The organism is Phormidium sp. CCY1219 (genome assembly GCF_035615515.1).
Taxonomy (GTDB): domain Bacteria; phylum Cyanobacteriota; class Cyanobacteriia; order Cyanobacteriales; family Laspinemataceae; genus CCY1219.
Window position 1 is genome coordinate 1 of record NZ_JAJENT010000761.1, and the last position, 54318, is coordinate 54318.

26 protein-coding genes are annotated in these 54318 nt (G+C 49.9%); 17 read left to right on the top strand and 9 right to left on the bottom strand.

What is annotated here, in order from left to right:
* Positions 1-150: 150 nt before the first annotated feature.
* Entirely contained in the window at positions 151-1305 is a 1155-nt protein-coding gene (locus LKK83_RS23060; RefSeq protein WP_324633731.1) for a sensor histidine kinase, read from the bottom strand.
* A gap of 371 nt (positions 1306-1676) precedes the next feature.
* Between LKK83_RS23060 and LKK83_RS23065 the strand changes: the two genes are divergently transcribed.
* The 10 genes from LKK83_RS23065 to LKK83_RS23110 all read left to right on the top strand — a co-directional run bounded on the left by LKK83_RS23065 (position 1677) and on the right by LKK83_RS23110 (position 12344).
* Entirely contained in the window at positions 1677-1811 is a 135-nt protein-coding gene (locus LKK83_RS23065; protein WP_324633732.1) for a hypothetical protein, read from the top strand.
* 430 nt (positions 1812-2241) lie between these two features.
* Entirely contained in the window at positions 2242-2772 is a 531-nt protein-coding gene (locus LKK83_RS23070) for an orange carotenoid protein N-terminal domain-containing protein (protein ID WP_324633733.1), read from the top strand.
* A 1264-nt stretch (positions 2773-4036) separates the two neighbouring features.
* On the top strand, positions 4037-4762 hold the full coding sequence (locus tag LKK83_RS23075; protein ID WP_324633734.1) for a response regulator transcription factor: 726 nt from the start codon (positions 4037-4039) through the stop codon (positions 4760-4762).
* 812 nt (positions 4763-5574) lie between these two features.
* Entirely contained in the window at positions 5575-6510 is a 936-nt protein-coding gene (locus LKK83_RS23080) for a YihY/virulence factor BrkB family protein (RefSeq protein WP_324633735.1), read from the top strand.
* Positions 6511-6751: 241 nt separating this feature from the next.
* Positions 6752-7159 carry a hypothetical protein gene (locus LKK83_RS23085; protein WP_324633736.1) on the top strand — a complete coding sequence of 136 codons (408 nt, stop codon included), beginning with the start codon at positions 6752-6754 and terminating at the stop codon, positions 7157-7159.
* A 216-nt stretch (positions 7160-7375) separates the two neighbouring features.
* Positions 7376-8182: a ChaB family protein gene (locus LKK83_RS23090; RefSeq protein ID WP_324633737.1), complete on the top strand. Its 807-nt coding sequence runs from the start codon at positions 7376-7378 to the stop codon at positions 8180-8182.
* Between the two features lie 68 nt (positions 8183-8250).
* Positions 8251-8757, top strand: coding sequence for a Dps family protein (locus tag LKK83_RS23095; protein ID WP_324633738.1), 507 nt, complete (start codon positions 8251-8253; stop codon positions 8755-8757).
* 282 nt (positions 8758-9039) lie between these two features.
* Positions 9040-9558, top strand: coding sequence for a hypothetical protein (locus tag LKK83_RS23100; protein WP_324633739.1), 519 nt, complete (start codon positions 9040-9042; stop codon positions 9556-9558).
* A 278-nt stretch (positions 9559-9836) separates the two neighbouring features.
* A complete protein-coding gene (locus LKK83_RS23105; RefSeq protein ID WP_324633740.1) occupies positions 9837-10931 on the top strand; it encodes a DJ-1/PfpI/YhbO family deglycase/protease in 1095 nt (364 codons plus the stop codon).
* Between the two features lie 99 nt (positions 10932-11030).
* Positions 11031-12344, top strand: a complete 1314-nt coding sequence (locus LKK83_RS23110) for a hypothetical protein (protein ID WP_324633742.1) — start codon at positions 11031-11033, stop codon at positions 12342-12344.
* 96 nt (positions 12345-12440) lie between these two features.
* Here the strand turns inward: LKK83_RS23110 and LKK83_RS23115 are convergent, their stop codons facing one another.
* From LKK83_RS23115 to LKK83_RS23125, 3 genes are all read right to left on the bottom strand, one after another.
* On the bottom strand, positions 12441-18014 hold the full coding sequence (locus tag LKK83_RS23115) for a trifunctional serine/threonine-protein kinase/ATP-binding protein/sensor histidine kinase (RefSeq protein ID WP_324633743.1): 5574 nt from the start codon (positions 18012-18014) through the stop codon (positions 12441-12443).
* Positions 18015-18373: 359 nt separating this feature from the next.
* Positions 18374-22393, bottom strand: coding sequence for a PAS domain S-box protein (locus tag LKK83_RS23120; protein WP_324633745.1), 4020 nt, complete (start codon positions 22391-22393; stop codon positions 18374-18376).
* Positions 22394-22561: 168 nt separating this feature from the next.
* Positions 22562-26722 (bottom strand): PAS domain S-box protein, encoded by a 4161-nt coding sequence (locus LKK83_RS23125; RefSeq protein WP_324633746.1) that lies wholly within the window; start codon positions 26720-26722, stop codon positions 22562-22564.
* 1139 nt (positions 26723-27861) lie between these two features.
* Here LKK83_RS23125 and LKK83_RS23130 point away from each other — a divergent pair.
* Complete coding sequence (locus tag LKK83_RS23130; RefSeq protein ID WP_324633747.1) at positions 27862-29859, top strand: adenylate/guanylate cyclase domain-containing protein; 1998 nt, start codon at positions 27862-27864, stop codon at positions 29857-29859.
* Between the two features lie 535 nt (positions 29860-30394).
* Positions 30395-33265, top strand: a complete 2871-nt coding sequence (gene urtA, locus LKK83_RS23135) for an urea ABC transporter substrate-binding protein (protein WP_324633748.1) — start codon at positions 30395-30397, stop codon at positions 33263-33265.
* 50 nt (positions 33266-33315) lie between these two features.
* Here urtA and LKK83_RS23140 read toward each other — a convergent pair whose 3' ends face one another.
* Positions 33316-33453: a hypothetical protein gene (locus LKK83_RS23140; protein WP_324633749.1), complete on the bottom strand. Its 138-nt coding sequence runs from the start codon at positions 33451-33453 to the stop codon at positions 33316-33318.
* Positions 33454-34177: 724 nt separating this feature from the next.
* Here LKK83_RS23140 and LKK83_RS23145 point away from each other — a divergent pair.
* The gene (locus LKK83_RS23145) at positions 34178-37570 is read left to right on the top strand and encodes an EAL domain-containing protein (RefSeq protein WP_324633750.1); all 3393 of its coding nucleotides are present in this window, start codon (positions 34178-34180) and stop codon (positions 37568-37570) included.
* 127 nt (positions 37571-37697) lie between these two features.
* Here the strand turns inward: LKK83_RS23145 and cobN are convergent, their stop codons facing one another.
* Complete coding sequence (cobN, locus tag LKK83_RS23150) at positions 37698-41564, bottom strand: cobaltochelatase subunit CobN (RefSeq protein ID WP_324633751.1); 3867 nt, start codon at positions 41562-41564, stop codon at positions 37698-37700.
* 528 nt (positions 41565-42092) lie between these two features.
* On the opposite strand from cobN, the gene LKK83_RS23155 reads away from it, so the two are divergent.
* Positions 42093-44411, top strand: a complete 2319-nt coding sequence (locus LKK83_RS23155; protein ID WP_324633752.1) for a hybrid sensor histidine kinase/response regulator — start codon at positions 42093-42095, stop codon at positions 44409-44411.
* A 145-nt stretch (positions 44412-44556) separates the two neighbouring features.
* Entirely contained in the window at positions 44557-45279 is a 723-nt protein-coding gene (locus tag LKK83_RS23160; RefSeq protein WP_324633753.1) for an N-acetylmannosamine-6-phosphate 2-epimerase, read from the top strand.
* Between the two features lie 157 nt (positions 45280-45436).
* Here LKK83_RS23160 and LKK83_RS23165 read toward each other — a convergent pair whose 3' ends face one another.
* Positions 45437-46336, bottom strand: coding sequence for a hypothetical protein (locus LKK83_RS23165; RefSeq protein ID WP_324633754.1), 900 nt, complete (start codon positions 46334-46336; stop codon positions 45437-45439).
* 223 nt (positions 46337-46559) lie between these two features.
* Here LKK83_RS23165 and LKK83_RS23170 point away from each other — a divergent pair, with 223 nt between their 5' ends.
* On the top strand, positions 46560-47471 hold the full coding sequence (locus LKK83_RS23170; RefSeq protein ID WP_324633755.1) for a metallophosphoesterase family protein: 912 nt from the start codon (positions 46560-46562) through the stop codon (positions 47469-47471).
* 179 nt (positions 47472-47650) lie between these two features.
* Here the strand turns inward: LKK83_RS23170 and LKK83_RS23175 are convergent, their stop codons facing one another.
* Positions 47651-48490 (bottom strand): DNA adenine methylase, encoded by an 840-nt coding sequence (locus LKK83_RS23175; RefSeq protein ID WP_324633756.1) that lies wholly within the window; start codon positions 48488-48490, stop codon positions 47651-47653.
* Positions 48491-48545: 55 nt separating this feature from the next.
* Here LKK83_RS23175 and LKK83_RS23180 point away from each other — a divergent pair, with 55 nt between their 5' ends.
* The gene (locus tag LKK83_RS23180; RefSeq protein ID WP_324633757.1) at positions 48546-49247 is read left to right on the top strand and encodes a superoxide dismutase; all 702 of its coding nucleotides are present in this window, start codon (positions 48546-48548) and stop codon (positions 49245-49247) included.
* Between the two features lie 241 nt (positions 49248-49488).
* Here the strand turns inward: LKK83_RS23180 and LKK83_RS23185 are convergent, their stop codons facing one another.
* Entirely contained in the window at positions 49489-53565 is a 4077-nt protein-coding gene (locus tag LKK83_RS23185; protein ID WP_324633758.1) for a response regulator, read from the bottom strand.
* Between the last annotated feature and the right edge of the window lie 753 nt (positions 53566-54318).

A 54318-nucleotide genomic window follows, 5' to 3' on the forward strand; every position in this document is an offset into this window, starting at 1 on the left:
TTTCATTTGGGTCAAAGAGTTGGTGATAGGAGTCTATCATATCATTGCGGCTAAAGCCGCGCCCGTCGCTTGGTAGCGCCGCTCTAAAGAGACGGGGCTACCAAGCTCCCGAGTTTTTTTCGTGTCGCCGCCACAGAGGCGAGAGATGTTTTAATCGCGCCACGCATTCAAGCGTAGGGTGAATAAGCTGCCTTTGCCTAACTCCGAGTTGACGCTAATGGTGCCTTGATGAGCTTGTGCGATGCGCTTACACAGGTGCAACCCGAGACCACTCCCGGATCGTTTGTGTTTTCCCGGGCGGAATCTTTCAAATAATAAGGCTTGTTCTTCTTCGCTGATGCCGGTGCCGGTATCTTCGACTTCAATTTTGACCGTGCCTGGATCGGCGGGATCTGCAACGTCGGCGGGGGGTGGTTCTTGACTCAGGCGGATCTCGACGGAACCGCGATCGGTAAATTTAATCGAGTTACCGACTAAGTTGGTCAGCAGACGACGTAGTTCGAGGCGATCGCCATATACTAGCCCGGAGGTTTTTCGCTTCCCGTCGGGGGCATCTCCATAGGAGACTTTGAGCTGACAATCTTTTTCTTCCGCCATTGGGGCGAGTTCTTCGATTAATTCTTGGATGAGCTGACGCAGGTCTACTTCGGAGAAATTTAAGTTTTTGCGATCGGCTTCGTAGCGGTAAACTTCAAGCAAGGTATTGACCATGCTCAGCAAGTTTTGATTGCTGCGAACCATCGTGGCGAAGGCTTCGTCCATTTCTGGGGTAATTTCTCCCAAGGCTCCTTGCTGGAGTAAAGTTAACATGCGATCGGCAGCAACCAAGGGGGTTCGCAAGTCGTGGGTCAGCCGCGAGACAAAATCTTCCCGCTGACGGGCGATTTCATCCCGTTCGTCTACGCTATGTTTGAGCCGCAGGAGACTGCGGACTCTTGCGAGAAGTTCGTCGAGTTCTACGGGTTTGCGGATAAAATCATCCGCGCCGAGATCTAATCCTTCCACCACACTGGGTTGATCGTGGGCGGTAATCAGCAAAATGGGGATAAATGGCAACCGATCGTTGTTGCGGATCCGTCGGGTGACTTCGTAACCGTCCATCCCGGGCATCATAATGTCGAGCAGCACCAGATCCGGTGGTAACTCTTCAATCTGAGCTAAGGCAGCATATCCACTGTCTGCCTGAGCGATGTCATATCCCTCTTCTTCCAGAATTGTCTTGACTAACAATACGTTATCTGGAGAATCATCTACCACGAGGATGCGGTTTGCTGGATGGTTTTGAGAACGGGAGGGATCAATCATCTAAGTACAGGGATGGGCTGCAAGCAACAGATTTCGACTCTAAGCCAAATTCTCTCACTCGATCGCGTAATTTGGCTCAGTCTGGAGAAAGATTTTATTTCCGAATTGGGGAGAACCACGTTTTGAATTTCTCTGTCCCTAGCACTCTCAGTTTGTGGGAGAGCGATGGTTCCAGTTACAGGGGCTACAGTGTCGATCGCCTTGTCTTGCTTAGACTCTGGAGGGACTCGCCCCATCTGCACAGCTAGAGGTTTGGTGTTTCCGCTTCTGCATTGAGTTACAGGTGCGATCGCGCTTCACGTTCGAGCGGTGCAGGAAGTTGGCGAGGAACGAGGCTCGCGTGGTTCGGGCATTTCGGGGGGTGGCAATTGGTGGCTCGCAAAATAGCGATCGCCAATCGTCACGCCGATAGCATTAACCCGGAAGTTGGGAATTGCTCTTTAGATTTTATCATCTTTATCCCCCCCATCGCTCTTGCAATGGATTTTTCCACCAACTCAGGATAGGGTTGGCATCTAAAGTGGGGTCGCCTCCACACAAAAGCCTAAACAGACCGCTCGTCTTTTTTTTGGGAATGCAGGTAATTTCTCCACCCGCCCCCACGCGCGATCGCCACTTCGCGTGCTTCTGCACCTCTTTTACGGAGTCGTGGTAGTTTCAGGTGCCTCCATCTCCCCCACATCACTATCTTTAGAGGTATTTTTTTTAGGTTAGCCCGATTGAAATATCTATCTTTAGCTAGAAGACAAAAAAGAATTAATTGAATAATGAGTTTGAGGTAAATTTACAATTTTTGTTGCTCATACATCTATCTCGAGACAGATTTCTGCATCCTTCTTTCCAATCTCGTTCCCGAGAGCGGCTTGACAGCAATCGGTAAAGTTTGTTAAGTATTATAAAGTGAAAGCAATTTAAAGTTAACCAAGAACCTAATTTATGTCTTCGATAAACACAAGCGGAAAAACCCAAATTCGTTCGGAAAACACTCAAAAAATCGTTCAAGCATTTGAAGGCTTAGGTACCGATGATAAACTGGCGGTACTCTATTGGGTCTATGAAAAAATGGGAGACTCGATTACTCCAGCAGCACCCACAGCAGCCAATCCTCAAGTTGCGCCCATCCTGCTCGATAACTTTTATAACTTATCCAAAGACGAGCAGCTCAATGTTATGCGAGATATCGTCAACCGAAAAGACACGGAATATTCTCGCGACTACGGGGCCTTAAGCGCCAACAATCAGTTACTCGTGTGGTATGCGTGGGCAGTAGCGATGGGCGATCGCGTGGTGGATATGCCCAACGATTACGAAGCGACCGAAGGAGCTAAAAATTTCCTCTCGCAAATCGAAAATGCAGAATTTGAAGAGCAAATTTCCATTTTGCGCGAAGCTGCAATGAATATGGGCTACAGCGAAGTTGGAGAAGTTCCCAGTCAAAGTGAAACTGGGAAAACGCCGAGCTTGTAATCCCAAGCGGCTAAACACAAAATCCGGAATGTACGAGTAAAAGGCTAGGGTTAAACTAAAACCCTAGCCTGCTTGTGTCGCCAGATAAACGTAATCAATGTTGGGTAAAAGTTGCCATTATTTATAACGATAAAAGGGTTTAAGCGTTACCCGATAGCTTAGGGGTCTAAATCGGCTGGGACAACGCGCCAGTCTAAATTGCAATACATCCAGGCTAGATGTATAGACGAGAGAAGTTTTCCCTAGACCGCCTTTTTTATATTAAAAAAAGCAAGAATGGGAGCCGTCATAGATGTTTCCTAATAATTACTAATACAAGATGGCTTTCAATCGCCAATTCTGGTGGTGGATTCTCGAATGGTAAATCTCTTCGTATCCAAACTGGTCCGTTCAAGGGCAGAGGATTTGAGGATTCAATGATGACAACATTTTTACTTGTCGGATTCTCTGATTATTTTACCCGATCGCTTCAAGCTGGGGAGAGTCAGGCGGAAAAATTGAGTCGGGTTTTCGGGTGATTTGCGGCGCTGTTGATGGCAATAATCGATGAGGGGAAAAGCGCGGGAATCGAACCTTGCGTTAGTGCAACTCGCAACCCAGGGTCGCTCGGCTATATTGTGCTGCGTTAAAATAGATGTTATTCGCGCCTCGCCGACAATTCCGCAGTGGGGGAAAAGCCTGCAATTGCAGGCTCAATCTCGCCGTAAGGCAAGGAATTTTTGCGACGCGGTTAGATTCGAGCGTCAATCCCTGGATCCGGATGATTTTTTTCCTGAAAGCGGGGAGGCGACTTGTGTTGGGTACGCGACAAGGAGGTAGAGGGGTGGTTTGTGGTTTGTCTGAGGGAGGGGGTGCGATCGCCCCTAGAGAAACACAGATAAAATCCTCCGCCATAAAAACCCCTGGGGGATGTTGTCTCCACACAGAGGATGAGGGGGATGGGAGAAGGAGAGGAAGGCAGTGGTGTTATTTAAACAGAAATCAAAGCCTGAAGGCGGGATAGAACGGACTCATCCTTCTATCGGGCAATTCCATCGTGGCTGGCTGGTTGCCAAACCGGAGCGGCAGAAAAATTGAGGATTCACTGGCTAGGTTTTAAGATTTACTGGTAAGCTAGGTTAGAAGTGTCAATGTAGGTTAATTAACCACAAAAAAGTCAAAATTTTGGATAATCTAAGTGTATCGGGAAAGGCAATCGACGACATCTACCCATAGGTGTAGTTTGGTGAAATTCCCTTGATAGTTCTTTGAAGTCATATCAAAAATGAGTGAAATTCGTGTTGCTTTAGTTGAAGACCATGACCTGACTCGCATCGGGATTCGGACGGCGTTACAACAGTCGGATGGAATTGTGGTCGTCGGAGATGCGGCGAATGGCAATTCAGGGTTAAAGTTGCTTTCCGAGTCGCATCCGGATATCGCGATCGTGGATATTGGTTTGCCAGATATGGATGGCATTGAGGTGACGCAGCGACTGCGCCAGGTGCAAGAAGCGGAAAAACTTGAACCGAAAACCAAGGTCTTGATTTTGACGTTCCAAGATAACGAAGATGCAGTGTTGGCGGCGTTTGCGGCGGGTGCGGACTCTTACTGTATGAAAGATATCAGTTTTGAGGAATTGCTCGGGGTGGTGCGCTTGACCTATGAGGGAAACTCGTGGATCGATCCGGCGATCGCGGGGATCGTACTCAGACAGGCACGCACGACTCCTAGCGAAGCCACCCCCAGCAGCTCTAAGAAGGAAACGGTGTCGATCAAGGCTCCGGAACCGGAATTCAGCCAAATTATTGAAGCCTATCCTCTAACGGAACGGGAGTTAGAAGTGCTTGAACTGATCGTGCAAGGGTACAATAATGCGGAAATTTCCGAAAAGCTGTACATTACGGTGGGCACGGTGAAAACCCACGTCCGCAATATCTTAAATAAGCTGTGTGCCAACGATCGCACCCAAGCTGCTGTTTTAGCCCTGCGTTCGGGGTTAGTGGGATAAATTTGCGGTTCTGGGGTGTGGGGAGGGACGGGAAAATTCTTCCAGCAGGAGCGGATCGAGGCGACGCCCTGGATTTCTACTAGGGTGCGTCTTCATCGCTTGGATAGCCAAACCGGGGGGCGGAAATGACAGACCATCGACGCTCCAATTTATCCGGCTTGTACTGTAGGGGCTTTGGCGGTGCCATGCCCCTCTTTTGGTTCAAGGGAAGGGGATGACGCCGAAAACCCCGATTCTGTCAATATATCCCGAGATAGAAGACAAACTGTAGGCGGTTCGCTTATTCTGATACGGAAGGCGAAGCTAAAGATAAATTTTAAATAAACACACAAGCGGTTAAACTCGTTCCTAAAAATCCAAGTCCATTTTAACGGGTGGGGCGAGAACGAAGGTCTGATGTTGGCTACTATTTTGGACAGGCAACCATTCTGACCCGTTCCATTCTTTAGCCGATCGCCGAGGTCACTTTTCTATCGGGATAAAAGGCGATCGGCTGGTTTTCGAGCGGCAACTGACAAAGGGAAGTGGGCAAGGTAGAATAAAAATTTTTCCCTGAAATAACATCAGAATGTGAAATGCCGAAATAATGGGCAATTCGTAACTTTACAAAAAAATCGAAAAAAGTTAAATAGAGTCCAGATAAAAGACGATATCTAGGCTCGCAACATTAATAATTATTCCGGTCAACCCCCCGGGGTGCTAGCGTTTGAACTAAAGCGAATCACCAGTTGCTGGGGTATAGTGACAGTTTGATGAAGCTTTTATGATAGGCTTCAATTGCCGGAATAATGTTGGAAAAGGAGTATTAAATCGTGAGATTAAAAGTAATTTGGAGGTTGCTCAAGCGAACCTTTGCGGAATGGCAAAAAGATAAAGCATCGCGACTGGCGGCGGCTTTAGCGTACTACACGGCGTTTTCCCTAGCGCCGATGTTAATTATCGCGATCGCCGTGGCGGGTTTGGTTTTCGGTCAAGAAGCGGCGCAAGGAGAAATTGTGGCGCAATTGCAAGATTTAGTAGGGAGAGAAGGGGCACAAGTCATCGAAACGGCGATCGAAAATGCGCGCCAGCCGAGGTCGGGAATTTGGGCGACAATTATCAGTATTGCCTTGTTGCTGTTTGGGGCAACGGGGTTGTTTACTCAGTTGCAAGACGCTTTAAATACGATTTGGGATGTGAAGCCAAAACCGGATGAGGGGGTAAAAAAACTGCTGAAAACCCGGGTTTTATCCTTTGCGATGGTGGTGGCGATCGGTTTTTTGCTGCTAGCATCCCTGGTAGTGAGCGCGGCATTGGCAGCGATCGGAAAGTATTTTGACAATCTGGTACCGGAGTTAATGTTCTTGTGGCAAACGTTGAATTTTGTCATCTCGTTGGGGGTGATTACCCTGCTGTTTGCGATGATTTATAAAGTGCTGCCGGATGTAAAAATTGCCTGGAGCGATGTTTGGATTGGTGGGGCAATTACTTCGGTACTGTTTGCGCTCGGAAAATATTTAATTGGTCTTTATCTCGGCAATAGTAGTGTGGGATCGACTTACGGTGCGGCGGGATCTTTTGTGGTGCTGCTGCTGTGGATTAATTATTCGGCGCAAATCTTGTTTTTTGGTGCGGAGTTTACTCAGGTTTATGCAAACCGATATGGTTCGCGCATTGTCCCGACTAGCCATGCCATGTTTGACGAGGGTGCTAGGGGCGATCGCGTTTCCGAGGGCGTGGGGAGTCGCGGTAATGGCAGCGATCGCTAAATAATGGGCGATCGCGCCTCGGTTCGTCTGGAGGGTAGGCATTACCCATTCTATATGGATAGCGGATGCTGAAGTCCCGCTAGCGCTTGTAGGGTGGACTCGGGGAAGGTGGCGGGATTGGACGAGGAGCGATCGTACTCTCTCGATAGTCGTAAGCGAAAATCTACTACTATAGATAGTTTTATTTCGTAGGTCGATCCGGCTATAGTGAACACAACGATTGCATTCAGGAGCAATTTGCATGAATAAGCAAACGCAAAATAAAGAAAACAACGTTAACAATACTCAAAAAGAAGTCGTTGACAGCAATAGCGCACCGCATTACGATCGCGAAATCGTACCCGCAGAAGTGGCGGCGCGCCAAGAGCGAGAAGGCGATAAATTCATGGAAGCGCCGAAAAACGAAGATGAAGCGCAAGTGGATACCGATGCGACTCGGCGCGGTTTCACCGTAGATAACGAAGGGTTGGTGAATAATTTCGCGATCGAACCGGAAATGTACGTCAACGAACCCGGCGACTTGCGCGAAAAAGAACAACAACTGAAAAAAGAACGCGCTGACGAATATGTAGAGGCGCATGAGAACGACGAGCAAGGACGATTGACGATGGACAAAGATAATCGCACAAAAGGTCCTGGCGTTATCTAAACGTGGCACAGCAACCTGCCCGCTTTGCGTCCAAATTTTGGGCGCAGGGGGTCAGTGACGGGATCGCGGCTCCCAAGGTTGCATCAATTCTCTCCCCTCCCTTCCCCAAGTTGCTGTGGGGGGGGACTCCCGTGGGGTATAACAATACAACAGGGCGAAGCCGAGGGAAGATGATTCGCCGATGCAACCGCAGAAGAAGAAATCAGGAGGATACGAATGACAACCGCTTCTAATACAACCGAAGCTCAAGACGCGCAACAAAAAACAAATCGTTGTGTTTCGGCTGTGTTTGAAACCCAAGAGCAAGTGAACGATGCAGTTAACCGCCTGCTCGAACGCGGTGTCGATCGCGAAAACATTTCGATTGTGGGTCGGAACTTTCACAGCGAAACCAAAATTTCGGGATTTGTGACGAAGAAAGATGTCATCTTAGATGGCTTAAAATCCGGGGCAATTTTTGGTTCGTTGTTTGGTTCGGTATTGAGCCTGCTAACAGGAGTGGGGGTGTTATTCATTCCCTTTATCGGTTCCGTTGTGGCTGCAGGACCATTAGGAGCCGCTTTGTTAGGAGCGACTACTGGTGCGATCGCCGGTTCGGCGGGTGCGGGTTTAGTTTCCGCATTAGTCGCATTAGGAATGCCCGAAGACAAAGCTGCCATTTATCAAACCCGCCTGCAAGCCGGAGAAACGCTTTTGGTGGTAGAAGTTCCTGCCGAAAAAATTGGTGAAATTCAATTGCTACTCGAACGCATCGGCGGTGACGAAATCCTCAGTTGCGATATGAAGATTCCCCGTCAACCGGAACACCCTTTAGACAGTACAGAAGAGTTGTCTCCGGAACTTCGCAGCCATCTGTCTCCCGAGGCTCAGGAAACATTTCGCAAAGCTTATAACGAAGCATTGACCCAAAAAGAGGATGCCAATCAAGCGTCCTTAATTGCGTGGCGCTCTGTGGAAGAGAACTACGAAAAAGACGAAAATGGAGTGTGGTCAAAAGCTCCCATTCCTGCTGGCGTTTCCTAAGTTAAAAGGGATTAATCTTTTCGGGAACTTTTTACCCGAATTTAGTCGAACATTGGAGGAAAAAATTTATGACTACGACTATCGATACTTCTGCTCAAAAGCAAATGCCCGTGAATATCGGTATTGAGGAAAACACGCGCAAAGAGATTGCCGATGGGCTGTCTCGGGTATTAGCCGATACCTATACTCTGTATTTGAGGACGCATAATTTCCACTGGAACGTCACGGGGCCGTTGTTTAATACGCTGCACCTGATGTTTGAGGAGCAATACCAAGAACTGGCGATCGCCGTGGATGATATTGCAGAACGAATCCGCACCTTGGGTTTTCCCGCTCCCGGGACTTATGGTGAGTTCTCTCGCTTGACTTCCCTCACGGAAACCGAAGGCATTCCCGCCGCCGAAGATATGATTCGGTTTCTGATTGAAGGTCAAGAAACGGTGGTTCGCACCGCTCGCGAAGTGCTGCCAATTGCAGAAAGCGCCAACGATCAACCCACGTTAGATCTGCTGACGCAACGGATGCAAGTCCACGAGAAAACTGCTTGGATGCTCCGCAGCATGTTAGCCAGCTAATTCTTGGCTCGCAATCTTCGAGTTTAGGTTTTAGAGTGGGCAATTCTAGTCAAGCGGCTTTAATTCTCATTCTGAAATCTAAACTCTCCCAGAGGATTATCGGGCAAATTTCAACTCTACCGAAATCCAAATGACTGGATTTTTGAAAATAGAGAAACGGCACTGATTAAATCTTCAATTTTTCAAAAAAATTGATTTTTATAATAGGCAAATTACCAGCCTATAGAGGCATTGCCTTTCTAAACTGAATAATTTAAAACGCAATAGCAAGGAGAAAACAGTATGAAATTCAAGCAACTTTTGAACCAAAAAAACATGGGAATATTGGGAGCCATTTTAGGGAGTACCCTTTTCTCGATGACTCTATTGCCAATGGCTGGAATTGCCGAGAGCAAACCCAATCCTAACCTAGAGAGCAACCGAGGCGATCGCGAATCTACGATCGCGCAGTTTAGAACCGGACCGCGAGACAATCTCGATCGACCTGTGGCGCTGCTGCGATCGCAAAACATGCCAGTGGAAATCACTCTGGTTAATAATACCAACGATCGCATCACTTATCAAGTAATTGGCGATACGGACGAACGCTTAATTTCTGAGGGCGGTACAGCCACGGTTCGCCGGATCGATATTCCCGTCACAGTCACCTTTGTCCGCTCGTCGAGTGCCGCATTGTTACAGGTCGAACCCGAAGTTATCGGTCCGGGTGAAATCCGGTTGAACTTGGATGAAACGAGCAGGTTAGATCGAGACGTTACGGCAATGAGAATTGATGAAACGGGTGAGGTTTACTTGTACTAAACATAGGACGAGCGAAGGGGAAATATATTTTCCCCTTTCTTCTTTACCCAGGTAAGACTAAATATTGCCCGCATAAATTTAGACTGAGAAATAATTGCTACCCAATCATTGCAATGGGGTAGGCAAAAAACGATTTTATGAGCACAGCTCGGTAGGTGGGCAGTGCCCATCCTACGCAGGGCTACGCTCACGGGTAGGGGGGCACTGCCCACCCGTTATTGTCGTGCTTCCCGATCCGATTTGCGTCAGTCCTAAAGTAAAAATTGAGGAAATTTATTATGGTTGAAGCCAGCCAAAATGCCAGGAAGAAAGTAGCCATTTTAATCGAAGATGGGTTTGAGGATTCCGAGTTTAAGGTTCCTTATACCGCACTGCGACAAGCGGGAGCAAAAGTGTGGGTTCTCGGGTCGCGGATGAATCAGGAGTATAGGGGAAAACAGGGGAAAGTTTCGATTAAACCGGATGGAACCACCACAGAAGCGCGGGTGCAAGATTTCGATGCGGTAATTATTCCGGGGGGTTTGGCACCGGATACGATGCGAAATAACCCGAATACGGTGAATTTTGTCAAAGAAGCGATCGCCGAGGATAAAATTGTAGCCGCCGTTTGTCACGGGCCGCAGGTTTTAATCGAAGCCGACTTGCTGCGCGATCGCCGGGTTACGGGTTTTACCTCCATCCGCAAAGACATGGAAAATGCAGGTGCGACCTATATCGACGAACCCCTGGCGATCGATGGCACTTTGATTACCTCGCGACAACCAGGGGATCTGGCCATTTTCACCACCGCTATTCTGTCGCGCCTGATGCTCCAAATTCCCGATCGCACCCTACCGGAAGAAAGCGATACCCAGGTAGAATGGTGGGAACTAGCCGCCTCCTGGGGTGGTTCCAGCCGCAGCGAAATCGTCGAAGGTCTGAATACCGCACTGGCTGGGGAACGCTATACCCACGAAGCATTCCAACATTACGCCGAGCGCACTAGCGATACCGCCCTGCGATTGCTGCTGCTGGAAATTGTGGAGAAAAAAGCAAGTCACATCGAGTTACTCGAAGGCAGACTTCAGGCGATCGGGGAACAATTGTTTTTCCCCTCAGTAGCGGCGGGTGCATTGGCAAACGCGATGAGCTGGCTGCAGTCGAGCGAAGATATAGAAATTTTGCGTCGCGCTCTCGGCGATATTCAAACCGGTATGGTGGATTGTTATAATTTGCGGACAAAATACACCGATCCGGTCTCCACCATGATTTTTACCACCCTCGAACAGGATCTCGCCGAGTCCGAACAGCGTCTTGCCAGTTTGTATCAAGCCTCTTTGGGCATGGGAGAACCGCAACCTGCAGCACCGAGTACGGGTGTGGCGGTTGGATAATTCATTTTTCCCTTTATTTTGCCCAACCTACCACCTCGGGTTAAGGTAAAAAAAGCGCTATTCTAATCCTAAATATTGCACGCCGAGAGGAGAGCAAAAATGAACTCAGAAAAGAATCAACCCCTAGAACCCATGCCAGCCGGAAATGCCGCGATACCTGCCTCGCCACAGGTTTCAGAGACCACAGAAACGGCTTGCGAAGGAGTGACAGAAACGGTGAATAAAGCCGCGTTAGAAGCGAATAAAGTGGCGATAGATATAGTTGCCGGCGCGCTAGAAGGTGTAGCTGAGGCAACCCGCCAGGGTCAAGAGGCATTCGATCGCGCGGCACAAGCAGCAGAAGAGCTGGGCAAAGTGGGGTCTAAAATCGGTGAAGGAGCGGCACAAACTGCCAGTGAAGCAGCAGCGGGAATCGCCCATGAATCGGAAGAGTGGTTAGAACGCGCCACCACAGAAGTGGGAAAAACCCTGTCTTTTGTCGGCGATAACCCGGTACTACAACAAATTGCGAAAACCTTTAAAGCTCAATGGTTGCTGCAACTTACCGGGCAGGTGGATGTATCGAAAGCGCAGTTAGCGGTGGAGAAATTAAAGCAGAAATATCCCCAAGAATCTGCCGATGAAGTTTCCCATCGGATTATGATAGAAAAGTCATTGTATGCTGGCGGAATTGGATTGGTCAGTAGCATGGTGCCGGGGGTAGCTTTGGCGCTGCTGGGAGTGGATTTAGCCGCAACAACGGTGTTGCAGGGAGAGATGATTTATCAGATTGCGGCGGCGTATAACATGGATTTAGAAGATCCGGCGCGCAAGGGGGAAGTGGTGATGATTTTTGGGCTATCCCTTGGCGGTTCGACGGCGCTAAAAACCGGGTTGGGGATACTGCGAAATCTGCCAATGGCGGGCATGGCGATCGGTGCGAGTACGAATGCGGTAATGCTGTACACTCTCGGATATGCAGCATCGCGCTTTTATGAGGCGAAAAGCAGTCCGGAAATAGCCGAGATAACGCCGGATGAGCTGAAGCTGGAAAGCGAAAAATACTTGGAAAAAGCGATCGCGCAAAAAGAAATCATGGATCGCATTTTGGTGCAGATGATTTTAGCCTCTCGTCCGGATACCTCTTGGAAGGAGATTTTACCGGAGTTAAAACAGATGAATTTCACGGCAGATGCGCTAAAATTGATGGAGTCCGAACTGGAAAGTCCCCTGCCTTTAGAAGAGTTAATCCAGTCTCTCGATCGCGATTTTGCCTTTCCGTTGTTGGCGCAATGCTATCGCATCTCTCAAATCGATTGCGTGACTACGGAAGAAGAACAACAAGTAATGGAGGCGATCGCGAATCACTTCGATATCGATTTAAACCAGGTGAAAGAAACCGTAAAAGCCCAAGATGCAGAAAGCAGCGAGTAATCCCTGCATTTCTCCCCTGCATAAACTCGTTAAACTCGTTCCCAGGTTCCACCTGGGAACGAGTGGAGGTTCCACCTGGGAACGAGTGGAAACAGTTTAATGGGGTTTAATCGGTAGGGAAATGATAAATTCCGCTCCTTCTCCGGGGGCAGAAATACATTCTAACATACCCTGGTGTTTCTCCACAACAATTTGGTAACTGATAGACAAACCCAACCCCGTGCCTTTGCCTTCGGGTTTCGTGGTAAAAAAGGGGTCAAACAACTGCTGACGCACTGTTTCGAACATGCCCGGCCCATTGTCTTTAATCCGAATCTGGGCGTAAGGGAGGGAAGAAGAGGAATCGACAATCACTTCTGTGCGAATCCGAATTTCTTTCTCGCGAATTTGTCGCGGTTCTTCCAAGGCATCGATCGCATTGGCAATCAGATTCATAAACACTTGATTGAGCTGTCCCGGGAAACAACTGACTTTCGGCAATTCTCCGTATTCTTTAACCGTAACAATTGCCTTTCTGGTTCCTTTCGCTTTCAAGCGAGAGGACAGAATCATCAAGGTGCTGTCGAGTCCTGCGTGAAGGTTGGCGGGTTTGGGTTTTTCTGCATCCACGCGGGAAAAATTGCGTAAAGACTGCATAATCTCGCGAATGCGATCGGTTCCCATCGTCATCGAGGAGAGCATTTGCGGTAAATCGGCGACCAAAAAGTCTAAATCGATTTCCTCAATTTTCTCTTGAATTTTGGCGGGAGGTTCGGGGAAGTAATGGCGATAAAGATGGAGCAAATCGATTAAATCGCTGACCGACTCGGAAGCGATGGTCAAATTACCGGCGATAAATCCCACGGGATTGTTCACTTCATGGGCAACACCGGCCACTAATTGCCCCAAGCTGGAGATTTTTTCAGTTTGGATTAATTGGGCTTGAGTTTGTTGCAAATCGCGCAAGGCGGTTTCGAGTTGGGTGGCTTTTTCTCGCTCTCGCGCTTCGGATGCGCGCAAGTCGGCATTTTTGCGCTCGAGTTGGATAGAATAGCCCTGCAATTCTTGGTAAAGTGCGGCATTGTCGAGCGAAATTGCCACTTGAGCGGCTAAGAGATTTAAGACGTTCAATCGTTCTCGAGTAAATGCGCCGGGACTGAGGTGATTTTCTAAATAGAGAATGCCGATAAATTTGCCGTGATGGATGAGTGGCAATCCCAAAACTGAGGGGGGTTGATGTTGGGCGATATAGGGGTCGCGGGCAAAGCGGTTGTCCAGTTGCGGATTGTCGATCGCGATCGCTTCTCGGGTGCGATCGATGTAGTTGACGATCGCCTGTGGCAATTCGGCAGAGGTTTCCACGGGAATAGAAGGTAAGCGTTGATACTGCTGGCTTTCGATATCTCCGGCGGCTTCTATCACTAATTGACCGGATTTGGAGAGGAGGATAAATCCTTTGTCTGCCCCTGCATTTTCCATGAGAATGTGCATTAATTTCAACAGCAATCGATCCAGGACGATTTCTGAGGAAATCGCTTGGGAGGCGGAGATTGCCGCACTGAGATCCATCACGGCGGAAACCGAGGCGGTGGAGGTGGTGGTGCGAGTGAGATGCACGGTGCGATCGCACGAGGGGGTGCGGGTGGAGGTTTGCGATCGCAATTGCGAAAAGATTTGCGGATATTTTGATTCTAACGCGGCGACTTTGGCAGAAGCGCCCCAGCGAATGTAACCGTAATAGGCTTCAGTGAGATAAAATCGGGCTTGGTTGTCTTGTTGGCGGGAAAAATGAAACTCGGCAAATCGTTCGTTGGCGATCGCCGCTTCCGGGATATAGCCTTGCTCTTTTGCGCCAGTGATGGCGCGATCGTAAAGGGCGATCGCGCGGGCATCTTGTCCTAAAACCCGCGCTTTTTCGGCTTCCACTAACTGGTATTTATGCTGATAGTTTTCCGGGGCGTGCTTTGCCCAGCGTTTCAGTTGTTTTTGCTGGCGGGCGACTTGCTTTAAAATTTGACGGCGATCGCCCTTTGACACCTTCGGATAGCGCGCCAATAATGCCAGGGAATAATAAAAATTGTGAACCGCAACCGACACCACGCCCAGCATGCTTGTGGTATAGTTTTCCGCTTGTTTCCCATAGGCGATCGCCCCGGGGACATCGGCAAATAAATAGGCAAAAATTTCCGCCCCTAAATACCCATAAAACAATGCTTGCAGCATCTGGGTATTCTCCAATTCCTGGAACAATGCGGCTTCTTGGGATTCGTCCCCCCATATGCCCTTTTTCTCCACCGAGTCGCGCTGCTGCAACTTCACTGCAATGTTCTCGATAATTTTCACAATTTCTATAGCGTTCTGTTGCTGTATTTTTTCCAGCAGTGCGAGATAATCGTGACATTTCAGGCTGACTTCTTCTAAATGTTTCCCAGCCAAAAACATGTAGCTGCAGTAATTGATGGCACTATGCCCGGTATAATCTAACGTCCCGGTTTCCAGGCTGCGGTTCAGCGCTTCAATAAACGGCTGTAGGGAGTGTTGTATCGGCTCTTTCCAAGGACGGATAAACGCATTAAACACGCTATAAATTTTAACGTTCAGTTCTCGGTTTTCGTATTTTTCGGTTAGCTGACAAGCCAATTGACCGAATTGATAGCCGGCTTCTATATCGGAAAGCACGCCGCACAAAATCCATCCGTAAAGGGCGTAACCATATGCAGCAAAGGCGGAGTTTCCATATTTAATCGCCAAATTCACCATTTTAAAGGTGACAATCGGAAACAAATTAGGGCAGATGAGAAATGCCGGCACGAGGAGGACACTTAAAATTCGCATGGCAGCGATTTTATACGGATCGTTCATCGGGGGCAATTCCTCGAAATCGGCGATCGCTTTTCGTCCTCGGTTTAATTTAGTGGCAACCAATGCGGCTAAAATATCCAATTTGCTCGGATTTTCGGGTAAATCTACCCCCAACTGCTTCAAAACTCGCAGTCCGATTTCCATTGCGGATTTAATTTGGTTTTGCGCGATATAAAACTGGATTTGCGTTTCGTAAATTTTCAGCTTTTCCAGCAAGTCTTTCCCCTGCTGCAACACCACCTCGGCAAGCTGCTGCGCCCGGTCAAAATCGGTATTCAAGTATTGCGCTTCTACCGCTTCGGTATAGATATCCCGGGTGAGTTCGTAATCGGTTTCCCAGCTTGTTGCTGGCAATAAATCTAAGGCAATATTCAGATAGTTTGCCGCCGAATCATAGGCGGTGGCGGCTTTGGCTTTTTTCCCCGCCATTAAGTTTAATTCGGCAAGTCGGTGTTTTTCTTCCCGGGAATCTATCGCCTCAATTCCAATATCGAGCTGATTCACTATATCGAAAATCCGCTCTGGGAGTTGCTCCTCCGGGGTGGAATCGAGCAGCAGTTTGCCGATTTTGCAGTGGGTTTGAATTCTTTGGTTTGTGGGAATTAAAGAATATGCTGCCTGCTGCACGCGATCGTGGAGGAATTTATAAGAAATTGTCTCCTCGGATTTTCGGTGGGCGGAGGATGAAATTAAGGCGATCGCATCTTCTGTCTCTCGAGTTCCATCGTCCCACACTAACGGCATTTTGTAGTTGTTGCTTAATGGCAAAACTAAACCGGCTTGCAGTGCATCCCATAACTCTACCGCAGTGTCGCCGGCGGAAGTTTCTGCATCGGGTTCTAGGGAGCGTTTTGCTAATGCTAACACGTCTAAATTAAACGGGTTGCCAATGCAGGCGGCAAGTTGGAGAATCTGTTGCGTGGCTGCGGGCAGTTTTTGCAGGTTTCTAGCAATCAGTTCCACTACATTATAATCGGTAATCCCCAGAGATTGAATTTCTTGTATATCCCATTCCCAGGTGCCGATATTAAAGTTAAACTGGAGGAGATTTTCTTCATATAAGGTTTGCAAAAGCTGGGTGAGGAAAAAGGGATTCCCGCCGGTTTTGTTAAACAACAGTTCGGCAAGTCGATGGATGGGTTGGGATTCTACATCCTCGGGTTGGCGGAATTCTGAGGGTTGCGTGAGGGTGTCGGCGAGGAATTGCTCGATATCCGATCGCGCCAAGGGTTGGAGGACAATATTGTTGATTACTGCGCCACTTTTTTGAAGGCGATCGAGGGTTTGGATGGTGGGATGAGTGGGGCTGACTTCGTTATCGCGATACGCGCCAATCATTAACAAATATTGGCTGTGGCGATCGCTCATCAGCAATTCGAGTAACTTCAGGGTTGCAGAATCAGCCCATTGCAAATCATCGAGAAAAATCACCAGGGGATGATCCGACTGGGCAAACACGCGGATAAAATTCTGGAAAACGCGGTTAAAGCGATTTTGCGATTCCGTCGGTCCTAAAGTGGGAACTAAAGGTTGTGTGCCGATAATCCGTTCCAATTGGGGAATCACATCGATGATGACTTGCCCGTTTTCGCCGATCGCGTTTAAAATCTTCTCCTTCCACCGGGCAATTTTCGAGCTTGTTTCGGTTAAAATATACTCGATTAACGAGTCAAAAGCTTGAATTAAAGATGCATAGGGAATATTTCGTTTAAATTGGTCGAATTTTCCGGCAATAAAATATCCCCGTGCGGCGACAATGGGTTTATGCACTTCGTTAATGACGCTGGTTTTCCCGATTCCGGAATAACCGCTCACCAGCATAATTTCGCTGCGATTGGGGGAGGCTTCAGCGGAAATTTCCGAGGAGTTTTTGCCGCTGATGCGAGCGAAGGCATCCAGGATTTGGGCGACTTCTGTTTCGCGCCCGTAGAGTTTTTGAGGAAGGAGAAATTGCCCGGAGTTATCGCGAGTGCCGGGAATAAAACTTTCGAGAAATGTGGCGTCGGCGAGGCGATCGCGGCAGGTTTCTAAATCCGCTAGCAGTCCCCGGGCACTTTGATAGCGCTCTTCGGCGGTTTTGGCTAGCAGTTTCATCACGATTTGGGACAGGGCGGGGGGAATTTTGGGATTGAGTTGGTGCGGGGGAATGGGTTTTTTGGCAATATGATGGTGGACTAATTCGAGTAAGTCGGTGGTGGAAAACGGCAGTTGCCCGCACAACATTTCATAAAAGGTGATGCCGGTGGAGTAAAAATCGGTGCGGTAATCGATGCAGCGGTTCATTCTGCCGGTTTGCTCTGGGGACAGATAGGCGAGGGTGCCTTCGAGCAATTCCGGATTGCTGAGGGTGGGATTTTCTCTGGATAAGCGGGAGGAAATACTAAAGTCAATCAGGCGAATTTGTAAAGTGGTGGGATTGATGAGAATATTTTGGGGTTTAATATCTTTATGAATGACGTGGTTTTGATGGAGTTTGGCTAAAATTGACGCCAGTTGAATGGCGATCGAGAAAAATTCCGGGAGGTCTACTGGGTTGTCGGCGAGCCATTCTTTCAAGGATTGTCCGGTAAAGTATTCTAAAATTAAGGCAAGTTTATGACCGTGGGCGATCGCCTCTATCGGTTTGGCCACTCCTTCGATTTGTAAGTCCCGCAAAATTTTGTATTCATGTCTTAACCGGGTAATTTCTTCGAGGCTGGGATATTCGGCTTGTAGGGTTTTAATCACAACCCGGGTGTTTTGCGGCTGTTGAATGCCGCAATAAATCACGGTTTTTTCTCCTTCATGCAGTCGGGATTCGATTTGGTAGCCGGGAAACAAACTATTCATGGGTGTTTTCGAGAAAAGGGTAGTGTTTTAATGGGGAAAGTGATGGGGCGCTTCAGGCGATCGCCATAGCGCCACAAATCTATCGGCAATTCGAGGTTTCCCTGGGTGAGGGTAAAATTTGCGGAATATGCCCCCGATTTGCCCGCGATTGGGTGGCGTTTCAGCACCCCAGATATGCCATGAGTTTTGATTTCTATTTTAGGATGCCCTAAAACCTGCCCACAATCGGAAACTTAACAAAAGTTTAAAAAACGGGTCTATCGGATCGACTCTAACTGTAGGGTGGGTAGTAACTTTAGGTGAGCAGTACAGACCCTAAAACGACAACTGCCCACCCTACGACTCGCTACGACTCGCGCTTAGATTTTTCGCAGGGGAATTTCGAGGATAAATTCGGTTCCTTGACCGAGTTGGCTTTCGCAGCGTAAGTTTCCGTGATGCTTTTCTTGGATAATCGAATGAGAAATGGCCAATCCCAATCCGGTTCCTTTGCCGATGGGTTTGGTGGTAAAGAACGGATCGAACAAGTGGTTTTTGACACTTTCCGTCATGCCCGGACCGTTATCGGCAATTCGGATAACGGCGAAGGGCAAAGAATCGGTGCCGGATTCGGCGGGGCGATCGCGCAATTCGGTGGTAATGGTAATCGCACAAGGAGCGGCTTTAATTTCTGCTAAGGAACGGTTTTTGTTGTAGTCCTCAATCGCATCGATCGCGTTGCTAAAAATATTCATAAATACTTGATTGACCTGACCGGGATAGCATTCCACTTCCGGCAAATCTCCGTAGCACTTCACAATAGCAATTCCGGGTCGTCCGCCGTTTTCTTTCAGGCGATTTTGCAAGAGTCGCAAGGTGCTGTCAATCCCGGTGTGAATGTCTACTAATTTCATTTGCGCTTCATCGTGACGGGAGAAGTTTCGCAAGCTCAAGACAATTTCGCGGATACGATTCGCTCCGATTTCGATAGAATCGAGCAGGTTGGGCAAGTCTTCCATGAGAAACTCTAGCTCTATTTCTTCGGCTTCTGATTCGATTTCCGTCACTGGATTGGGGTAATGTTTCTGATAGAGTTCGAGAATGCCAATCAAGTCATTAATATAATCGCGGGCCGGGTTTATATTGCCGTAGATAAAGCTGGTGGGATTGTTGATTTCGTGAGCGACACCGGCCACCAGTTGACCGATGCTGGACATTTTTTCGGTTTGAATGAGTTGGGCTTGGGTTTGTTTGAGTTCTTCCAGGGCGGTTTCCAAGGCGGTGGCTTTTTCCCGCGCCAAAATCGCACTTTGCTGACTTTGGGAGTAGAGTTCGGCTTGGGCGATCGCGATCGCCAGTTGTCCCGCCACTCCCTGTAACAGTTGTACCTCGCTGTCGAACCAGGGGCGCGGTTGTTCTCCTAACTGCAAGCCAACGATCGCCCCTATCTTACCGCCGTGAGTTTGAATGGGCAAGATAACAATCGCCCGGATGCCCCACTTTTGCTGAAATTGCCGCATCTCGGGATTTGCTGCAGCGAGCACGTCATCCACCCGCACTATCTCCATTTGTAGCAGGCGATCGCCCGCTGCGCCGAGGTCCTCCTGGGAATAGCACCCCAAAAAGCTGGGAATTTTTGGGGCGATCGCTTCTTTCACCACTTGCCAACAAGGGGAAGACGCGGCACTCAGGGGTGAGGCGGTTGGGGTAGATTTGCCGATTCCTTCCGGGCGGTACCAGGCAAACAAACAGGCATTAATCTGCAATAAATTGCGAATTTGCTGCACTGCGGTTTCCAGAATGGTATCGAGTTCTAATGAATTGCGAATTTGTTCTGTGAGTTCGCCCTGTAGGGTTTGGCGACGGGCAAGAGCGCGCAACTGACGCTCTTGCTGGCGCAGGGCTTGTTCCGCCCGCGTGCGATCGGTGAGGTCTCGCACGATCGCCATCACCTCATCCGACCCATTCACCAAAATTCGCGACTCGAAATAACGGATTTCATCGGCGATTTCCAGGGGATATTCAAACACCTGCATCTTGCCGGTAGACAAGGCAATTTCTATATAGTGTAATACTTCAGGTGCCAGTTGCGGGAACATGTCTCGGATGTTTTTCCCCAGCAAGAACTCCAGATCGAAGGGCAGATCGGAATTTTTGCTGCCCTGAAATTCCAGATAAACGCCATCGCGATTCATGCGAAGGATGGTATCGGGAATTAAATCGAGCAAGGCGCGATGTTTGGCTTCGCTCTGGCGCAGGGCGGCTTGCGATCGCTTGCGATCGCTGATATCTTTGACGATACCGATGCTGCCGATCGCCTCTCCCGCCGCATCCCGCAACAGGGATAACGATAGCAGGGCGTGAAAAATTTCTCCGGAGCGACGAACGTGCTGCACTTCCAGTTCGCAACTGCTGGTTTCAAACAATGCCGTCATCGCCTGGGCTTGCTGGCTTTTTGCCTCCGAATCCGCCTCCAGCAGGGCAACCGGCTGCCCGATCGCCTCGGATTCCTCATAGCCGTATAGCCGCTGCGCTCCCTTGTTCCAGCTCGTTATCCGACCTTGGCGATCGACCGATACCACCGCATCTTGCACTTGTGCGAGAATTTGTGCTTGTCGCTGCAGGGCTGCTTGTGCTTTCTGCCGCTCGGTGATATCCTCTACACAAGATAATATCAGCGGCTCTCCGTCCCGGGATAGCAGCACGCCGGACAAGCGCACCTGTATCCCATGTCCGTCTTTGTGCCGGAATTGTTTTTCGTAAGCGGTAGAATGGCCGGTTTCTTGCAGGCGCTGGATCTGTTGCCGTTCGGATTCGGCGAAACTGGATGGGGTTATTTGCCAATAGGTAAGTTCCAGGGTTTCTTCCACCGTGCGACCGAGAATCCGGGCAAACGCCGGATTGACATCGAGCAGGGTGCCATTTAGGCGATACAAGACTAAGCCGATGGGAGAGGCTTCAAACAGCAGGCGGTTATACTGTTGGCTTTGCTGCAATTCGGCTTGCACTCGCGCGCGATCGCGAATTTCTTGCAGCAGGCGATCGTTGGTTTCCTCCAGTTCTGCGGTGCGCTGCGCCACTCGCTGCTCCAGGGTTTCGCGGTATTCTTGCAATTCCCGCTCGGCTTGCTTGCGATCGGTGATATCCCGGGTAATCCCCTGAATTCGCCCATCGGGCAGACTCTTGGCGCTCAGTTCCACGAGCAAGAAGGTGTCATCGCGACGGCGCAGGCGGACTTCTTCTCGGATCGTGCGCCCAGCCCGCACTTGCCGCATATACCAAGGAAGCCAACGGCTCTCCTCTGGGGAGATTAAATCGACAATATTCATTTGCAACAGTTCGCGGCGCGCATACCCGGTCATCTGACAGGCTTTTGAGTTAACCGCGATATAATTTCCGGCCTCGTCGGCAATAAATATCCCATCGGCGGCTTGTTCGAGTAACATGCGATACTGGTTTTCGCTTTCGCGCAGGGCTGCCTCGGCTTGCAGGCGATCGCTGATGTCGGCGATCGCCGCCACAAATCCGGTCACGTTACCTGCCGCATCGCGCTTGTAATTCCAATCTACCCGCAGGTCGATAGTTTTCCCTTGCTTGGTAATATTTTTGCTGATATAGGGCGTCGGCGGGGGCTGTTGGGTCGCTAATTCGGTTAAGAATGCCTGCATCTGTTGGCGATCGCGCTCGGATTCCACTTCCCAAATGCCTTTGCCCACTAATTCTCCCGGCAGATAACCGAGAATCTGGTGATGTGCCGCATTGCTAAACGTAATATAACCATCTAGGTCGATTTCCTCAATTCCATAGGGCAGGGTGTCGATAAGCTGGTGATGTTCTCGTTCCCGAGTTTGCAGATCCGCTTGCCTCTGCTGGCGATCGCTAATCTCGCGATTGCCCACCATCGCGATCGCCCTACCGCCAGAATCAATGCCATTTATCGCCCCATCCCGCAAGGTTTCGCCGGATGTTCGGTCTGGTTGCGCTGGTTTGAGTTGGCCCATTTCAATGCCAGTGGCGATCGCGCCGGTACAAACCCCTTCGTCATTGTTTATCGGTTCTACACTCCAAAAAATCCATATCGGTTCGGTATCCTCAGAACCCATCCAAGCGTTCTCATAACGATGTTGAGAAAAATTGCCCCACTCGCGCGCCGCTTCCGGAGGCAAAAACACCTCCCAAACATATCGATTTTTCACCGCCGCGCCGGAAACCCCCGTGACTCGTTCGCAAGCGCGATTGCAATGGAGAATGCGACCCTTTGGGTCGCTCATCACTACTAAGGTGCCGACACTGTTGAGAACAGTTGCCACAAAGCTGCTTTCGTCGTGCAAGACTGCCTCCTGCTCTAACTTTTGAGGTTTTCCCACTGGATGGACGAGGGGAATGACAGAGCGACTCAACTCCTGCCCGGGGGCATACGCATACGCATTCCCGAAGCATCTGCGACACAGCCAAAGCGATCGTCCTGTGGGTCTATTGTAGACGAGAAATCCGATAAATTTCCCCCCTCTATTTGTTTCACGTGAAATAAAATGTTTTCCCGTCACCCCTCCTTTCTGGATCCTTGCTTAGGTTTCTCCATTGCGTTTGCGTTTCTGACGCAAGGGAAGCACGATCGCAAATTCAGTGCCTTTTCCGGGCTGACTTTGATAATCCAACCTCCCGCCATGTTTGTCCACCACAATTTGATAGCTAATTGCCAATCCCAACCCGGTGCCTTTTCCCACCGCTTTGGTGGTAAAAAATGGGTCAAACAAGCGGGAGCGATATTCTGCGGGAATCCCCGGACCGTTATCAGAAATGCGGATTTCTACATGTCCCTTTCCTTTCATCGCCGTGCGAATGCGGATAGTCGGAACAAAAGACGCTGAGTCTGGCTGGGAGTTGAGGAATTCGGGATTTTTACTAGCAGATTCTAAGGCATCAATCCCATTGGTAATGATATTCATAAACACTTGATTGATTTGACCGCCATTGCATTCTACTTCGGGCAATTCACCGTATTCTTTAATCGTGCGAATGCCGAGTTTATTTCCTTTGGCTTTCAGCCTTCCGTTTAAAATCAGCAAAGTGCTTTCGATACCCTCATGGAGATTGAGGGGTTTCATGTCGGATTCGTCGAGACGAGAAAAGGTTCGCAGGGATAAGACAATTTCGCGGATGCGATCGGCTCCCATTTGCATCGATCGCAGAATTTGCGGCAGGTCTTCTTCCAGAAAATCGAGTTCGATGGCTTCGATTTCCGACTGAATGGCGTCCACCGGTTCGGGATAATGCTCTTGATACAGATGAATCAGCGCCAACAAATCTTCGATATATTGATGGAGCGGCTCGATATTGCCGTAGATAAAATTCACCGGATTGTTAATTTCATGGGCGACGCCGGCCACCAATTGACCGAGACTGGCCATTTTTTCGCTTTGAATCAGTTGTGATTGGGTTTTTTGCAGTTTCTTTAAGGTGTGTTGCAGGGCTTGTGCTTTTTGTCGTTCTCGGGCTTCAGATTGGCGCTGCGCTTCTTCCGCTTGCTTGCGATCGCTGATATCCAGGGTGACGACCCCCACGCCGCGCATTTGGCCCTCTACGGTGGCCAGGGGAAAATAAGAGGCCAACCAATACTCGAATTCCCCCGGGCGATCGGGATGTTCCGAAGCGTCTTCCACATGCAAAATTGGCTCACCGGTATGCAGCACTTGCTCGAAGACGGGTTGGAGGGTCGGGGCGAATTCGGGCAGAACTTCGGCGAGGGTTTTGCCCAGATGCGCCGAGGGCGATTTGCGATTCACCCGGGCGAGGGTTTCGTTAATCTTGACAAAACGCAGTTCCTCGTCTAGAATGGCCAATCCGGCGGGAACAGCATTAAAAAAGGCATTCCAGAGAGCATCGCGCCAGAGCAATTCGCGTTCCAGGGCTTTGCGATCGCTGATATCGCGGCCTTCGGCAATCAGCAATACCACATTGCCGCAGGAATCGAACACCGGTTTGAGAGAAAAGTCCACGGTCATCGTTGTGCCACCTGCGCCGCACAACAGGGCTTCATCGCGCACCAATTCGCCTTGACTGGCGCGGGCGATGCTGCGCTGCAGGCAGGCTTGCGAGTCTGGCACGTCTCGCCATCCTCGGGATTCCCACAAGGGATGCCCGGTGAGATCGCAATGCTGCTGTCCGGAAAAATCCAAGGCGGTTTGATTGACTTCGAGAACGCTACCGTCGGGTTCGAGCAAGCCGATAAACTGAAAGGTAGAATTAAAAATGGCGCGGAAGCGGCGTTCGCTTTCTTTGAGCTGTCGGAGTGCCTGTTTGCGATCGCTGATATCGCGCACCAAGATCAGCACTTCGCGATCGCGGTTCCCATCCTCCACCGCCTGAATCTTCACCAACCGCGCCTCGTAGTCGCGCAGTTGGCCATTTTCATCGGGAAGCTGATATTCAAATAACTGGGTTTCGCCAGTCGCCAGGGCTGAGCGCAAGCCCGCCAGGGTAGGTTCGGCCACCATCGGCGGCATTACATCGGCGACGTTTTTGCCGATAAATGCTTCCGGGGGTAGCAGCAGTCCGTGTTCTGCGGCGTCTTTATAGTCTACAAAGGTGCCATCGGCGCGAATCCGGAACATCAAATCGGGAATGGCGCTGAGCAAAGAGCGATTGGTGGCTTCGCTGTCGCGCAGGGCAATTTCGGCTTGTTTGCGATCGCTGATATCTTCGATGGCGGCGATCGCGCAGGGTTCCTCTTCCGAGTCTTGCACCAAGGACACGGTGAGATTAATCCAAACCACTGCCCCGGATTTGTGGATATACCGTTTTTCCAAACAATAGGTTCCCACCTCTTGCGTCCACAATTTATGCAACCATCGGCAACTCACCTCCAAGTCATCTGGATGGGTAATATCGGCAAAGGTGCGAGCGAGCAATTCTTCTTTAGTATAGCCGACGATGTGGCACAAGTGCTGATTCACCCGCAGCCAACTTCCATCTTTTTTCACCTGCGCCATGCCCACTGCAGCTTGCTCGAAAATAGCGCGGAAGCGCTCTTCACTGTGTTGTAACGACTCGATTAAGCGGGTTTTTTCCGCTTCGGCTTGTTTGAGGGGGGTAATTTCCGTACTGGTGCCCACGATTCGATAAATGCGTCCGTGGCGATCGCGCAGGGGATTGAGAGTGGTCAGCCACCAACTCTCCACCCCCTGAAAGGGCAAACATTCTTCGTAGGTGAGGGAAGTGCCGGACGTCACACATCGGGCATAATTGTGCGATACAGTGGCGGCGATGTCTGGGGGAAAGAATGCTTCCGGTGTCTTGCCTCGCACCTGTTGTCGGCTCACGCTGGTGATATTTTCGTTGGCCCGGTTGAATCCGGCATACTGAAATTGGCCATTCTCCAGAACGTCCACCACGAAAATCGCGCTTTCTGTGCCATCATAGATACTGCGTAAAAATTCTTCCCGCTCTTGCAGGGAAGCGATTAATTCGCTGCGGGTGGCTTCCGCTTGCTTGCGTTCGGTGACATCTCGCGCCACCGCCATAATAACCGATTGGGATTCCACCGAAACGGCATTCCAGGTGAGCCATTTTTCCGATCCGTCGGCGGCGAGATAGCGATTTTCAAAGTTAACCACCGATTCACCTTGGGCGAGTTGTTCCAGGGCGATCGCCGTTGCTTCGGCGTCCTCGGGATGCACCCATTCCAGGATCGGTTTGGCCATCAGTTCCGCGATGGAATAGCCGAGGGTGGTTTCCCAGGCGGGATTGAGTCGCTGAAAATAGCCCGGTCGGTCGGCGATACAGAGCAGATCCACCGAGAGATTGAAAAACAGATCCAGTTCTGCTTGCGCTTGTTGGCGCTGGCGAATTTCGTAAAGGAGTTCCTCGTTAGTTTGTTGCAGTTGGGCGGTTCGTTCGGCCACTTGGTCTTCGAGTTCTTCGCGGTATTGTTGCAAAACCGCGATCGCGCTCTTGCGGGGGGTGATATTTTCCAGGGTAGCCACCCCATAGGTTATACTTCCATCGGGAAGACGGATGAAGTTCACCTGTAGGTTGCACCAGAGGGTTTGGTTGTTTTTGGTCAGGTAGCGTTTTTCCAGGGTGGCATTGGGTTGCGCGGTTCTGGCAAATTCTCGAGCGAGGTTGAGACCCGGTTGCCGATCTTCTGGGTGGCTGATTTCGGCAAAATCCTTCCCCGCGAGTTCGGTGGGGGAAAAGCCGAGCATGTCACACAAAGCGCGGTTGGCGCTGAGGATGCGATCGCCCTGGGGTTCAAACAGGGCCATGCCGATCGCCGCATTCTCGAACAACAGGTGAAATCCGTCGGCAGCAGTTTGTCCGGCGGGATTGTTTTGTGCTAAGCTAAAAGACTGAGGTTTTGACAAAGTGTTGTCAGGGAGGGAATCGGCGGGGTTCACCTCGGCGATCGCGATCGCCCCCCTGCAAGTGCCGTTATCCCGCCACCAGGGATGCATCTGCCATCTCACGGTTTGCGGTTGCCCGGTGCTTGGGTGGAGGCGCTGTTCTTCCCAGTGCTGTGCCTTGCCGGCCAAACAGGCTTGCCAGCGGTCTGTATCTGTGGTAAGCAAACAGGAATTGTCCTCGCCGATGTGGGTGTCCCACTGGTGACTGGTGGCCAGATAATCCCCCCGGCGATCGCAAATGGCTAGAGCAGTGGGGGTGTAATCCAAACACAACTGCAATAATTCTTTTGCTTCAGCCTCACCTAACTCATGTTTGATTAGCATTGTTTACCGGATCGTCCTCCCTCGACAACAGTTATTTTCGGTTATAGCGCCTTGGCGGCGCGTCAGCTTCGACCCAGATGTTCTCAAGTTTAAGCCATTATCGGCCCGGGGTGGCGGTGGGCCGACGCCGCCGGAAGACCCTTTCCGGGGAAAATAAACCGCAGCGGGGCAAGCAGGGGCGATTCGGTGGTTGTAATATTTTTTAATAAATTAAATGAGACCTCAATTGTTTGGGGTGCGGGAAAATGTCAATGAAACTCCCTCGGGCAATAGAGTCAGGGGTGGAATCACCGAGCGGCTTTCGTGGTAATATTTTCTTAGGGTGAATTCTCCGCTTGATTGACGAAGCCGATGGGCATCTACATTGGGAAACAGCCGCAAGCCAACTTCTTGTCGGAGTGGGTACAGCCTTCGGCATAGCCCTGCCCGTAGACGCCCGAAGAGCGCGCTGACGTCTCGGGCACCACTGTTACCCCATTCAATGGCTAACAGTCGATCCCTTGGATGCAAGTGGCTAGAAGTTTAATCCGATGGCCTCATATTCCCCGGAGAGTTTCCTCTAACCTTTAAACCGATTTTTACCAAGAATCAGGTGCATTGAATCGGCAAAAAAAGGCGCTCGTTGGCGGAATTGTTCGGGCCAGAATGAACCGGAAAGCTGGTGTAAGGGTTTAATTTTTCCGGGGAAAAATAGGGGGGACGAGTCACAATTGGGGTTCAAAAAAAGGGGAATTAATGGACCGACAGGAAAGGGGCACAGCGAGTTCTCGGCAGGTGATAGGGTGGCATAGAGGTGTTGGGGGGATGCCATTGCCGAAAATCCCGGGGGAAATAGACAGAGTTGGGGTGTACGGGGGGAAGATTTCGGGAAGCCTAAAAAAGGCGATCGCGCCAGGGACAATCCCACCACAAACTGCGGGAAGAACCGGGAAAAATTTTGCGACAGTGGACGGAGTAGGAGACTCGATGAAGCGGTGGGCATATGTTATGAAAAAGAAAGTGCAAACACCGGGGGGAGCGCAATAGGAGTCAGAAGCGATCGCGCTGCTAGACGGTGCATTTTTCTGTAGTGCCGACTCCCAACATTCCCTGAGCGTCGGTGCAATGCAAGAGTTTATGCCTAGCGTCAAGGGCCAAGTATGCCAAACCAACCACGTTTACCCTGGATTCGCTATCTTCCCGCCGCGATCGTTTTCGGTGTCGGTGTGGGACTCTCGTTCGTGGCATTCTTGCTCATCTGGGAGTGGGAAGACAGACGCCGAGACTATGAATTCAGTCGGGGGGCGGACATCATTGCCAGCAAAATTCAGCGGCAACTCAACAAAGATTTAGAGCTAATCCGCAACACCGGAGATTTCTTAGAAGCCACTTATCCGGTCGATCGCGGCGCTTTTGAGCGTTTTGTGCGTCGTCCCCTAGGCGATCGCGCGACAGTCCAATGGTTGGCATGGGTGGAACGAGTGCCGCCAGAGCAGGTGTATGAATTTGAATATTGGATGCGTACGCCTCAGGTGCCCGATTTTCAAATCCGCCAAAACAACGGCGAAGCAGTATTGCCCTTCGATTCCGAGCGATCGGAGTATTTTCCCATCGCCCAAGTTGCCCCGGGGGTACAAAATCAACACCTGCTGGGAGTGGATTTAGGCTCCGTTGCCCGTTACGCCGCCGGCTTGGAACTGGCGCGGGAAACGGGGGAGATGGTGGTGACCGAATTGCTCGATTGGAGCCTCGATGGCGAGTCAAACGAACGAATTTTAGTTATCCTGCCCGCCTACAACCTGGACGCCAACCCCGAGAACCTCACACTGAAGTTAAATGCAAGCGAAACCCCCGCTGAGTATGGCGTAGCTGCCCGCAATCCAGAAAATTTGCAAGGGTTTGTGGTGGGGAAGCTGAACATTTCCGCCCTCTTTGACACGGCGAACTCTAGAAGCAGTAAATTTAATATGTACCTGTGCGACGAAACCCCCACAGCTACGGAAGCAAGTCTCGGGGCGCAACCCAACAATCGCTTGCTCGCCATTTATGAATTTCAAGAACTGGTGATTTCCGGAAGCGATGGAGAGGCATTTGGCGTAACAGTTCCTTCCACCTGCCCGGTGAAGCAATTGCACAGTGCCAGCAAAGAAGGTCAGTTGGTGTTGTTAGGAGATTCCCACCCCCACGCCCGCCGGGAAAAAATGGAGATGGGAGGGCGGGAATGGGCGCTTTACATCCTGCCCACCGACGACTATCGCAGCTCTCGCAAGCACTGGCGCTCTTGGGCGGTGCTGATTATGGGATTGCTGTGGACTCACATTCCAGTGACCTATTTGCTGACTTCGGTTTCGCGCACGATGCAAATCGAAGCTCTGGCTACAGAACGGGCGGAGAAAGCGGAAAAACTGCGCCAAGCGTTGCAGCAGTTAAAAACCGAACAAGCAAAGTCAGAGCGCCTGCTGCTTAATGTTTTGCCCAAAGCGATCGCCGAGCGCTTGAAACAGGATACCCAAACCATTGCCGATAGCTTTCCGGAAGTGACGGTGCTGTTTGCGGATATTGTGGGCTTTACCAAGCTCGCCGCCAGAATTTCGCCTTCGGAATTGGTGCAGCGACTTAATGAGATTTTTAGCGCGTTTGATGGCCTCGCGGCGAAACACGGACTGGAGAAAATTAAAACTATTGGCGATGCTTATATGGTGGTGGGGGGATTGCCGGTGCATCGCAGCGACCACACTGAGGCGATCGCGGAAATGGCCCTGGACATGCAGGAGGAAATTGGCCGATTCAATCGCAAACATGGGGAAGCGTTCTCGATGCGGATCGGCATTCATACCGGTCCGACGATCGCTGGGGTGATCGGCACCCATAAGTTTATTTACGATTTGTGGGGCGATACGGTGAACCTGGCCTCTCGCATGGAGTCCCACGGACTCCCAGGCCGGATCCAGGTGTCGGGCAGCACTTACAAGCTGTTGCGGGAGAAATATTGCTTCCAACAACGCGGGCCAATTCCGATTAAGGGCAAAGGCGAAATGCTCGTCTATCTGCTCTCCGGTCGCTCCCGCGATGGCGTGTGCCACCCGATTTTAGCCTTGCCCTCTCACGAAATGGGCCAATTTCAGTCCAGGGAATCGGTGGAGGAAGGAATGGGTTAAGCCACACCGACGGCGATCGCCCGGGCTTTATGTGAGATAGCGCCCCCTTCGATCGGACACTACCGGGTTGTGTGGCTCCTTTGGCTGCAACCTTTTTAATTTTACCTTAATATTGTATAAATCGTTACGGTTTGGTGGGCATAAATCGGCCAAACTTGAATAAAGAACCGGGGCAATCCCCATCCAGACTAGGGGTGCAAGACAAGGACAAAGTGCAGTAAAATCATACCAGAAAGGCCAACCCCGAGGGCGGCTTGAAGTGGGGTGCATTGTCAAAATTCGGCGAAATTTTATCGTGTGAAGTGTTGCCAAAAAAAAAGCCAATGACGTCACAAATCTTAACCACCAATGCACAGAGGAAGAAAAATGTTAATCCGAACGATGTAAAAATAAAGCAGTTGGGTAGGAAACATCATGCCCAATCCGACCGGTTGGCGAACCGAGAGCATCGAGGAGGAAAATTTACGGGTTAGAACCCGAGACAACTGTGGGGAGGAATTGTCAAGTTTTGAAAAAGGGGTTGGGAGAGTCACCAATGATCGCAACAAGTCACGCAGGGAATCGGGATAAGTCCAGGGTAAAGGTGGGGATACTTCACTCCCTCACCGGGACGATGGCCATCGGGGAAGTGTCGCTCAAAGATGCGGAACTGATGGCGATCGCCGAAATCAACGCCCAAGGTGGGGTACTGGGAAAAACCATCGAGGCGATCGTCGAAGATGGAGCCTCCTTAGCACCGCAATTCGCCCGCAAAGCCAAAAAACTGCTGCAAACAGAACGAGTCGTCGCTATCTTCGGCGGGTGGACCTCCGCGACTCGCAAAGCAGTATTGCCCATCCTCGAAGAGTACAACGCGCAACTGTGGTATCCCGTGGAATACGAAGGACTCGAATCCTCGCCCCATATATTCTATACGGGCATTTGTCCGAACCAGCAACTCGAACCCGCCGTGAATTGGGCCGTCCGCAACAAAGGCAAACGGTTTTATCTGATAGGCTCCAATTACGTTTTTCCCCGCACCCTCCATAAAATGATTAAAGCCCACCTCAAACAGCTAGGCGCTACGGTGGTGGGAGAAGAATACGCCCCCCTCGGCGGGAATGACTTTGGCGAGATTATCCATCGCATCCAAAAAACTCAACCCGATGTGGTGTTTAATACCCTCAATGGGGACAGCAACATTGCTTTTTACCAACAGTACCGCAATGCGGGAATTGGGAGCGAGGAAATTCCCATTATCGCCGTCAGCGTGGCGGAAGACGAACTGCGGCGCATCGGCCCTGCAGCAACCGGCCACTATTCCACCTGGAGCTATTTTCAAAGTGTGGATACCCCAACCAACCACAAATTCGTCCGCAATTTTAAAGCGCGCTACGGCGAAAATCGCGTCACCAGCGATCCGATTGAAGCGGCTTACACTCAGGTATATTTATGGAAGCAAGCGGTGGAAAAAGCCGGCACTTTTGCGGTGGACGCCGTGCGCGAAGCGGCATACGACCAAACCTTTGAAGCTCCCGGCGGGGTAGTGAGAATCGAGCGGAACAATCATCTGTGGAAACCTTGCCGCATTGGTGAGATTTTGCCTAACGGGCAATTTAAAATCGTTTGGGAAAGTGATGGGGCGATTAAACCGTTACCCTGGTTGGGTTTGGAAGAGGTAAGCGGGAGCGTTTCTACTGTGGCGATCGACATGCTCGCCGAAGTGTCCCAGGCGATTCAATATAGCTGCCAAATGGAAGCGAAATCCCAGCAACTCGAAGCCGCAATGGCACAACTGAAAGAAACGAACCAACGCCTGCAACACACGCAAGAGGAATTGCTGGAATCTCAACGGCAATTTCGCCTGCTGCGATCGCGGGTGGAGTTGCTCAAGCGCCGCTTATCCAGTCAAATTCACACCTCTTTAAATATCGAGACGATTCTCAAAACTGCCGTAGGCGAAATTCGCACCTTGCTCGATATTGACAGATGTCAGTTTTTGTGGTATAAGAAGGACAAAAATCGCTACGAACTGTCTCGAGAATCCTGGCATCCGCAGCGATCGCACGTGGGGGGCGACAATGCCTTCACCCACATGGCGGCGCTGACCCAACCTCTGGGACATCTGGAGTTGTTGAAAATCGATGATGTCAAAGGCGATCCGCAACTCGATCCCCCCACGCGCCAGATGCTCGAAGCGCGATCGGTCAAGTCCCTGTTAGGCGTGGGAATGGAGACTCATTCCGGAGAGCGCGGCGCGATCGTCTGCTTGGACGGAACCTCTGGGCATCCCTGGACCGAAAGCGAGATAGAACTGCTGCAAGATGTGGCCATGCAACTGGCGATCGCGATCGAACAAGCACAACTGTACGATCGCAGTTGTATCGCCGCCGCCGCCGCCACCGCACAAGCAGAAAAACTAAAAAAAGCCCTGGAAGAGTTGCAACAAACTCAGGCACAATTAATTCAAACCGAAAAAATCTCCGGATTGGGAACCCTCGTGGCGGGAGTCGCCCACGAAATTAACAACCCGGTGAATTTTATTTACGGGAATTTATCATACGCCAATAATTATCTGCAAGAATTGCTCGAACTGGTTCGCCTGTATGAAGAACATTATGGCGAACCCGTACCGGCCATTCAACAGTATGTAGAGGAAATTGACTTGGAATTTCTCAAGCAGGATATGCCGCAAATGCTGTCTTCGATGAAAATTGGCGCAGAACGGATTAGCGAATTGGTGCGATCGCTGCGGAACTTTTCTCGCACCGATAAAGGGGAACTCAAGCTGGTCAACATTCACGAAGGAATTACCAGCACCTTATTGATTTTACACCATCGCCTGAAAGGCGATCGAACCGGTATAGCGATCGCGGTAGAAAAGGAATTTGGCGAACTCCCCGCCATCGAATGCTACTCCAGTCAGCTCAATCAAGTTTTTATGAACATTATCAGCAACGCGATCGATGCGTTAGAGTCATCGGTGGATAGTCATTCGTCATTCGTCACGGGTCATTCGTCATCGGTCAAGGGTTCAAACGACATTGGACAAACCACCAAGACCTACGGACAAATGACCAATAACAAAGGACGAACCATTCGCATCCGCACGGAATGGCCCGATCCCGACTGGGTGACGGTTCGGATTTCCGATAATGGTCCGGGCATGTCTGAAGTAGTGCAGCAGCAGCTTTTTGAAGCCTTTTTTACCACCAAACCGGAAGGGAAAGGGACCGGGTTGGGAATGTCGATTAGCTATCAGATTGTGGTGGAACGACATAAAGGCGAGATCGAGTGCGTCTCCGCACCTGGGGAGGGTACCGAGTTTTGCATTAAATTGCCGGTGCGACAGACTCCCAATCTGCCCGCGAGTCCCACGGAGTCGGAGACTGCTCAGGTTCCCACCATGAAAGGCGGATTGACGTGAGAGGTTTGTGAGGGCAAGTGCAAGCGCCGATATTGCCCGGGAGGAGATAGTCATTCGTCATCGGTCACGGTTTCACACGACATTTGACCAAGACCTACGGACACAAGCAGGCGCGATCGCCAAACGAGATAACCTGCGCCGATGTTCCACATCAGCGCGGTGCGATCGCGGCGGATGTTTTTGTGCAATCAAAGAGAAAACTGTAAAAAATAGAGATAGATTCCGGCATTTTGGCATCTCAAGCAACCCATCATGTGCTACGAGTAATCTGGAAATGCAATAAATCCATCAATAACTCTCAATTCAACGAGTGCGATCGCTTGCTCGCAATCCCGGGAAACTCCTCCCTCCTGTGGAGGGGAGTGCAATGTCAATAACCGATGACCGAGCGACAATCACCACCGCCAAGGACCAAGAACCAATGACAACCGACAAGTGACAAATCAGCAACTCCAGACCGGATATTTCCCGTGAATTTACGCAGACAATCCCCCCAGATTACCGAAAATTTACGGATAAATTGCGGAACGGGTTCAGTGAATTTACGAGAGTCACATTTACGGAGATGAGATCGCCTTGTAGATGAATTTACAAGCCTGCTTTCACGAATACAAGCCATTTTCAGTCTCTAGTCATATTCCGAATCAGTGGTTAAATCTGCCGCCCGATAGAGGGTTTTGTTCTAATAAAACCGTACCATTGAAAATGAAAATATTATAAGTTAATCGATTGTCAGGAAAAAGATAAATAAGCTTTTTCCATAGAATATTGACTTTTGCGGATTGGCATTTTATAATGAGCGTAAAAATAAATAAAAACCCCTCAAACGTGAGTGAAAAAACTCGGAATTGTTAAATAAATGCATAAAACATGGGATGTGGCCAGGAATGGAAATCAAGAAGGAGTTAAGCCGTGGAACTGATTAACCAGTTAGTTGAGCTTGGTTTTGCCGGAAAATTAGTCATTGAAATTGGCGATCGCTGCCAAGGAAAGCTGGTGGCGAGGGAAGGTTCTATCTCGCAAGCAGCGATGAGTCATTTAATGGACAACTGGGGCATAAAGAATCTAGAAAGAATCGATTTAGTCTCAGAAGAAAATCGCTCTTCCTGGCAGCTTTTTGATGAAATACCCACTCATTCCACCCACTCGGAGGCGAGTTTGCGCGCGGAACAAAATAGAGTTGAACCGGGTGTTTCGTGCGCGAAGGGCGATCGCACCTTAGCCATTGTAAACGCGGCGATCGGGCAAGACAATGGTAGCGAAAGCGTAACCGTTTTGCACCACATGAATAAATCGGAAGATTGGGTGCAAGGGGGAGGGGAATCAAGCGCGATCGCGAATTTCGCCTCAGAGACCCTCACCCTGAATGCAGTCAAACAAGAATTAGAACGCACCATCGAGCAGCGATCGGCACAATTAGAAACAGCAAACCAGCAATTGCAAGCAGAAATCGCCCGTCGATCGCGAATTGAGGCAGAGTTAGAGGATTCCCTTTCTCTGCTGCGCGGCACCCTTGAAGCGAATCCCGATGGAATTATTGTCAGCAAAAACGGCAGCGAGATTGCCACATTCAATCAAAATTTTTTGCAAATGTGGGGAATTTCCGAAGCGGCGATCGCCTCTAGAAAACTCGAAAACCTCCTGCCTTTAATGCTACAGCAACTTAAAGAGCCAAATGCTTTTCTTTGTCAGGGGCAAGATGCATTTTCTCAACCCGATGCCGAAGGATACGGAATTTACGAACTCAAAGACGGGCGAATTTTTGAGCGCTATTCCAAACCCCAATGGCAGGGGGAAGAAATCGTGGGTCGCCTGTGTAGCTTTCGCGACATTACCCAAAGAACCCGCACAGAAGCGGCTTTATCCGAGAGCGAAAGACGCTATCGAGCCATTATCGAGCAAGTGTCTGAAGGGATATTTTTGCTCGATGTTCCTAGCATGAGAATCTTAGAAGCAAATCCGGCGTATTGCCAGTTACTCGGTTACAGCGAAGCGGAACTTTGCACCCGAACGATTTACGAGCTCGTCGAGCGCGATCGCGAGGAACTCGATGGCATTATTCACCAGCTTTTAACCGAAAAAAACTGCTTATGTAGCGCAGGATGCCATCGTCGTCAGGATGGTTCCTTGGTGAATGTAGAAGTCTGTTTCAGCCTGATTTCTTACGGGGGAAAAGAAGTCATTTCCGTAGTGGTGCGCGACATCAGCGATCGCATCGAAGCCGAACAAGCATTGCGACAAGCAGAACGCAAATATCGCAGCATTTTTGAAAATGCCGTAGAAGGGATTTTTCAAACCACATTAGAGGGTCACTACGTCACGGCAAATCCCATGTTAGCCCGGATTTATGGCTACGATTCGCCCGAACAATTGCGCCAAGAGTTGAGCGACATCGAGAGACAACTTTATGTGGATGCAGGGAGGCGTGAGGAATTTATCCGCCGCATAGAAAGACAAGGGGAGGTTAGGGACTTTGAATCGCAAATTTATCGAAAAGATGGCACGGTGATTTGGATTTCCGAGAATGCCTGCGGCGTTTATAACGATGCGGGGGAATTAGTAGGATATGAAGGAACCGTGCAAGACATCAGCGATCGCGTGCGAGTGCAAGAAGAATTACAGCAGTCGCGCCAGATGCTGCAACTCGTCATCGACAACATTCCCCAATCTATCTATTGGAAAGATAAAAACGCCGTCTATATGGGTTGCAATGGCAACTTTGCCCGCGCCGCCGGATTTGCGACTCCCGAGGAGATTATCGGAAAAACCGACTACGAGATTCCATTAAAAACCCAACAAGCGGCATTTTTCCGCCAGTGCGATTTCTGCGTGATGAATGCCAACGAGCCACAATATCATACCATCGAGCCACAAGATCGTGTGGATGGCAAGCAATATTGGGTGGAAAGCAATCGAATTCCCCTGAAAGATAGCCAAGGAAATGCGATCGGAATTCTCGGCACCTATGAAGATGTCACCGAACGCAAATTAGCAGAAGCCACCATTCGCTATCAGGCAACTCACGATTTACTCACCGGCTTGCCAAACCGAATGCTATTCGACAAACGGTTGCAAGAAGAATTGCAAACGCTTCCTGAAAGCGAGAATAAACTGGCGGTGATGTTTATCGATTTAGATCGGTTTAAAACGATTAACGATACCCTGGGTCATGCAATGGGCGATCGCTTATTAGAAGCCGTCACCGAACGAGTCACCAATTGTCTGCGCGAAACCGATACCCTGGCGCGCTGGGGCGGCGATGAATTCACCTTACTCTTGCCCAATATTCACGGCGAAGCCGATGCCGCACAAATCGCCCAACGAATTTTAGATCGACTCACACCCACCTTCGATCTAGAAGGTCATCCCCTGCATATTAGCAGTAGCATTGGCATTGCCCTGTGTTCTTCCAGTGACGAATTAACTGCCGAAAACCTATTAAAAAATGCCGATGCTGCATTATATCGCGCCAAAGAACGGGGACGGAATAACTATCAGTTTTATACCCCGGCACTCAATTCCAAAGCCTCCGAATTGTTTGTCCTAGAAAACGAACTGCATAATGCCTTGACCCGAGAAGAATTTGTGGTGTACTATCAACCCCAAATCAATACTGCCACCGGCGAAATATCGGGGATAGAAGCATTAGTGCGTTGGCAGCATCCAGAATTGGGATTAGTATCGCCGGCAAAATTTATTCCCCTCGCCGAAGAAACCGGCTTAATCGTACCGATTGGGGAATGGGTACTGCGAACCGTCTGCCGACAAATGAAAGCCTGGAGAGAGGCTGGTTTGCCACCGATACGAGTCGCCGTAAATTTCTGCGCCCGCCAAATCGAACATCCCAATCTCATCGAAACAATTGCCACAATTTTGTCCGAAAACGGACTAGAACCGGAATGGTTAGAATTAGAAATAACCGAAAACGCCGCCATGCAAAATGGCGAAAAAACCCGCATGATATTGCAACAGTTGGACGCAATGGGAGTTCACCTGTCTGTGGATGATTTTGGCACTGGATATTCGTCATTAGCTTATCTCAAACAGTTTCCGCTCAATACCCTAAAAATCGACAAATCTTTCGTCCGCGAACTGACCATGCAGTCTAAAGATGCCGGTATCATTGATGCGATTATGTTGTTGGGGAAAAAGTTTAATTTTCGCGTAGTGGCGGAAGGAGTGGAAACCGAAGAACATCAACGGTTATTGGAATGCTTGGGCTGTGAAGAAATGCAGGGATATTTGTTTAGCAAGCCCTTGCCAGGGTCAGATGCCACCCGGTTGCTTTGCAATGGCGATAATTAACAGCTAATTCTGCATAGGATTGGGGTGCGTCAGTTGCCACTATCTGTGGGTTTGTCAGAAAAGCGGGGGAGTGTTCTCTCGTTCCCAGGTGGAAACCTGGGAACCACAGAGATGGTGCTATTTTAACTTAAACCGGGTTAGTAGTAGATTCGATCGCCCCTTCTGCATGAAGCGCGATCGCCCGCAATTCTTCCAACATTGCGCCATCACTCCCTTGCCACAATCCCCGCTGATTTGCCTCTAACAATCGTTCCGCCATATCCCGCAACGCCCAAGGATTCTTTTCCTGAATAAACTCCCGCACCGAATCATCCAACACATATGCCTTTGCTACCCCTTCATACATAAAATCTTCCACACAGCGTGCCGTAGCATCGTAAGCAAACAAATAATCCAAAGTTGCCGCCATTTCAAACGCACCTTTGTACCCATGTCGCATCGCCCCAGCAATCCATTTTGGATTCACCACGCGCGAACGATAAACCCGAGCAATTTCCGCTTGCAACTGGCGAATTTTCGGGTTTTCCGGCAGGGAATTGTCCCCGAAATAGGTAGTAGGATTTTCCCCTTTCACCGCACGTACAGCCGCCGTTAAACCGCCTTGAAACTGATAGTAATCGTCCGAATCGAGCAAATCGTGTTCTCGGTTATCTTGGTTGTGCAACACCACTTGCATTTCCCGCAACCGCTGAGTAAAGGCTTCCGGGGCGGAATGTCCCTCACCATAGCCGGTGTAAGCATAACAACTCCAGTTAATATAAGCGCGGGCGAGGTCCGCATCGTCGGTCCAGTTTTGCGCGTCAATCAACCCTTGCAAACCGGCACCATAGGCCCCGGGTTTCGAACCAAACACGCGATAGCGCGATCGCACTTCCGCTTGTTGTTCGCTGTATCCTTGCGCTTGCCACTGTTGCTTTTCCGCCATTGCCCGCGCCGCCAAGGGGTTGTCTTCTGCCGGTTCGTCCAAACTGGCAACCGCCGCCACCGCGCGATCGAACAAATCGATCGCATTGCCAAACGCATCGCGGAAAAATCCCGAAATTCTTAACGTCACATCCACCCGAGGACGACCTAAAATTCGCACCGGCAAAATGTCAAAATCCACCACTCGGCGCGAGGGACCATCCCACACCGGTTGTACCCCCAACAATGCCAATGCTTCGGCAATATCATCTCCCCCGGTTCGCATGGTTGAAGTTCCCCAAACCGACAATCCCAAACTCTTCGGATACTCCCCATTTTCCTGCGCGTAACGCTCGATTAATTCCGCCGCCGCTTTTCGTCCCACATCCCAAGCGGTTTCGGTGGGAATTGCGCGAATATCCACGGAATAAAAATTCCGTCCCGTGGGCAACACTTCCGGGCGTCCCCGCGTCGGCGCACCGGATGGCCCACTGGGCAAATATCGGCCATCTAATCCGCGCAAAAATTGAATGACTTCTTGCTTCGTTTCTTGCAGTGCAGGCAGCAGAGCGTGGCGAATCCAGTGCAGTTCTTTCTGAGTTTCTTCTCCCACAATTTGCGGATTTTCCGCCAATTGTACCCCTAAGTTATTGTGGTTTGATTCAGTTTGACTGGCAATGATTTCCTCTACCAATTCAGCGGCAATTCGTTCTAATTCGGCAATTAAGTCGCCGAGAATTAATCCCGGTTTGGCGGATAAAGATGGGGGGATTTCGAGAGAATCATCTGGGGATAACACGCGAGAGGGGTCGGCGGTGAGCGGGTCGAAATCCCATTCCCAATCGAGGGCGATCGCGCGGGTCAATCCCACCCGATCGCGTCCGGAATGACGGGCGATCGCCACCATCAAATCCCGCAACTGTCGTCCCTGGGGACATTGCCCCAAAATATGCAATCCATCGCGAATTTGCGCTTCTTTTAATTCGCACAGATAGCCATCAATATTGGCGATAAAGTCGCTAAATTCTGGCGATTTGCTGGGGGAAACGTGAGGGTCGCTTGCCCCGGGGGTAGAAGAATTGAGCCAAGACAAATCGCGATCGAGATGTTCTTCGCGTATTAATTGTGCGATGCGATCGCGAATAGTAGGTAAGCGCGCGGGGTCTAAACTTTGGGCGTCGTAATACTCGTCGATCCAAGCTTCGAGTTTTTGCATTGGACCGTAGAGTTCGGCGCGGGTCATTGGCGGCGTGAGATGGTCTAAAATCACCGCCTGCGATCGCCGTTTCGCCTGGGATCCTTCTCCGGGATCGTTGACAATAAACGGATAGAAATGAGGCATTGCGCCCAATGCTGCCTCCGGATAGCACGCTTGTGACAGCGCCACACTTTTTCCGGGCAACCATTCTAAATTGCCATGCTTGCCCACATGTGCGATCGCTTGGGCGGCAAATCGTTCCCGAATCCAATAATAAAACGCCAAATACTCGTGAGTCGGTTCTAAATCCGGCGCATGATAGTTCAAACTCGGATCCGCATCGTATCCCCGAGTCGGTTGGATACCCACAAACACATTTCCCAGTTGAATGCCCGGAATCGCAAAAGACGCGCCGACTTGCGGCGGTTCCCCCCAGCGATCGGCAATTCCCTGGCGCAAGGATGGCGGCAAGTGCTGGAAATACTGCCGATACGCTGCTGCAGATACCTGTTGCCACGCTTGTCGCAATTCTCGACTTTCCGGATCGTTAGTCACGCCCGCTGTCAGGCGCTGGATTAACTCATCCCCGGTTTCCGGGATATCCGTCACGGAATAGCCGGCATCTGCCAGGGCTGTGAGCAATTGCACGCAACTTTGAGGAGTATCGAGACCCACGCCATTCGCCAACCGTCCGTTGCGCGTGGGATAATTGGCCAAAATCAAGGCAATTTTACGATCGCTCACCGGGGTTTGGCGCAATGTTATCCAATTCGCCGCCAAATCCGCCACGAAATCCACGCGATCGCTCTGGGGTTCGTACACCACCACCGGGGTTTCCAGCTTGTCACTTTCCCCTTGCACCGCCTTAAAGGAAATCGCCCGGGTAATAATCCGTCCATCCACCTCCGGAAGTGCTACATTCATCGCCATATCGCGCGGCGAGAGGCCCTGAAATCCTTTTTCCCATTGTTCCGCCGTACCACCACTGAGAATCGCCTGCAACACCGGCACATCCAGAGTTTGCCATAAATCCGGAGAGGACGGTGGGGGTTGTCGGTGCGATCGCAGGGTCTCGCCCACTTGACAAATTGCAAATCCTGTGGTATTGAGAAGTAACTGCACCGCCTCCCCCTCGGCAGGTTGCAGATAGGACAACACCTCCGCTTGCACCTCCAGATCCCGCAAAGACGACACGAACAAGGGCACCGCCTGCAATTTTCGGTGGGCTAACCCGCGACACAGAGCATCGATCGCCGCAGTATTCCCCGCCAGATAATGAGCGCGATAGAACAAAATACCGACTTTGGCGAGGGGAACCTCTCCCGGGGGCATTTTCCCCGCCTGTGTGGCATAAACCCCCACCCGAGGCACGATTTTCGGGGCGGGGGGCTGATAATCACCCCGCAAGCAAACATCGGCGAGAAATTGCAGGGCATGGGTAACATTTTCCACGCCGCCTTCGGTGAAGTAGCGCCACAATTGATTGGCGGCAGACAGAGAAACGGTAGAATGGTCCATTAAATCCGGATCCGGGCGATCGTCTCCCGGCAGCACGATCGCCTGGGCACCACTGTTTTCCACGGTTTCGCGCACCACTTCCAACCCATAGGACCAGTAGGCTCTTCCCCCCAACAGGCGCAAGAGAATCACCCGCGCTTTGCTCAGCACTGTTTCTGCATAGCTATCGATACTAAGCTGCTGTTGCAGTTGCAGTAGATTCACCACCCGCAGGGAGGGGAAGTCTGGGGGCAGCTTTTCTACAGCAGATGCCAGCACTTGAATATCCGTATCCGCCGCCGTCAACACGACGATTTCGGCGGGGGTTTGGGTTACGATAATGACCCCTTCTTCTTGTGGATTCCAACCTCCTGGTGTGGCGGCTAAACGATGCATCTTGATTTCCTCCTGTAGTGTATTCGCACCGCAATCGATGCGAAGGGTTGTGGTTGCGGCACTTCTGCGCCGCGCTTTGCCACCCTCGCGGGGCGGATTCCTCGGAATCCAGATTGACCCAAAGGCGATCGCGCGGATGCTGAGGCGCACTCATTCCCCTCGTTTGAGGCTTGACCTCTATCTAGAGGTAGATTTACGCCAAAATTCATCTTAGATCGACTTTCGGTTTCGAGGCAGGGTTGGGACAAGGGGGCGGCTTTTTTCGTGCGATGTCTAAAGAAAAGCTAAAGAGTAGGCTAAAACAAGCCAAGAAAATCAAAAATAGCAATACTATAGCTAATAAGGAATTAATTCATATATGGCTGAGACTTTTCAATCGATATGAGACTTACTGTAGTTCTGTCCAGGTTAACCGCTCGAATCTATAGCCAAATCCCTGCACTGATTTGAAAATGAGATCGTCCCTTGGTTGAGGTGACAGAACACATCTCGCCCTAGCGTCCAGCTTGTGCCAACCGACTCCAAACTATGCCTACGTTTGAAATCCAACGTCGAATTTTACCTTATCCTACCTTTGAGCGGCTGCGCGAGCTGTTGCAGCAACACCACAACGACCCAGAATCGGTGACGATCGCCGCAGAAAATCTCTCCGCCGATGCCATTGACCTCGATCGCGATTGGACATGCTTTAGCGCAATCGTCTCGCCTGGGTTTAGCGTTTTGCTGTTGGGGTCGCCGATTGAGGACACTCGGGAGAATCCCCCGTTGGCGGAGTCGGGAAGCTTGTATGAAGTGGGTTTAACCTTCGATAGCGAGGCGATCGCAGCATTTTTATCTCAATTGCGCCAATGTCGGGATCTGACCCTGGATCCGGCGCGGCTCGATCGCGCCTGCGCTTCCCTGCACCCCAACGATCCGCAACGCCAAAGCGAATTTACCCTCTCATTACTGGATATCCTCAGCGATCGCTGTCCGCAAGTGGAGGCTGTTTCCCCATCGGAAGGCGGGATTTCCATGTGTCAACCGATGGAAGACGCACTGCGCCAACAAATCGAACAAGAGCGCTTGCTCAATCAAGTCACCGCTCAGATTCGCCAAAGTTTGGAATTGCCGACAATTTTATATACCGCCGTGGAGCAGGTGCGGCAGTTTTTGCAGGTCGATCGGTTGGTGATTTATCAATTTGAATGGGAGGGCCTCGAAGGGGAATGGAGTGTCTCGGATCTGGAGGACTCTTCTGAGGACGATCTCCCGCTTGCAGAGCCGGAACTCCCCAAGGATCTAGTGACTTATGAAAGCCGCGCAAATGATGAGATTCCTTCGGTGCTTCATTTACCCGAAGGCGAAGGGTGCTTTATCGATACGCCGCAGTTAAAAGGGCAATATTCCCAAGGGTTTATTCAGGCGATCGAAGATGTGGAAGTTGCCTATGGGGAGGATGAATCGTTACTCCAATTACTGCGATCGCATCAAATCCGCGCTAAATTAGTCGTTCCCATTGTGGTGCAAAAAAAACTCTGGGGATTGCTCATCGCTCACCACTGTTTTTCCCCGCGTCAGTGGCTCCCGAGCGAACAGAATTTTCTCCGCCATATTGCCGAACATTTATCCCTGGCCATTCATCAAGCCGAACTCTACGCTGAAGTGAATCGCCAAAAACAAACCCTGGAAGAACGAGTTATCGATCGCACTCAAGCCCTGCACGATGCCTTATTGGCGGCTGAATCGGCGAATCGCGCCAAAAGTGAATTTTTGGCCACCATGAGTCACGAATTGCGGACGCCGCTAACCTGCGTTATTGGCATGTCCTCCACCTTGTTACGCTGGTCTTTCGGTCAGATGAGCAAAAAACAACAGGATTACATTAAAACCATTCACGATAGTGGAGAACATCTGCTCGAATTGATTAACGATATCCTCGATTTATCTCAACTCGAATCGGGCAAGGCAATTTTAAACATTACTGAATTTTCCCTGACTCAGTTAGCGCAATACACCCTACAAACTCTCGCCCCCAAAGCGGCGGCGGCTGGGTTAAAGTTGGAAATGACGCTCTCTCTCGATCGGGAAGGCGATCGCTGGACCGCCGACCAACAGCGCGTCAAACAAATTCTCTTAAATCTGTTGAGTAATTCTATCAAATTTACCCCCAAAGGCGGTACCGTTACCCTCCGGGTATTGATTGAAGGTAAACATGCTATTTTTCAAGTGGAAGATACCGGGGTGGGCATTCCTGAAGACCAAATCCCCCTGTTGTTTCAAAAATTCCAACAATTGGATACCTCCTATCATCGTCAATATGGAGGAACCGGTCTGGGATTGGCATTAACCAAACAATTGGTAGAACTCCACGGCGGCTGGATCGGCGTCCAATCTAAGGTGGGCAAAGGGTCGGTTTTTACCGTCCGCTTACCCGCTCAACCCATCTCTTCTCCGGGTCGAGAAAGCAATTTGGATCGCCACAATAGTCAGGTGGTTCCCGGGCGCATTATGTTGATTGAAGACCACGAAGAAAGCGCTATTTTAATTTGCGATATCCTCACCACTGCGGGGTATCAAGTGGTCTGGACGATCGAAGGCGTCACCGCGATTCAACAAATTGAAGTGCTGCAACCCAGCGCGGTGATTGTGGATCTTCAATTGCCCGGACGGGATGCTTGCGAAATTGTTGAATACCTCCGGAATTCCACCGCTACCCGACATCTGAAAATTTTAGTCTTATCTCCTCAATCATTGTCGCAAGAAAAAAACCGCGCTTTAGAATTAGGTGCGGAGGATTATTTACCCAAACCCATTCAACCCGAAAAGTTATTGCGAAAAGTCAATTCATTATTTCAACCCGATTAGTAAAGACGCGATAATCCTGGTGTCTACTTTTTTCCCATCAATGCGATCGCATAATTTGCAGGCTTGCTTAACTGCCAAAAAATCAGCAACCAACAGCAATTTTTTTCTCAATTCTGAACTTTAGCGGATTAACTCACAACTATCAATGAACAATACACCACCGGAAAAGTTAGGTCGTTCTATAACACGAGACGCCTTGCGCGGCGGCCCGATCGTCTCTTGTCAGGCACCTCCGGATTCGCCATTACACGACCCCCAAATTATCGCGGCGATCGCGCAAGCTGCACTCAATCAAGGTGCACTCGCCCTGCGCCTGGATACCCCCGCCCACGTACAAGCAGTGCGCCAACGCATCGATGCCACTATCCCGATTATCGGCTTGTGGAAACAGTCGATTCCCGATTGCGAAGTGTACATTACTCCGCAATTCCATCATGCGGCGGCGATCGCCCAAGCCGGTGCGGATATTATCGCCATTGATGCGACCCTGCGAGAACGCCCCAACGGCGAAACCTTGGGCAATTTAATCGCCCAAATTCACCACAATCTGGGAAAACTCGTCATGGCAGATGTGGATACCCTCGAAGCGGCGATCTCCTCGGCGAATTTGGGCGCGGATATCCTCGGAACCACCCTCTACGGCTACACCCGCGCCACCCAACATTTATCACCCCCGGGCTTTGATTTGCTCGCCCAAATGACTCAACAACTCCCACCCGATTCTTTCATTATTTGTGAAGGCGGTATTGCTTCCCCAGATATGGCAGCAAAAGCCCTCGCGATCGGTGCAGATGCAGTGGTCATCGGCACCGATATCACTGGCATCGATGCCAAAGTAAAAGCCTATCATCGCGCTATGAATCCGTAGGATTATTTAATCCCATCCCCGCTCGATTGCTCTGAAAAATCCCCGGGTTCAGGGTAGGTCTAAATGCAACAAAGCCCGCTGACGCGGGCTAATGAGACTCGTTCCCAGTTCATGCTGGGCAACCCTCTCGGAGGCTCTACCTTTTCACCGACTTTTTTTATCGTTTTAAAATAATCATCTGCGACCCAACCACGGCAGTACGTGCCACTAAATCCCCTTGCAAATCGGTAATTTCAACTTCAGAAAAGTCCAAATCTCTGGCGCGCTGCAAGATTTCTGAGGCTAATTTATCTTGACGAGAAAAGCTTAATTCATACCACTGGGGACTAATTTTTACCTGCAACAAACTGGCGGCAAAATTAGCTTTAAGAGACTGAATCAGGCCATCTGCATATTCGCTCGTCACCTCCGCCACTCGCTCTTGAATTGCTGCAATTAAGGTTTGCTCCGGGGTGAGCGGAAGCTGTGGCGCAACGGTTTCCGTCGGTTGCGGTTCTTCTACCACCGGGGGAGATTTTTCCGGTTCGGTGAGTTCCGGTTCGGGGATTTCTTCGGTAGGTTGTTCCAGTTCCACCGGTGGAATTTCTCGGATTTCCGGCGCTTCTACCGGGGGCGCTTCTACCGTCGGCGCTTCTACCGGGGGAGTGGGTTGTTCTGAGGGAAGCTGGGCAATTTCTGGCGGTTTTGGTGACAGCAAGCTGCTGCTGGTCCAGATAACGATCGCCACAATCGAGGCGATCGCAGTGGCTAATCCCCAATCGGGCAATCTTTGATTCAGGGATTCTGGCAAAATCCCTCGCACCGGTGCCAATACCGATGCCAATACCCCTTCCCCGGGTTCCGATGTCGGTTCGGACTCCAGTTTTTTCACCGCCCTTTCTAACAGGTTAATCGTGGAGCGCAAAATATTAATAATTGCTTGTTTAAACGGGGAGGGTTTGGGCGGAGGCGCTGGCGAACCCTCACCCGGGGCGGATTCACTCGCTTCGGGGGTAGGGGTTTCGGAAGGGGAAGTTTCGGATTCGGATGGATTTTGCCGTTCTCGATCTTCTGACATCGAATTCTCCATAAATGGGAGCGACAGATTACGGGAATGATAAAGAGGCTGCCTCTCTAGGCTTAATTTATCATGGGCGCGCATGGGGAGAAACGCGATCGCAAATTTCCTCTAGGTCTGGGCGCGAAAACCAGCGGCAACCAAGCGGCGCTATGCTAAAATAGCCAATGATGGCCGCCACAGAAGTGCCTTCCAAGGCTCGTAAATCTATTGTTATCCATCAATGAAATTCAATCGGCGTAATTTTATATTCGCAGGACTCGGGGCTGTAGGATTTGCAGTGGTGGGCAAAACCCTGCAAGCACTCAGCAATGAAACCGCATATCCCAACTCCAACTGGGAGTCGATCGCACTCCCCGCACAACCGCCTCGCTTGCGCTTTGTCTGCTTGGGGGATACGGGTACGGGTAAACAAGGGCAATATGCGATCGCCCGCGCGATGAAAGATTACCACCAGCAACATCCCTTCGATTTCGCAATTTTAACCGGGGATAATATCTACAACAATGGCGAAATCGAAAAAGTTACCCGGGTTTTCGAGCGACCTTATCAACCTTTATTGGAGTTGGGGGTGCAATTTTATGCTTGTCTGGGCAATCACGATATCCGCACGGATAATGGCAACGCGCAACTGAATTATCCCGGTTTCAATATGACAGGGCGATACTATACCTTCCGCCGCGATTCGGTGCAGTTTTTTGCCTTGGATACCAATAAAAATGCAGATTGGGACAATCAATTACCTTGGTTGGAAAATCAATTGCGATCGAGCGATGCTCCTTGGAAAATCCTCTTCGGACATCATCCGCCGTACACTTCTGGATTGCATTGGAGCGATCGCCGCTTGCGTCGTCGCCTACAACCGCTCTTAAAAACTTATGGCGTTCCCCTCTATTTGAACGGTCACAATCACAATTACGAACGCACCCATCCCATTGACGGAACCACCTATTTAACCTGTGGATCGGGTGCCAAAACTCGCCGCGTGGGACGCTCGTCTTGGACCGCCCGCGCCTTCGATTGGCTCAGTTTTGTCGCGATCGCGGTTTATTCCGACCAAATCATCCTCCGCGCCATTGATGAATACAATCATATCATCGACCAAGCGGTTATTCCCTTGCCCGAGCAAATTTAGTCCCCTAAAAGTCGCCTCTGGGCAAATATGATATGTACTCGGGCAAAAATAATTGCAGATGCTAGGGTGAGCCTCGCCACTGGAGAAAGGTGCCGACTCGTTACCAGCTCATGCTAATAACGCTCCCCTAATGCAACGCCTTCCCCCAATTCCGGGGAAGGTTCCGCCTCTTTTCCGCCTCAATAAGAAGTGACCACTACTTCGGAGATTTTTCCCCGTTTCTTTCCCTTGGAATTAATCGATCGCGTGGCATAAACCGTATGAATGTGAAAGTCTTTGTACAGGTTTCGGATAAACTCGCAATCGGAATTGGAAAGCATCACCCGCACGTTGCGATCGCTCAACTCAGCAAAGGTATCGCGCAGTTTTTTTTGGCTTTCTTCATTAAAAGAATAGCGACTGTATGCCGTAAAATTACTGGTGGGATTGAGCGGATAATAGGGCGGATCGAAATACACAAAATCATCGGCGGTTTTCGCTTGTTCTAAAACCGCGTCGAAAGGCTGTAGGTTAATTTCAGCTTTGGTCAGCGCCTCAGAGACCGATCGCAGTAAATCCGCATTGCAGATTTTCGGGTTTTTATATCGTCCCATCGGCACGTTAAACTCGCCTTTAGAATTCTCCCGATACAATCCGTTAAAACAGGTTTTGTTCAAATAAATCAGGCGTGCAGCTCTGTGTTTTTTCCGGCGAAACAGTTTTCCTCGCACTTGATAGTAATGGATTTTTCCATGTTTTAATTGATGCTTGTCGAGCAAGTCAATCAAAGTTTCTACATCATCTCTGACGCAGCAATAAACGTTGATTAATTCCGGATTTATATCGGATAAAAATGCATTGAAACCAGTAAATTGTTGATGCAAATAAAAAAACACAGCGCCGCCACCCAAGAATGGCTCGTAATAATTTTTAAACCCCTTGGGGAATAAGGGTTTATATTGCTCGATGAGCTGACTTTTGCCCCCCGCCCACTTGAGAAAAGGACGAGGCGTGACAGGGGTTTGGGTGCGCTGGGTCATTTATCCTACAATAAGAGAACAGTTAAATTGTCGTTATCAATCGTCGAGTTTTATTATGAACGTCAACCGTCGAAATCTACTGCTAATGCTGGGTGCGAGTGCAGTAGCGATGGGGGTTGCGCCCGGATGCGCGATCGCCCAAGATGAATCCGGTAAGTACACTTTACCGCCTTTACCTTACGATTACAATGCCCTGGAACCTCATATCAATGAAGCAACCTTGCGCCTGCACCACGATCGGCATCACGCCGGGTATGTCAAAGGGTTAAATACTGCCTTAGAAGAACTGTCCCAAGCGCGTCAGGGGGGAGATTTTTCCAACATTCAACATCTAGAACGGCGCGTGGCATTTCACGGCGCGGGGCATGTCAATCATACCCTGTATTGGAATAACATGAGTCCCAATGGTGGCGGCGAACCCACCGGGCAGTTAGGCGATCGAATCAATCGAGATTTTGGCAGTTTTAACACCTTTAAACAACAATTTACCCAAGCTGCCAGTAGTGTAGAAGGTTCCGGTTGGGGTTTGCTCGCCTGGGAACCCATGCAAGGTCGGTTGATTACCCAAGGATTGATGAATCATCAAAATAGCATGATGACTGGCATCGTTCCCTTGCTCATTACTGATGTTTGGGAACATGCTTATTATCTGCAATACAACAACCGACGCGGTGACTATCTCGATGCATGGTGGAATGTGGTGAATTGGCAAGATGTCGGCGCACGGTTTGATGCCATCCAATCAATGGTAGCATAAATGAGGAGGATTTGCCCGCCCTCCTGCGACCCAGGAGGGTTAAATTTAGGGAATGAATGGGGATAATTGAAATTAATTTAAAAGTGGCATTGGACTAATTAAATACCGAAAAATATTGTTTCAAACCGGCTTTTTTTTAATAAAAATTCCCAGTGACCTGGATATTTCTCTTAAATTATCGTCCGACTCTTGTTTAGGGTGTTTCTGCATCGTTCAGTTTGGCTAAACGAAATTAGATTACTCATAAAGCTTTGCCTTCGATGAGATACAAAATTTTATGAAACTCGAAATTTTCAGCTAAATTGGCGATAGTCGTTGCCAGAGGAGCTTGTTGTGCGGGCAATTCTTCTAGACATTCCAAAACCAGCTCGTCACTGCACTGACAGACTGCTTGCTGGAGTTTTTCGATCCACTCTGGCGGTTGGGCGGATAACTGGGCGATCGCCTCAGCAGAACTCAGGGTTTGCGGTCCGTTGGATGTCGCTTCTGTTCCGGGAGTATCTGCCTCTCGTTCGTATTCCACCCCGAGATATTTGCCGATGGTTTCCAGCAACTCTGGCACTTGAAATGGCTTGCCAATAAAATCATCGCATCCGGCGTTTAAAATCTTGTCTCGCCTTTCAATGAAAGCACTAGCAGTCAGGGCAACAATGATGGTTTTGGGCATCGCCGAGTCAGGAGACAACTGTCGTTCCCGTCTCCTAATTTGTCGCGTCGCTTCATAGCCATCCATCACCGGCATTCGCATATCCATTAAAATCAAATGCGGTAGCCACTCTTGCCACTTTTGTACCGCCTCTTTGCCATTTTCAGCCTCGCAGACAGCAAAACCAATTCCGGTGAAAATTTGACGCAATAACAGGCGACTTTCGGAATTATCGTCAACCACCAAAATGCGATACTCAGGTTGATTGGTGGCTAATCCGCGAATGGAAGAAGATGGCTTCTTCTCCCTCGGATTTTTCTCCCCTTCTCCTAACTGGAATTGAATGTCAAAAGCAAATATGCTGCCTTGACCCAGGGTACTGGTGACTTGAATTTCTCCCCCCATTAACTGCACGTATTTTTGGCTGATAGGCAAGCCTAAACCAGTTCCCTCCTGAGATTTTCGTCCGGTTTCGGTTTGTCCGAAAGCTTCAAATAAAAGCTTTAACTCTTCTGGGGAAATCCCCGGGCCGGTGTCTTCGATTTCAAAATGAATGCTAATCGTTCGCTCTTCGGAACCCGCCGCAGGGGGAGTTTGCTTGTCCGAATTAACCCACACCCGTAGCGTCACCCGACCCGCTGCAGTAAATTTAATCGCATTGCCCAACAAATTGAGCAAAACCTGACGTAACTTACCTTCATCGGTTTTGATATACTGCACAAGACCTTCCCCATAGTCAAAAATGAGTTCCAACCCTTTGGATGCCGCTTTTAATTGCAGCATTTTTTCTAAACTGTCTAGCAGTTGCAAAAGGTCGAATTCGCTCTGGTTAAAGGTCATGCGACCGGCTTCAATTTTTGATAAGTCTAAGACATCATTGATTAACGCCAGGAGATGTTCCCCCGCCCGATTGATAATTGTCAGGTTTTTATGATGTTCCACAGACACCGACTGACTGGTATTCATAATTTGAGCGAAGCCGAGAATTGCATTTAGCGGCGTCCGCAATTCGTGGCTCATATTGGCGAGGAATTCACTTTTGGCGCGGTTGGCGGAGTCGGCAGATTGCACCGCTTTTTGCAGGGCGTGCGATTGCTTTTTCGTTTGTTCCAGTAGTTTGGCTTGCTGGAGAGCAATGCTCAGTTGATTGCCAATTTGCATCACCATTGAAATTTCGGCGGGTTTCCATTCCCTTGCACTTTTATTTTGGTAACTCGCAAGCAGTCCCCAGAGGCGATCGCCCCGAAAAATCGGGACAATAATGTAAGCTTTTGCCTGCATCATCTCGAGCATTTCTATATAGCAATCGGCGAACTCTTCGCGATAAATATCGGCCACAGCTAGGTAATTTACTCCCCGGTTGTAAACGCCACCTTTGGTTTCTTGCAGGTAGGTATCTCGCAGATAAGCGTTAGCTGGGGTTAAGCTTTTTACCGGGCATTGTTGCGGTGCGATTATGGTGTTTGACAGAGGCGCGCCATACAAAAGCGGCTTCCATTCCTCACCCACAGATTCGGCCACAAATTCGCCACTCCAGTCGGAATTGAACTGATAAATTAAGACGCGATCGCAGTTTATCACCTGTCGCAATTCAGAAGTCGTCGCCGCAAAAATCTCGTCAATATCCAAGCTTTTACGCATTTTCTGAATCACCGCAGACAAGGCTTTCTCTCGTTGGGCACTTTCGCGCAGGGCGTCTTCGGCTTGCTTGCGCGCCGTAATATCCGTTAAAGTCCCGATCGCCCGGTAGGGTTCACCCGCGCGATCCTCCAGGTATTTCCCTTTCACTTCCACCCACAACCAATGCCCCTGTTTGTGTTTCAGGCGATGGATATGTTGGAAAGTCGAACTTCTACTGTGCCTGTGTTCTTCAAGCACGGCGAGGGTCACTAACCAATCGTCGGGGTGGATGCGCTCGGACCAGGTGCTAAAATTCGCGGGCAATTCCCCTTCTTCATATCCCAAAATCTGCACCAAAACCGGAGAATAATACACCCGATTTGTTTTTAAATCCCAATCCCAAATCCCGTCATTCGTGCCGGAAACCGCCAGGTTAAATCGTTCTTCACTGTCTCTCAGGGCTGTCTCCGCAGCTTTGCGAACGCTAATATCGATTAAATACCCCACCCACTCCAAAGGATTTCCCCTTTCATCCCGCAGCAATTTAAGCTCGCTGTACACCCAGCAGTAATATCCCTTTTTATGCTGCAAGCGATACTCATAACCCATCATATCCTCGGTTATTCCTTCCCCATTCAGGTGAGTTTTCTCCAGGTCTTTTGGATAAATCTTCCCCTTCCAAAAGCTCGGGTTTTCCAGGAATTCTCTAGCCTCGTAACCGAGCACTTCTTTCACGTTTTCGCTCATAAAGGTTACGGGACAATTCTCCGACGGCTTGCAGCTAAAAATCACCGCCGGACTCGCCGCCAACAAATATTGCAAGCGCTCTTTTGCTAAGCGCAATTCTAATTCGGCTCGCTTGCGATCGGTAATTTCTAATAGCACTGAACCCACACTAGATGGAGCCTCGTTTCCCTGGAAAATGGGAAAATACGACACCACCCAATACCGCATTACCCCTGGTTGACTATGCACTTCCCCACTAATTTCGTGGTTAATAAGCGGTTTTCCCGTTCTCAATACTTGATGGTACAATGGTTCCACCACAGGCGCGATTTCCGGGACAACCTCGCGGATACTTTTTCCGATATGCTCCGGTGCCGGCAATCCATTTATTTCTGCCAAAATATCGTTAATTTGGATGAATCGCAGTTCCCGGTCTACAATATTCATCCCCACAGCCGCGCTATTAAAAAATCCGTTTAATCGCGCTTCTCGCACGGCAATTTCTTGTTCTAATACTTTGCGATCGCTGATGTCGCGCGCCACCCATGCGATGGTGTTCTTTGAAGTCGGCGCAATACTCGCTGAAAACCACACTCGCCGTTCTCCCAGCATGAGGCTATACTCGCAATTTCCCACTTCCTGCGTCTCTAAGGCTTCGCGAATCTTTTCCCGAAATTTCTCCCCGGAAGACCCAAAAAACTGTTCTACAGTTTTTCCGATAATATCCGTGTCATTGCCGTATAATTGCTCTGGATTCGTTGGGGCAATTTTTAGGGTATTTCCATCAGCATCCACCATCATCACGATGTCCGCCATTGCTTCAAAAAAGCCGCGAATTTCTGCCTGAGAAGAGAGCAGCTTCTCTTCCATTAATTTTCTCTCTTTAATTTCTTTTTGTAAGCGATCGTTTTGAATGACCAGCTTTCTTTGCAACCAAAATAACTTTAAATTATGCTCGATTCTTACAATAACTTCTTCAATTTGAAAAGGTTTTGTAATATAATCAGAAACTCCCAATGAAAAAGCTCTGACTTTATCAAATGCTTCCGACAAAGCCGTGAGAAAAATAACGGGAATATCCCGCGTGTTTTCATCGCCTTTTAGCTCTGCACAAACTTGAAACCCATCTTTATCTGGCATCATAATATCGAGTAAAATCAAGTCGGGCGCTTCTGCCTGCACTGCAGCTAAAGCCATGTTACCGTTCGGAATTGGGCGAACTTCATATCCCTGGCGAGTCAATGCTTCGGTCAACAACCGCAAATTATGGGAATCGTCATCCACGACTAAAATATTTGCCGATGTCTCTTCGCTAACTCGATTCATTGTTTGTCCTCAATCCAATGTAAAACCTAATGTAGGAACACAGGGTTGCCCGATCGCGCTTCCTTGATTTAACCATGCCCAGAATACTTTTGCTGATTCAAAAAGCTCATTAGGGTAAGGTATAGAAAATCTGCTTGTCAAAAGTCTGTTTTAACGTAGCCTGCCTAGGGCAACGAAGGGCTATTGCCGAATACCTGGCTTGGTTTGAACCAACGCCTGACTCTCCCTTCTGGGATGCCTTTTCAGACCGACCTATCTCCACCTGATTTGGCATAAGACGGTGCATAACCTGCCCAAACAGTCTAGCCTATGGTTACTTATAGCGGATTTCAAATTAATGTGGTAAGCAACTCTCATCTAGCATTCCCGCGAATGCACTGAATCGGTGAGAAATTCTTTACCGCACCACTATGAAAACCACTATAAACCTTTAATACCATACCATACCATGTATTTTAGGAAAATGCAAGACTTTGAAGAGCTTTTAACCCCTCAGTCATCTCTTCTGGGCAGAAGTTGTCATCAAAAGAATAAGTTGGCGTCGGCGGCAGACACGCTTGCTAAGTTGAGATTTCAGCGGCTCAGTTTAGCAAGCAATAGAACCGCAAAGGAGATATGAGGCGTAAATGCGTCATCGGCGCGTCAGCGGTTGTGGATAAGCTAAGGGAAACGCACTCTTTTTAGCTTCTCGGCGGGAAGCCCCGCGCTCTACCCGTGCTTGGTGAGCGTCGGGATGAGAGCCAGGGGAAATGG

Excerpts from the sequence above, each read along its gene's own strand:
- LKK83_RS23175 (WP_324633756.1), bottom strand. The coding sequence starts at position 48,490 with ATGACCCAGCGCACCCAAACCCCTGTCACGCCTCGTCCTTTTCTCAAG.
- LKK83_RS23070 (WP_324633733.1), top strand. The coding sequence starts at position 2,242 with ATGTCTTCGATAAACACAAGCGGAAAAACCCAAATTCGTTCGGAAAAC.
- LKK83_RS23115 (WP_324633743.1), bottom strand. The coding sequence starts at position 18,014 with ATGAATAGTTTGTTTCCCGGCTACCAAATCGAATCCCGACTGCATGAA.
- LKK83_RS23095 (WP_324633738.1), top strand. The coding sequence starts at position 8,251 with ATGACTACGACTATCGATACTTCTGCTCAAAAGCAAATGCCCGTGAAT.
- LKK83_RS23100 (WP_324633739.1), top strand. The coding sequence starts at position 9,040 with ATGAAATTCAAGCAACTTTTGAACCAAAAAAACATGGGAATATTGGGA.
- LKK83_RS23105 (WP_324633740.1), top strand. The coding sequence starts at position 9,837 with ATGGTTGAAGCCAGCCAAAATGCCAGGAAGAAAGTAGCCATTTTAATC.
- LKK83_RS23155 (WP_324633752.1), top strand. The coding sequence starts at position 42,093 with ATGCCTACGTTTGAAATCCAACGTCGAATTTTACCTTATCCTACCTTT.
- LKK83_RS23185 (WP_324633758.1), bottom strand. The coding sequence starts at position 53,565 with ATGAATCGAGTTAGCGAAGAGACATCGGCAAATATTTTAGTCGTGGAT.
- urtA (WP_324633748.1), top strand. The coding sequence starts at position 30,395 with ATGATCGCAACAAGTCACGCAGGGAATCGGGATAAGTCCAGGGTAAAG.
- LKK83_RS23085 (WP_324633736.1), top strand. The coding sequence starts at position 6,752 with ATGAATAAGCAAACGCAAAATAAAGAAAACAACGTTAACAATACTCAA.
- LKK83_RS23180 (WP_324633757.1), top strand. The coding sequence starts at position 48,546 with ATGAACGTCAACCGTCGAAATCTACTGCTAATGCTGGGTGCGAGTGCA.
- LKK83_RS23060 (WP_324633731.1), bottom strand. The coding sequence starts at position 1,305 with ATGATTGATCCCTCCCGTTCTCAAAACCATCCAGCAAACCGCATCCTC.
- LKK83_RS23075 (WP_324633734.1), top strand. The coding sequence starts at position 4,037 with ATGAGTGAAATTCGTGTTGCTTTAGTTGAAGACCATGACCTGACTCGC.
- cobN (WP_324633751.1), bottom strand. The coding sequence starts at position 41,564 with ATGCATCGTTTAGCCGCCACACCAGGAGGTTGGAATCCACAAGAAGAA.
- LKK83_RS23090 (WP_324633737.1), top strand. The coding sequence starts at position 7,376 with ATGACAACCGCTTCTAATACAACCGAAGCTCAAGACGCGCAACAAAAA.
- LKK83_RS23110 (WP_324633742.1), top strand. The coding sequence starts at position 11,031 with ATGAACTCAGAAAAGAATCAACCCCTAGAACCCATGCCAGCCGGAAAT.
- LKK83_RS23125 (WP_324633746.1), bottom strand. The coding sequence starts at position 26,722 with ATGCTAATCAAACATGAGTTAGGTGAGGCTGAAGCAAAAGAATTATTG.
- LKK83_RS23165 (WP_324633754.1), bottom strand. The coding sequence starts at position 46,336 with ATGTCAGAAGATCGAGAACGGCAAAATCCATCCGAATCCGAAACTTCC.
- LKK83_RS23170 (WP_324633755.1), top strand. The coding sequence starts at position 46,560 with ATGAAATTCAATCGGCGTAATTTTATATTCGCAGGACTCGGGGCTGTA.
- LKK83_RS23130 (WP_324633747.1), top strand. The coding sequence starts at position 27,862 with ATGCCAAACCAACCACGTTTACCCTGGATTCGCTATCTTCCCGCCGCG.
- LKK83_RS23160 (WP_324633753.1), top strand. The coding sequence starts at position 44,557 with ATGAACAATACACCACCGGAAAAGTTAGGTCGTTCTATAACACGAGAC.